53 protein-coding genes, 2 pseudogenes and 1 riboswitch (2 of these 56 cut by a window edge) are annotated in these 56,185 nt (G+C 71.1%); of the genes and pseudogenes, 33 read left to right on the top strand and 22 right to left on the bottom strand.

Annotated features, from left to right (window positions below; genetic code table 11):
- The 4 genes from KUA19_RS23355 to KUA19_RS23370 all read left to right on the top strand — a co-directional run.
- Positions 1-548 carry the 3' portion of a thymidine kinase gene (locus tag KUA19_RS23355; protein WP_308167595.1) on the top strand. The gene continues 124 nt to the left of window position 1, outside the view, so 548 of the gene's 672 nt are visible here — the last part of the coding sequence; its start codon lies off the left edge, out of view; its stop codon occupies positions 546-548.
- Positions 549-653: 105 nt separating this feature from the next.
- The gene (locus KUA19_RS23360) at positions 654-881 is read left to right on the top strand and encodes a hypothetical protein (protein WP_217398942.1); all 228 of its coding nucleotides are present in this window, start codon (positions 654-656) and stop codon (positions 879-881) included.
- Entirely contained in the window at positions 878-1,705 is an 828-nt protein-coding gene (locus KUA19_RS23365; RefSeq protein WP_217398944.1) for a universal stress protein, read from the top strand. The genes KUA19_RS23360 and KUA19_RS23365 overlap by 4 nt, the downstream gene beginning before the upstream one ends.
- Before the next feature lie 299 nt (positions 1,706-2,004).
- Positions 2,005-3,402: an alpha,alpha-trehalose-phosphate synthase (UDP-forming) gene (locus tag KUA19_RS23370; protein WP_217398946.1), complete on the top strand. Its 1,398-nt coding sequence runs from the start codon at positions 2,005-2,007 to the stop codon at positions 3,400-3,402.
- A gap of 18 nt (positions 3,403-3,420) precedes the next feature.
- On the opposite strand, the gene KUA19_RS23375 is transcribed toward KUA19_RS23370, so the two are convergent.
- On the bottom strand, positions 3,421-4,275 hold the full coding sequence (locus tag KUA19_RS23375; RefSeq protein WP_217398948.1) for a maleylpyruvate isomerase N-terminal domain-containing protein: 855 nt from the start codon (positions 4,273-4,275) through the stop codon (positions 3,421-3,423).
- Between the two features lie 167 nt (positions 4,276-4,442).
- Positions 4,443-5,129 carry a 3,4-dihydroxy-2-butanone-4-phosphate synthase gene (gene ribB, locus KUA19_RS23380; protein ID WP_217398950.1) on the bottom strand — a complete coding sequence of 229 codons (687 nt, stop codon included), beginning with the start codon at positions 5,127-5,129 and terminating at the stop codon, positions 4,443-4,445.
- A gap of 217 nt (positions 5,130-5,346) precedes the next feature.
- A riboswitch (FMN riboswitch) is annotated at positions 5,347-5,480 on the bottom strand.
- Between the two features lie 657 nt (positions 5,481-6,137).
- Here ribB and KUA19_RS23385 point away from each other — a divergent pair.
- From KUA19_RS23385 to KUA19_RS23425, 10 genes and pseudogenes are all read left to right on the top strand, one after another.
- A complete protein-coding gene (locus tag KUA19_RS23385; RefSeq protein WP_217398952.1) occupies positions 6,138-8,180 on the top strand; it encodes a M4 family metallopeptidase in 2,043 nt (680 codons plus the stop codon).
- Positions 8,181-8,595: 415 nt separating this feature from the next.
- Positions 8,596-9,177, top strand: a pseudogene (locus KUA19_RS45235) (cellulose binding domain-containing protein); the annotation flags it as partial.
- Between the two features lie 298 nt (positions 9,178-9,475).
- Positions 9,476-10,887 (top strand): annotated as a pseudogene (locus tag KUA19_RS45240) (glycoside hydrolase family 6 protein); the annotation flags it as partial.
- Positions 10,888-11,169: 282 nt separating this feature from the next.
- A complete protein-coding gene (locus KUA19_RS23395; protein ID WP_254549957.1) occupies positions 11,170-12,024 on the top strand; it encodes a DMT family protein in 855 nt (284 codons plus the stop codon).
- 230 nt (positions 12,025-12,254) lie between these two features.
- Positions 12,255-13,640 carry a GH12 family glycosyl hydrolase domain-containing protein gene (locus KUA19_RS23400; RefSeq protein ID WP_217398954.1) on the top strand — a complete coding sequence of 462 codons (1,386 nt, stop codon included), beginning with the start codon at positions 12,255-12,257 and terminating at the stop codon, positions 13,638-13,640.
- 322 nt (positions 13,641-13,962) lie between these two features.
- The gene (locus KUA19_RS23405) at positions 13,963-14,802 is read left to right on the top strand and encodes a nitrilase-related carbon-nitrogen hydrolase (RefSeq protein WP_217398955.1); all 840 of its coding nucleotides are present in this window, start codon (positions 13,963-13,965) and stop codon (positions 14,800-14,802) included.
- Positions 14,803-14,816: 14 nt separating this feature from the next.
- The gene (gene hydA, locus KUA19_RS23410) at positions 14,817-16,223 is read left to right on the top strand and encodes a dihydropyrimidinase (RefSeq protein WP_217398957.1); all 1,407 of its coding nucleotides are present in this window, start codon (positions 14,817-14,819) and stop codon (positions 16,221-16,223) included.
- Positions 16,224-16,231: 8 nt separating this feature from the next.
- On the top strand, positions 16,232-17,233 hold the full coding sequence (locus KUA19_RS23415; protein ID WP_217398959.1) for a TIGR03842 family LLM class F420-dependent oxidoreductase: 1,002 nt from the start codon (positions 16,232-16,234) through the stop codon (positions 17,231-17,233).
- A 55-nt stretch (positions 17,234-17,288) separates the two neighbouring features.
- Positions 17,289-17,870 carry a bifunctional 4-hydroxy-2-oxoglutarate aldolase/2-dehydro-3-deoxy-phosphogluconate aldolase gene (locus tag KUA19_RS23420; protein ID WP_217398962.1) on the top strand — a complete coding sequence of 194 codons (582 nt, stop codon included), beginning with the start codon at positions 17,289-17,291 and terminating at the stop codon, positions 17,868-17,870.
- On the top strand, positions 17,867-18,802 hold the full coding sequence (locus tag KUA19_RS23425) for a sugar kinase (protein ID WP_217398964.1): 936 nt from the start codon (positions 17,867-17,869) through the stop codon (positions 18,800-18,802). The genes KUA19_RS23420 and KUA19_RS23425 overlap by 4 nt, the downstream gene beginning before the upstream one ends.
- A 136-nt stretch (positions 18,803-18,938) precedes the next feature.
- Here the strand turns inward: KUA19_RS23425 and KUA19_RS23430 are convergent, their stop codons facing one another.
- The 3 genes from KUA19_RS23430 to KUA19_RS23440 form a co-directional block, all read right to left on the bottom strand.
- On the bottom strand, positions 18,939-19,697 hold the full coding sequence (locus KUA19_RS23430; RefSeq protein ID WP_217398966.1) for an IclR family transcriptional regulator: 759 nt from the start codon (positions 19,695-19,697) through the stop codon (positions 18,939-18,941).
- A gap of 144 nt (positions 19,698-19,841) precedes the next feature.
- Positions 19,842-20,597 carry a hydrogenase nickel incorporation protein HypB gene (gene hypB / locus KUA19_RS23435; protein WP_217398968.1) on the bottom strand — a complete coding sequence of 252 codons (756 nt, stop codon included), beginning with the start codon at positions 20,595-20,597 and terminating at the stop codon, positions 19,842-19,844.
- A 2-nt stretch (positions 20,598-20,599) separates the two neighbouring features.
- Complete coding sequence (locus tag KUA19_RS23440) at positions 20,600-20,944, bottom strand: hydrogenase maturation nickel metallochaperone HypA (RefSeq protein ID WP_217398970.1); 345 nt, start codon at positions 20,942-20,944, stop codon at positions 20,600-20,602.
- A 478-nt stretch (positions 20,945-21,422) separates the two neighbouring features.
- Between KUA19_RS23440 and KUA19_RS44620 the strand changes: the two genes are divergently transcribed.
- Both KUA19_RS44620 and KUA19_RS23450 read left to right on the top strand, forming a co-directional pair.
- Positions 21,423-23,906: a malectin domain-containing carbohydrate-binding protein gene (locus tag KUA19_RS44620; RefSeq protein ID WP_217398972.1), complete on the top strand. Its 2,484-nt coding sequence runs from the start codon at positions 21,423-21,425 to the stop codon at positions 23,904-23,906.
- A gap of 100 nt (positions 23,907-24,006) precedes the next feature.
- Positions 24,007-24,648 (top strand): hypothetical protein, encoded by a 642-nt coding sequence (locus tag KUA19_RS23450; protein WP_217398974.1) that lies wholly within the window; start codon positions 24,007-24,009, stop codon positions 24,646-24,648.
- 13 nt (positions 24,649-24,661) lie between these two features.
- Here KUA19_RS23450 and KUA19_RS23455 read toward each other — a convergent pair whose 3' ends face one another.
- A complete protein-coding gene (locus tag KUA19_RS23455; RefSeq protein WP_217398976.1) occupies positions 24,662-24,994 on the bottom strand; it encodes a hypothetical protein in 333 nt (110 codons plus the stop codon).
- Positions 24,995-25,124: 130 nt separating this feature from the next.
- On the opposite strand from KUA19_RS23455, the gene KUA19_RS23460 reads away from it, so the two are divergent.
- Both KUA19_RS23460 and KUA19_RS23465 read left to right on the top strand, forming a co-directional pair.
- A complete protein-coding gene (locus KUA19_RS23460) occupies positions 25,125-25,475 on the top strand; it encodes a YciI family protein (RefSeq protein WP_217398978.1) in 351 nt (116 codons plus the stop codon).
- Between the two features lie 59 nt (positions 25,476-25,534).
- Complete coding sequence (locus KUA19_RS23465; protein WP_308167614.1) at positions 25,535-26,749, top strand: RNA polymerase sigma factor; 1,215 nt, start codon at positions 25,535-25,537, stop codon at positions 26,747-26,749.
- A gap of 43 nt (positions 26,750-26,792) precedes the next feature.
- On the opposite strand, the gene KUA19_RS23470 is transcribed toward KUA19_RS23465, so the two are convergent.
- Positions 26,793-27,125, bottom strand: a complete 333-nt coding sequence (locus KUA19_RS23470) for a hypothetical protein (RefSeq protein WP_217398981.1) — start codon at positions 27,123-27,125, stop codon at positions 26,793-26,795.
- Between the two features lie 198 nt (positions 27,126-27,323).
- On the opposite strand from KUA19_RS23470, the gene KUA19_RS44625 reads away from it, so the two are divergent.
- Together KUA19_RS44625 and KUA19_RS23480 are read left to right on the top strand one after the other, a co-directional pair.
- Positions 27,324-28,307 carry a pentapeptide repeat-containing protein gene (locus tag KUA19_RS44625; RefSeq protein WP_217398983.1) on the top strand — a complete coding sequence of 328 codons (984 nt, stop codon included), beginning with the start codon at positions 27,324-27,326 and terminating at the stop codon, positions 28,305-28,307.
- Positions 28,308-28,407: 100 nt separating this feature from the next.
- Positions 28,408-28,986, top strand: a complete 579-nt coding sequence (locus KUA19_RS23480) for an LURP-one-related family protein (RefSeq protein ID WP_372451832.1) — start codon at positions 28,408-28,410, stop codon at positions 28,984-28,986.
- Between the two features lie 46 nt (positions 28,987-29,032).
- On the opposite strand, the gene KUA19_RS23485 is transcribed toward KUA19_RS23480, so the two are convergent.
- On the bottom strand, positions 29,033-29,539 hold the full coding sequence (locus KUA19_RS23485; protein ID WP_217398985.1) for a DinB family protein: 507 nt from the start codon (positions 29,537-29,539) through the stop codon (positions 29,033-29,035).
- A gap of 141 nt (positions 29,540-29,680) precedes the next feature.
- Between KUA19_RS23485 and KUA19_RS23490 the strand changes: the two genes are divergently transcribed.
- The 9 genes from KUA19_RS23490 to KUA19_RS23530 all read left to right on the top strand — a co-directional run bounded on the left by KUA19_RS23490 (position 29,681) and on the right by KUA19_RS23530 (position 38,377).
- Entirely contained in the window at positions 29,681-29,932 is a 252-nt protein-coding gene (locus tag KUA19_RS23490; protein ID WP_217398987.1) for a hypothetical protein, read from the top strand.
- Between the two features lie 178 nt (positions 29,933-30,110).
- A complete protein-coding gene (locus KUA19_RS23495; RefSeq protein WP_217398989.1) occupies positions 30,111-30,893 on the top strand; it encodes a 3-hydroxybutyrate dehydrogenase in 783 nt (260 codons plus the stop codon).
- 23 nt (positions 30,894-30,916) lie between these two features.
- Positions 30,917-32,812 carry a helix-turn-helix domain-containing protein gene (locus KUA19_RS23500; protein ID WP_254549958.1) on the top strand — a complete coding sequence of 632 codons (1,896 nt, stop codon included), beginning with the start codon at positions 30,917-30,919 and terminating at the stop codon, positions 32,810-32,812.
- A 137-nt stretch (positions 32,813-32,949) separates the two neighbouring features.
- Positions 32,950-33,570, top strand: coding sequence for a hypothetical protein (locus tag KUA19_RS23505; RefSeq protein ID WP_217398993.1), 621 nt, complete (start codon positions 32,950-32,952; stop codon positions 33,568-33,570).
- A 174-nt stretch (positions 33,571-33,744) separates the two neighbouring features.
- The gene (locus tag KUA19_RS23510; RefSeq protein WP_254549959.1) at positions 33,745-35,586 is read left to right on the top strand and encodes an MDR family MFS transporter; all 1,842 of its coding nucleotides are present in this window, start codon (positions 33,745-33,747) and stop codon (positions 35,584-35,586) included.
- A 98-nt stretch (positions 35,587-35,684) separates the two neighbouring features.
- Positions 35,685-36,878: a cytochrome P450 gene (locus KUA19_RS23515; RefSeq protein ID WP_217398995.1), complete on the top strand. Its 1,194-nt coding sequence runs from the start codon at positions 35,685-35,687 to the stop codon at positions 36,876-36,878.
- A complete protein-coding gene (locus KUA19_RS23520; RefSeq protein WP_308167598.1) occupies positions 36,875-37,084 on the top strand; it encodes a ferredoxin in 210 nt (69 codons plus the stop codon). Before KUA19_RS23515 ends, KUA19_RS23520 begins: the two co-directional genes overlap by 4 nt.
- Before the next feature lie 42 nt (positions 37,085-37,126).
- Positions 37,127-37,648, top strand: a complete 522-nt coding sequence (locus KUA19_RS23525; protein ID WP_217398997.1) for a hypothetical protein — start codon at positions 37,127-37,129, stop codon at positions 37,646-37,648.
- Positions 37,649-37,696: 48 nt separating this feature from the next.
- Positions 37,697-38,377, top strand: coding sequence for a hypothetical protein (locus KUA19_RS23530; protein WP_217398999.1), 681 nt, complete (start codon positions 37,697-37,699; stop codon positions 38,375-38,377).
- Positions 38,378-38,535: 158 nt separating this feature from the next.
- Here KUA19_RS23530 and KUA19_RS23535 read toward each other — a convergent pair whose 3' ends face one another.
- From KUA19_RS23535 to KUA19_RS23555, 5 genes are read right to left on the bottom strand one after another with little or no spacing between them, the layout of a single operon-like run.
- A complete protein-coding gene (locus KUA19_RS23535; RefSeq protein WP_217399001.1) occupies positions 38,536-39,468 on the bottom strand; it encodes a branched-chain amino acid ABC transporter permease in 933 nt (310 codons plus the stop codon).
- Positions 39,465-40,346 (bottom strand): branched-chain amino acid ABC transporter permease, encoded by an 882-nt coding sequence (locus KUA19_RS23540; RefSeq protein ID WP_217399003.1) that lies wholly within the window; start codon positions 40,344-40,346, stop codon positions 39,465-39,467. Before KUA19_RS23540 ends, KUA19_RS23535 begins: the two co-directional genes overlap by 4 nt.
- On the bottom strand, positions 40,343-41,599 hold the full coding sequence (locus tag KUA19_RS23545) for an ABC transporter substrate-binding protein (protein ID WP_217399005.1): 1,257 nt from the start codon (positions 41,597-41,599) through the stop codon (positions 40,343-40,345). Before KUA19_RS23545 ends, KUA19_RS23540 begins: the two co-directional genes overlap by 4 nt.
- 23 nt (positions 41,600-41,622) lie before the next feature.
- Positions 41,623-42,315 carry an ABC transporter ATP-binding protein gene (locus KUA19_RS23550; protein WP_217399007.1) on the bottom strand — a complete coding sequence of 231 codons (693 nt, stop codon included), beginning with the start codon at positions 42,313-42,315 and terminating at the stop codon, positions 41,623-41,625.
- Positions 42,302-43,048 (bottom strand): ABC transporter ATP-binding protein, encoded by a 747-nt coding sequence (locus tag KUA19_RS23555; RefSeq protein WP_217399009.1) that lies wholly within the window; start codon positions 43,046-43,048, stop codon positions 42,302-42,304. The genes KUA19_RS23550 and KUA19_RS23555 overlap by 14 nt, the downstream gene beginning before the upstream one ends.
- A gap of 177 nt (positions 43,049-43,225) precedes the next feature.
- Here KUA19_RS23555 and KUA19_RS23560 point away from each other — a divergent pair, with 177 nt between their 5' ends.
- Positions 43,226-43,603: a DUF1304 domain-containing protein gene (locus KUA19_RS23560; RefSeq protein WP_217399011.1), complete on the top strand. Its 378-nt coding sequence runs from the start codon at positions 43,226-43,228 to the stop codon at positions 43,601-43,603.
- A gap of 66 nt (positions 43,604-43,669) precedes the next feature.
- Here KUA19_RS23560 and KUA19_RS23565 read toward each other — a convergent pair whose 3' ends face one another.
- From KUA19_RS23565 to KUA19_RS23590, 6 genes are all read right to left on the bottom strand, one after another.
- Positions 43,670-44,620 (bottom strand): phosphotransferase family protein, encoded by a 951-nt coding sequence (locus KUA19_RS23565; protein WP_217399013.1) that lies wholly within the window; start codon positions 44,618-44,620, stop codon positions 43,670-43,672.
- 132 nt (positions 44,621-44,752) lie between these two features.
- Positions 44,753-45,727 (bottom strand): branched-chain amino acid ABC transporter permease, encoded by a 975-nt coding sequence (locus tag KUA19_RS23570; protein WP_217399015.1) that lies wholly within the window; start codon positions 45,725-45,727, stop codon positions 44,753-44,755.
- Positions 45,724-46,578, bottom strand: a complete 855-nt coding sequence (locus KUA19_RS23575; RefSeq protein ID WP_217399017.1) for a branched-chain amino acid ABC transporter permease — start codon at positions 46,576-46,578, stop codon at positions 45,724-45,726. The genes KUA19_RS23570 and KUA19_RS23575 overlap by 4 nt, the downstream gene beginning before the upstream one ends.
- Complete coding sequence (locus tag KUA19_RS23580; protein ID WP_217399019.1) at positions 46,578-47,264, bottom strand: ABC transporter ATP-binding protein; 687 nt, start codon at positions 47,262-47,264, stop codon at positions 46,578-46,580. The genes KUA19_RS23575 and KUA19_RS23580 overlap by 1 nt, the downstream gene beginning before the upstream one ends.
- The gene (locus tag KUA19_RS23585; RefSeq protein ID WP_217399021.1) at positions 47,261-48,010 is read right to left on the bottom strand and encodes an ABC transporter ATP-binding protein; all 750 of its coding nucleotides are present in this window, start codon (positions 48,008-48,010) and stop codon (positions 47,261-47,263) included. Before KUA19_RS23585 ends, KUA19_RS23580 begins: the two co-directional genes overlap by 4 nt.
- A 3-nt stretch (positions 48,011-48,013) precedes the next feature.
- Positions 48,014-49,171, bottom strand: a complete 1,158-nt coding sequence (locus KUA19_RS23590; protein WP_217399023.1) for a substrate-binding domain-containing protein — start codon at positions 49,169-49,171, stop codon at positions 48,014-48,016.
- A gap of 151 nt (positions 49,172-49,322) precedes the next feature.
- On the opposite strand from KUA19_RS23590, the gene KUA19_RS23595 reads away from it, so the two are divergent.
- From KUA19_RS23595 to KUA19_RS23605, 3 genes are all read left to right on the top strand, one after another.
- On the top strand, positions 49,323-50,174 hold the full coding sequence (locus tag KUA19_RS23595) for an alpha/beta fold hydrolase (protein WP_308167600.1): 852 nt from the start codon (positions 49,323-49,325) through the stop codon (positions 50,172-50,174).
- Positions 50,175-50,264: 90 nt separating this feature from the next.
- The gene (locus tag KUA19_RS23600) at positions 50,265-51,512 is read left to right on the top strand and encodes an extracellular catalytic domain type 1 short-chain-length polyhydroxyalkanoate depolymerase (RefSeq protein ID WP_217399027.1); all 1,248 of its coding nucleotides are present in this window, start codon (positions 50,265-50,267) and stop codon (positions 51,510-51,512) included.
- 132 nt (positions 51,513-51,644) lie between these two features.
- Complete coding sequence (locus KUA19_RS23605; protein ID WP_308167601.1) at positions 51,645-53,528, top strand: ABC transporter ATP-binding protein; 1,884 nt, start codon at positions 51,645-51,647, stop codon at positions 53,526-53,528.
- On the opposite strand, the gene KUA19_RS23610 is transcribed toward KUA19_RS23605, so the two are convergent.
- From KUA19_RS23610 to KUA19_RS23620, 3 genes are all read right to left on the bottom strand, one after another.
- Positions 53,491-54,096, bottom strand: coding sequence for a hypothetical protein (locus KUA19_RS23610; RefSeq protein ID WP_217399031.1), 606 nt, complete (start codon positions 54,094-54,096; stop codon positions 53,491-53,493). The genes KUA19_RS23605 and KUA19_RS23610 overlap by 38 nt on opposite strands.
- A 72-nt stretch (positions 54,097-54,168) precedes the next feature.
- A complete protein-coding gene (locus tag KUA19_RS23615; RefSeq protein WP_254549960.1) occupies positions 54,169-54,606 on the bottom strand; it encodes a hypothetical protein in 438 nt (145 codons plus the stop codon).
- A gap of 35 nt (positions 54,607-54,641) precedes the next feature.
- Positions 54,642-56,185 carry the 3' portion of a hypothetical protein gene (locus KUA19_RS23620; protein WP_217399035.1) on the bottom strand. Its footprint extends 10 nt past the window's final position, so 1,544 of the gene's 1,554 nt are visible here — the last part of the coding sequence; its start codon lies off the right edge, out of view — the gene reads right to left on this strand; the stop codon is at positions 54,642-54,644.

Below are 56,185 nucleotides of genomic sequence, written 5' to 3' on the forward strand. Positions count from 1 at the left end.
CCCTGCAGATGGACCACAATCACGGCCGTCAGGGCCGCCGGGGCCTGGTGCTGACGCGCAACGACCGGTCGATGGGGCCGCAGGTCACCACCCGGATCGGGCTCGCGCACACCGCCGTCGAGGTGACCGACGAACTCGACCTGGTCGACCTGGTGCGCAAGGAGTGGTCCACCGGCGCCCGCATCGACTACCTGATCTGCGACGAGGCCTGCTTCTACACCGTCGCGCAGATCGAGCAGCTGGCCGACCTGGTCGACGGGTACGACGTCGACGTGTACGCCTTCGGCCTGGCCTCCGACTTCCGCTCGCAGCTGTTCCCGGCCGCGCAGCGACTGTTCGAGCTGGCCGACGAGGTGCACCGGCTGCAGGTCGAGGTGCTGTGCTGGTGCGGCCGCGAGGGCCTGCTCAACGCGCGCATCGTCGACGGCGTGGTGGCGCGCGAGGGCGCGCAGGTGGTGATCGGGGACACGGCCGCGGCCGATCCGGCCGAGGTGCGTTACCAGGTGCTGTGCCGTCGCCACTACCGTTCCGGCGATCTGGGCCGCTGATCATGCCGGGCCGCCTGTGGGCGGCCGGTTCAGGTGTGACGGTCGTTATCCGGGCCCTGCGCTGCCGGTAATCCGGGAGTAACGTCGGGTGTTCACGCTGGGCTCATGGATGACTACACACAGTTGTCTGAGTCGGAGCTGGACCGGGCGATGACGCCCGCACTGGCGCGGCTGCGCGCCGCGTACGTCGAGCGGGTCAACCAAGCATTGGCCCGCGATGAGGACGAGATCGCGCGCGAGCTGGCCGAGAATTTCGAGACTGACGTCGTCGACGCGGTCGTGGCCTGGTTGCACCGGCCCACGACCGTGCCGGATTCGGGGGTATCACGATGACGAACAACGCACTGACCACACCACCGGTACTGGTGGGCTACGACGACAGCCGCGCGGGGCGTTCGGCGCTGGAGCTGGCGGCCGCCGAGGCCGCGGCGCGCAGCCTGCCGCTGTGCCTGCTCTACCGGCGCGACCCGATGGCCTGGACCCATCCCACCTCGATGGCGCCCTACCCGGCGTCGTTCTGGCGCTCGGCCAACGACGACGAGCAGGCCGCGCACGCGGCGGCCGAGGCCGTACAACAGCGGTTCCCGCAGGTCGAGGTGCGGCTGCGCGGCACGCAGAGCTCGCTGCCGCAGGCGCTGGCCGGGGCTGCCCCGTCGGCCGCGATGCTGGTGGTGGGCGGGGCCGCCAAGCAGTCGGCGCTGCCCTCGCGGCGCGCCGCCGGGGTGCGGCTGGCCCGCAAGGCGGGCCGCCCGGTGCTGTCGGCCAACTCCGCCGTGCCGTCCGACGCGGCCGGATCGAGTCAGGGACCCGTGGTGGTGGCCGCGGCCGGGTCGCAGGTGCCCGGCTCGGCCCTGTCCTTCGCGTTCGAGGAGGCGGCCGCGTACGGCGTGGACGTGCTGGCCTGCGGGGTGTGGCACGACCGGGGCAGTGCCGACGCGTTCTCCGGCGCCGTGCGCGCGACCGCGGCGGAACACCCGGAGGTGGCTGTGAGGCAGGTCACCCTGGGCGGTGACGACCATGCCGCGCACGTGCCGGTGCTGGCCGAGGCCCGGCTGATGGTGCTGGGCGGCCCGGAGAGCCGCTGGTCACCGTCCTGGCCGGTGCCGCGGGAGCTGCTGCGCGACTGGCACCGTCCCATCGCGACAGTCCCCAACTGACTCCACCTGGTATGACCTCCCGGCGGCCGGGCGTATTCTGGAAGACCTCACGCCCTGCCGCCGGGCCACAAGCATCGGAGCTGGCGAATCAAAAAGTCCACTGTGTAGCAGCACCCTCATCCGGGTATGGCGCGAACTGTCCCAATGGCTGCTACACGAAGGTGTACGCGCGTGAAAGTATGTGCTAGCTGTAACTGCCACGTAACTTTTGGTTGATACAAGTTCGCGGGACTCGGTCATTGATACACAGTCGTGCGAACCTTCTCATATCAGCGAAAGCACCGAAAGGGGGGCATCCGATGCGGGACGCCTCGCTAGTCGTGGTCGCCAGCCGCCTTCCCGTCAACGACGCCGCCGCCTCCGAGGGGGTCTTCGAGTGGCGCCGCAGCCCCGGCGGGCTGGGCGGAGCGCTGCATCCCGTACTGAGCAACAAGCCCGCCACCTGGATCGGCTGGGGCGGCACGCCCGGCCCCAGCCGGGAACTGCCGGACGTCGACGGCGTGCACATGGTGCCGGTCGAGCTGTCCGAGGAGGACTTCCGGGACCACTACGAGGGGTTCGCCAACTCGACCCTGTGGCCGCTCTACCACGACGCCGTCGAGCCGGCGGTGCATCATCGCCGCTGGTGGGAGGCGTATCAGCGAGTCAACCAGCGGTACGCCGACGCCGCCGCCCGGGTCGCCGCCCACGGCGCGGTGGTCTGGGTGCAGGACTACCACCTGCAGCTGGTGCCCGCGATGCTGCGCGCCCAGCGGCCCGACCTGCGCATCGGCTTCTTCCTGCACGTGCCGTTCCCGCCGCCGGAGCTGTTCATGCAGCTGCCGCGCCGGGCGGAACTGCTACGCGGCATGCTCGGCGCCGACCTGATCGGCTTCCAGCGCGTGCACGCCGTGCACAACTTCCACCAGCTCACCGCGAAGGTGCTGGGCGCGACCGTCAACGAGCGCGGCGTGGAGATCGACGGGCGCACCGCCTGCACCGGGGCATTCCCGGTGTCGATCGACACCGCCGAGATGGAGGCGCTGGCCCGCCGCGAGGACGTGGTGCGCCAGGCCGCGAAGCTGCGCGCCGACCTGGGCAGCCCGCAGCGGGTGATCCTCAGCGTCGACCGGCTCGACTACACCAAGGGCATCGAGCACCGGCTCAAGGCATACCGGGAGCTGCTGGCCGACGGGCGGCTCAAAGCGCCCGAGACCGTGCTGGTGCAGGTCGCCGTGCCCAGCCGGGAGCGGGTCGAGCAGTATCGGCAGCTGCGCGACCGGGTCGAGCGTGAGGTCGGCCGGATCAACGGCGACTTCGGACGGCTCGGGGTGGCCGCCGTGCACTACCTCAGCCAGGTCTTCGACCGCACCGAACTGGCCGCGCTCTACCGCGCCGCCGACGTCATGGCGGTCACCCCACTGCGCGACGGCATGAACCTCGTCGCCAAGGAGTACGTCGCCGCCCGCGTCGACGAGTGCGGGGCGCTGCTGCTCAGCGAGTTCGCCGGGGCGGCCGCGGAGCTGACGCAGGCGTACCTGGTCAATCCGCACGACGTGGAGGGGCTGAAGGACACGCTGATCGCGGCGCTGGAGGCCGACTCGACCGAGCCGAACGAGGCGATGGCGCAGATGCGCGCCCACCTGCGCGAGCACGACATACAGGCCTGGGCCCGGTCCTACCTGACCGCGCTGGGAGCTGCCTGCGCCGGACGGTGACCGTCGCACCCGCCGTGATCAGGACGGCAGGTGCATCGTGCGCATGAAGGCGGGCAGCAGCCACGGGCGGCGGCCACCGAGCCTGACCTTGCCGGTCAGCGCCGCCCGGGGCTTGCTGACCCGCCCGAACAGCATCAGGTTGAGCGTCGGCGGGTCGAAGGTGAGGCGCACGTCGGCGCGCGGGTCCGGGTCCTCGGCGGTGACGCATCCGTCGGTGAGCACCAGCATCGCCGGGGTCGTGTAGTCCGAGCGGAAGTCGACGGCGATCCGGCCGGGGCGGATCGGGGCGCCGTGCTCGAGCAGGGCGCCGTACCCGGCCTTGGTCACGCCGAGGATGAACAGGTCGAAGAACAGTCCGGCCGCGTACGGGTCCATCGGCCACGGCGTACGCGTCGCCCGCGCGATGTCCCAGCCGTGGATCACCAGCTCGTTGACCATGTGCGCGAGCAGGCCCGCGATGGACAGCCGGGACGCGCCGAGCCAGCTCACCTGCGCGGCCGGGTCGGCCCGCTCGACCGCCGCGAGCAGGCTCGCCGCCGACTCGCGCAGCTGCCGGCTCGACGTGGCGACGTCGCGGCCGGTGAAGTGCGCCAGCACCGCCCGGTTGACCTCGACGACGGTGTCGACGTTGGTCGCGTCGACCAGCGCCAGCGCGCCCGGCATCAGCTCGTCCGGAGAGCGGCCCTGCACCAGGGCGTCGTCCAGCCGCATCAGACTGACCAGGTGGGCCATGGTGTCGGCGATGGTCCAGTCCGCGGTGACCATGGTCTGCGGCGGGTGGGCCTCGGCCAGGGTGATGACGCGCTCGACCGCCTCGGTCAGGGCGCGGCGGGCCAGGTCCCACTGGGCGGGGTCGACGGGCACGGTCGGCATGGTGTCCATGATGGAATCTCGACCCGGCACCCGTGGATACGCTCCCGTGCGCACCTGCCCCGTGCTCCCGCCCACCCGCTATTCATCGACGATGGCCTATCTAGAAGACGGCTGCGGCGTGTCAATGTTCCAGATAGGCCACCGTCGATGCTAAGTGCGGGTTGGGCTCAGCGCCGTACCCCCGGCGCTCCAGGTGCCCCGGCGCCGCCGGGTCCAGCGGGGCGGGCCCGGTGGTCGATGAGGTCCTGGACGGAGATCATCGGTAAGTCGAACCGCTCGGCGAGGGCGACGAGGTCGTCCAGTCGGGCCATGGTCCAGTCGGGCCGGACCACCTCGCAGATCGCGGTCGCCCCGGACAAGCCGCACAGCAGCGACAGGTCCACGCCGGCCTCGGTGTGCCCGTCGCGGGCCAGCACCCCGCCCTCGACGGCCCGGATCGGGAAGATGTGGCCCGGGCGGGCCAGGTCCTGCGGGCGGGTGGTCGCGTCGGCCAGGGCGCGGATGGTCAGGGTGCGGTCACCGACCGAGATGCCGGTGGTGGTGCCCGCGGCCAGGTCCACCGAGACCGTGAACGCGGTGTCGTGCAGGCCGGTGTTCGGCTCGACCATGGGGTGCAGGTTCAGCCGGTCGGCGAGCTGCGGCGTGACGGCCACGCAGATCACCCCGGCGGTGTGGTCGAGCATGAACCGCAGGGCGGCCTCGTCCAGGTGCTCGGCGGCGATCATCAGATCGCCCTCGTTCTCGCGGGACTCGCGGTCGAACACCAGCACGAACCCGCCCCGGGCGAAGACCTCCAGGGCCCGGTCGACGGCGCCGCGCGTCGCGGCGGCGGTGTCGAGGACGGCGTGTGACATGTCCTGTCTCCTTTGGCGTCGGGCGGGACGAGGTGCCCCGCCGTCGTACCGAAGGCATGACGGCCTGAGCCCGCGTGCGCGCACGCGGGCTGATCCGTCAACGCGCGCGGCGGGGGAGGGACACCGGATCGCTCCCGCGGCCGTCGCGCGCCTGCAGATCCGGGTGACAGGCGGCAGCCGGGCGGCACGCGGGCAGCGCGCCGCACAGCAGCGCCTGCCGCGTACTACCTCTCATCCGGACTTTTACCGTCGGTTCCGGAGTTCCACCGGATCGGCCCGCCCCTCGGTGGAGGTGCGGGTTCGCGGACTGTGACCGCCGGTTCGGAGTTTCACCGACCCCGGAGTACGCAAGGTGCCAACTGTCGAGTCGACGGTGTCGCACTGCGTAGAGGAAAGGCAACCCTGCGTGGTCCACGTCACACCGGGACACCCCGGCGAGGTGCCGAAGTTGACGCCAGAATGCCAGGCCAGCCTGTTGATCGGTGCTGTCGGCGGCCATACGCTGCTGCCAGCCTTAGCCGGACGTCCCGAAAAAGTGCGCGAGCCACGATTATCCGCTCTCCCCGACCGGTCATTCGAATGCGCGCGCTCGACGGGTGAGTCGTGCCCGGGATCGGGTGCCCGCAGCCGGGGGCATCCGATCCCGGGCGCTTGCGTCGAAGCCAGGGGAAACACCGGCGCGCGGCTCTCGTCCGACGAGGGCCAGACGCCGGTGTGAATCGCCCATACCGCATTGTCGATATGGTTGCTGAGCTGCCGTGATAGGACCGGCAGCCCTTTTTCATGCCCTTTTTCGGGGCGTTCGTGTCGGTCTTGTGAACTGCCGTACGCGGGTATTGACGGCGTGTTGGTTCATTGATAGGAATTCGCCAATGTAAACGGACGGTGGACCCCCGGGTCGGCAATCCGAACAGGTTGCGACAGCCAAACGTACTGCCGTGACCGCGGATGCGGAGTCCGGAAGCGAGGGTGCCACCCCAACCCTCCAAGGAAGAGGGACACGTGAGAATGTCACGACGTTCGGCCGTGGGCGCGATCCTCACGGCCACGGCGATGGCGTTGGCGGGCACCACCGCCATGGCGTTCACGCCCGCCGCCGCGTCTCCGGTAACCCCTGAGACGGCTCGTGCCGCAGCTGCCAACTCTGCCGCGAGCCTCGTCGCCGCTCGCCCCGCCTACCTGCACGCAGGCGCCGACGACGCGTTCATCCAGAAGGACGTCATCTCCTCGGCGGGCATGCAGTACGTGCCGTTCGAGCGGACCTACCGCGGCCTGCCGGTCGTCGGCGGCGACTTCGTGCTCGTCACCGACAGCGCGGGCGCGCTCAAGGCGTCCTCGGTCGCGCAGGACAAGGCCATCACCGGCCTGGGCGTGCTGCCCAAGGTCAACCAGGCCGCCGCGGTGAAGACTGCTCAGGCCCAGCTCAAGACCGTGACCGGCACCGAGGCCACCTCCCTGGTCGTGCACGCGCTCGGCGCCACCCCGCGCCTGGCCTGGGCGACCACCGTCAACGGCACCGGCGCCGAGGGCGTCAGCCGCCTCACCGTCTACGTCGACGCCCTCACCGGCACCGTGCTCGGCTCCCGTGAGCACGTCACGCGCGGCACCGGCACCGGCGCCATCAACGGCCCGAACCCGCTGACCCTGCAGACCACCCTGTCCGGTGGCACCTACAAGATGCAGGGCAGTTCGCCCACGAACATGCCCTGCCAGGACGCCGCCACCAACACGACGTTCAGCAAGTCGACCGACACCTGGGGCAACGGCACCGGCACCAACAAGGAGACCGGCTGCGTCGACGCGCTGTTCGCCGCGCAGACCGAGGCCGCGATGCTCAGCTCCTGGCTGGGCCGCAACGGCATGAACGGCTCGGGCGGCGCGTGGCCGATCCGGGTCGGCCTCAACGACCAGAACGCGTACTACGACGGCACCCAGGTGCAGATCGGCAAGAACACCGCCGGTGCCTGGATCAGCTCGATGGACGTGGTCGGTCACGAGATGGGCCACGGCATCGACGACAACACCCCCGGTGGCATCTCGGGCGGCAACACCCAGGAGTTCGTGGCCGACACCTTCGGCGCGGCGACCGAGTGGTACGCCAACGAGGGCTCCGCCTACGACCCGCCGGACTTCCAGGTCGGCGAGGAGATCAACCTGGTCGGCAGCGGCCCGATCCGCTACATGTACAACCCGTCGCTGGCCGGTGACGACAACTGCTACTCCAGCAGCATCCCGGGCGAGGAGGTCCACGCGGCGGCCGGCCCCGGCAACCACTGGTTCTACCTGCTGGCGATGGGCTCGAACCCGACCAACGGGCAGCCGACCAGCCCGACCTGCAACAGCACCACCGTGACCGGTGTCGGCATCCAGAACGCCATCAAGATCATGTACAACGCGATGCTGATGAAGACGTCCAGCAGCTCGTACCTGAAGTACCGCACCTGGACGCTGACCTCGGCCAAGAACCTGGACGCCACCTGCGGGCTGTTCAACGCCACGAAGGCCGCCTGGAACGCCGTCAGCGTTCCGGCGCAGACCGGCGACCCGACCTGCGGCACGAGCAGCCCGTCGCCGAGCCCGACGGGCGGCGGCGGTGGCACCTGCTCCGGCCAGAAGCTGCTCAACCCGGGCTTCGAATCGGGCGCGGTCAGCTGGACCTCCAGCTCCGGCGTCATCACCACCGACGCGGGCGAGGCCGCCCACGGCGGCTCGTACAAGGCATGGCTGGACGGTTACGGCGCGACCCACACCGACACGCTGTCGCAGTCGGTGACGATCCCGGCGGGCTGCCACGCCACGCTCACGTACTACCTGCACATCGACACGGCGGAGACCACCACCACGACGGCTTACGACAAGCTGGTCGTGGCGATGGGCGCCACCACCGTCGCGTCGTACTCCAACCTGAACAAGAACACCGGTTACCTGCTGCGCACGGTCGACGTCTCGTCGTTCGCGGGCTCCACGGTGACCCTGAAGTTCACCGGTACCGAGGATGCCTCCCTGCAGACCTCGTTCGTCGTCGACGACACCGCGCTCACCCTGAGCTGAGGGGGCTCAGACCGGTGGGCTGAGTCCCGCCGGTAGGCGCCGGCCACCGCGAACCTTCGCGGTGGCCGGCGTCTTTCGTGTCCCGAAGGCCGGGATTCGGCGGGCCGTCAAACAATCTATGCCAATGACATCGACCGGCATTGTTCAAAGGAAACGCTGATGTAACACTCTGGTTTACCGCGTACGCGGCTGCGGCGCGGCGGTGCCGAGGGCACCGGGATCCCTCCCGGACGGTGCCGAGAAAGACCAGCCTGTCCGGGTCAGGCGGGTGCTCCCTTTCCGGGGCCACGGCGGCCGTGCGACGACCGCCCGGCCCTCGCACGCCCGGACCGTCGCGGTTCCGGGCCGGCTCGAGGAGTCCACCGTGAACAGATCCGTGCACAACCTGCGTCGCAGGCTGCTGTCGCTGCTCGGCGTGGGCGCGCTGGTAGGCGCCTTCGTCGCCACCGCGGGCACCCCGGCCCAGGCCGCGGTCGCCTGCCAGGTCACCTACACCAAAGCCTGGGACAACGGCAGCGGATTCGGCGCCAACCTCACCATCAACAACACCGGCGACGCGTGGACCAGCTGGACGCTGACGTTCACCTGGCCGGGCAACCAGACCGGCATCCAGGGTTGGTCGGCCAACTACAGCCAGTCGGGCAAGAACGTCACCGCCACCAGCCTGTCCTACAACGGCGCCGTCGCCACCGGCGGCTCGGTCGGCATCGGGTTCAACGCCTCCTACAGCGGCACGAACACCAACCCGACCAGCTTCGCCGTCAACGGGGTCACCTGCAACGGCGGCGGCACCGGCAACACCCCGCCCTCGGTCGCCCTGACCAGCCCGACGCCGGGGCAGACCTTCGCCTCCGGCGCCGCCGTGCCGCTGGCCGCCACGGCCACCGACAACAGCGGCGTGGCCCGGGTCGAGTTCCGCGTCGACGGCAACCTGGTCGGCACCGACACCAGCTCGCCGTACAGCTTCAGCGCGACCGGACTGGCCAACGGCGGGCACAGCGCCACGGCCACCGCCGTCGACAACGGCAACCCGGCCCTGTCGACCACCTCGGCCGCGGTGACCTTCACCGTCGGCGGCGGCACCGGCAACCCGGTGCTGCAGGTGAGCGCGGGTTCGCTGGTGGTCAACGAGGGCGGCACCGGCACGTTGACGTACAAGCTCAGCGCGGCACCGAGCGGCAACGTCGCGGTGACCCTGAGCAAGTCCGGCGACGCCGACGTCACGATCTCGGCGAGCAGCCTGACCCTGACCACCGCGAACTGGAGTTCCGGCGTCACCGTCACCGTGTCGGCGGCCGAGGACACCGACACCACCAACGGCACCGCCACCGTCTCGGCGACCTCGGCGGCGGGCAACACCAGCACGACCGTCACCGAGTCCGACAACGACGGCGGCGGCTGCCAGCCGAACTGCAACCGGGTCGACAACCCGTACCAGGGCGCCGGGGTCTACAACAACCCGCAGTGGCGGGCCAGCGCAATGGCCGAGCCCGGCGGTAGCCGGATCGCCAACCAGCCGACCGGGGTATGGCTGGACCAGATCGGCGCCATCGCCGGCAACGGCAGCCCGACCACCGGCACCATGGGCCTGGTGGACCACCTCAACGAGGCGGTCAGCCAGGACGCCGCCAACGGCTCGGCACCGATGGTGATCCAGATCGTCATCTACGACCTACCCGGCCGCGACTGCGCCGCGCTGGCCTCCAACGGCGAGCTGGGCCCCAACGACCTGCCGCGCTACAAGTCGGAGTACATCGACGCCATCGCGGCGATCATGGCCCGGCCCGCCTACGCCAGCCTGCGCATCGTGACGATCGTCGAGATCGACTCGCTGCCCAACCTGGTGACCAACACCAACGGCCGCGCCACCGCCACCGCGATGTGCGACACCATGCTGGCCAACCACGGCTACGTCGACGGCGTCGGCTATGCCCTGGCCAAGCTGGGCGCGATCCCGAACGTCTACAACTACATCGACGCCGCACACCACGGCTGGATCGGCTGGGACGACAACTTCGGGGCCACCGCCACCATCATGTTCCAGGCGGCGACCGCCTCCGGCAGCACCGTGGCCAACGTGCACGGGTTCATCACCGACACGGCCAACTACTCGGCGCTGACCGAGCCGTACGTCGGCGCGGTGACCGAGCAGCTGCGCCAGACCCGCTGGATCGACTGGAACCGGTACAACGAGGAGCTGGCATTCGCGCAGGCGTTCCGCCAGCGGCTCATCCAGGCGGGCTTCCAGTCCGGCATCGGCATGCTGATCGACACCTCCCGCAACGGCTGGGGCAGCTGTGTCGTCACCCCCTGCCAACCGATCCAGACCACCCGGCCCACCGCCGCGAGCAGTTCCACGGACCTGAACACGTTCGTGGACCAGTCGCGCATCGACCGGCGTATCCACAAGGGCAACTGGTGCAACCAGGCGGGGGCGGGCCTCGGCGAGCGCCCGCGCTCGGCGCCCGCGACCGGCATCGACGCGTACGTCTGGATCAAGCCGCCGGGCGAGTCCGACGGTTCCAGCAGCCAGATCCCGAACAGCGAGGGCAAGGGCTTCGACCGGATGTGCGACCCGACGTACACGGGCAACGCCCGTAACGGCAACAGCATGACCGGCGCGCTGCCCAACGCCCCGCTCTCGGGCCACTGGTTCTCCGCCCAGTTCCGGCAGCTGATGGCGAACGCCTACCCGCCGCTGTCGTGACGACGTACGGCAGGCCCGCCCGCGCGGGTGCTCAGAGCGGGCCTGCCGTCCCCGGCCGCCGGGCAGTGCCCGCCCGGCGGAAAGGCCATCGCCGCTGCCCTCGCGGGGCGGCGATGGCGCCGGGAAGGTGCCGCCGGGCGGCGGAACTTGGGCGCGCCGCCCGGCGGCACTTCCACCTGCGCGCGACACGATCTGGCCGGCGCGCTGCTCCTGGGCGAGATCGCCCGTGCTCCGGACAGCCTGGGCGGAACGGGCGGACCAGCCCCCGCACGCTGTGCAAACATGAGATTCATGCTGGTCCTGAGCCTGGTGGGGGCGCTGGCGGCGGCGATCTGCTTCGGGCTGGCCTCGGTGATGCAGGCGGTCGGCCTGCGCCGGATGTCGGCGGGCGGCGGCCCGAACGTCGCGCTGCTGCTGCGCGCATTACGCAGCTGGGCGTTCGTGGTGGGCACCCTGGTGGACCTGCTCGGCTTCGGGTTCGAGCTGCTGGCGCTGCGCAAACTGCCGCTGTTCCTGGTGCAGGCGGCGGTGGCGGCGAGCCTGGCGGTGACGGCGATCGCGGCCAGTGTGGTGATGCGCGAGCGACTGGGTCGCGGCGAGTGGCTGGCGGTGGTCTCGGTCTGCCTTGGGCTGGCCGCGCTGGGCGTGTCGGCCGGGCCGGAGGGCGCTCATGCGGTGCCGCGCGGCTTCTTCCTGGCGCTGGGCGGATGCCTGGTCGGGCTGGGGCTGCTGGGGGCGGCGGCGAGCAGGTTGCCGGTGCGGCTGCGTACGGTGACCATGGGCGCCTGTGCGGGCCTGTGCTTCGGTGTGCTGGCCCTGGCCGCGCGTACGCTGCCCGAGCTGTCCCCGGCCCGGCTGCTGCGGGAGCCCGCGACGTATCTGGTCGCGGCGTCCGGGCTGGTGGCGTTTCTGCTGTGGACCAGTGCGCTGTCGAGCGGATCGGTGACCACGGCGACGGCCGGGATGGTGGTGGGGGAGACGCTGCTGCCCGCGCTGGCCGGGGTGCTGGTGCTCGGCGACGGGGCCCGGCCGGGCTTCGTGCCGGTGGCGTTGGCCGGGTTCGTGCTGGCCGTGGGTGGTGCGCTGGCGCTGGCGCGCTTCGGTGAGGTGGGCACGCCCGTCGCCGAGCCGGTGTAACTTTCACGGCCGGATTCCGGGCGGTGCGGTCGGTCGGCGCTTCCTGTTTCCCGGGCGTTCGTCCAGATCGACCGGACGTGACACATCCGTGCGCCGCCCGACATCCAGCCGAAACATGCCATCGGCGGGCATCGCTGTTTACAGGCAGTTCGACGGTGGCCTATGGTACGCGGTGGAAGCGCTCCCACATCCGTTCCCTCCTGATCCCTCCTCCCTGCCCAAGGAGTGATATGCGAGTCACCAAGCACCGGCTCACCAGGTTCGCCTCGGCGGTCCTGCTGACCGTCGGCGCCACCGCCGCCGGGCTCGTCGCCGCGACGCCCGCGCACGCGGCCACCATCTGTGAGCAGTACGGCACGGTCGTGGCCGGCAACTATGTCATCCAGAACAACCGCTGGGGCACCACCGCCACCCAGTGCATCAACACCACCAGCAACGGGTTCTCGATCACCCAGCAGGACGGCACCGGCAACACCTCCGGCGCCCCGGTGTCGTACCCGTCGATCTTCCTCGGCTGCCACTACAGCAACTGCAGCCCGAGTTCGCCGCTGCCCAAGCAGATCAGCACCATCGGCACCGCCAGCAGCAGCCTCAGCGTGTCCTACCCGTCCAGCGGCACCTGGGACGCGGCGTACGACATCTGGCTCAACGCCGACACCAACGTCAGCGGGGTCCAGGACACCGAGATCATGATCTGGTTCAACCGCCAGGGCAGCATCCAGCCGATCGGTTCCCAGACCGGCACCGCGAACCTGGCCGGGCGCAGCTGGAACGTGTGGACCGGCAACAACGGCGGCAACAACGTCGTGTCGTACCTGTTCACCGGCTCGCCCGTCACGTCGCTGACCTTCGACGTGAAGGACTTCATCAACGACACGTTCTCCCGCGGCTCGGTGTACGGCAACACCAACTGGTACCTGACCAGCGTCCAGGCGGGCTTCGAGCCGTGGATCGGCGGCGTCGGCCTGGCCGTGAACTCGTTCTCGGCCTCGGTCACGACCGGTGGCGGCACGCAGGTGCCGGGCACGCCGGGCACGCCGACGGCGTCGAACGTGACCGCGTCGTCGCTGTCGCTGAGCTGGGCGGCTTCGTCCGGCACGGTCTCGGGTTACCAGGTCGAGCGGGCCACCGGCGCGTCCAGCACCAGCTTCTCGCAGGTGGGTGCGCCGACCGGCACGTCGTTCAGCGACTCGGGGCTGGCCGCGAACACCACCTACCGGTACCGCGTGCGGGCGACCAACTCGGCCGGTGCCTCCGGCTACTCCGGCATCGTGAACGTCACCACCACCTCCGGCGGTGGCGGCGGCAGCGGCTGCACCACGACCACCTCGGTGCAGAGCTCCTGGGCCGGCGGGTACGTGCTGACGGTGACCGTCACCAACAGCGGCTCGACCACGCTCAACGGCTGGCACTCCACGGTGACCCTGCCCTCCGGCCACGCCCACACCGGCTCGTGGCCCGCGACGGCGGCGGTCAGCGGCCAGAACGTGACCGAGGCGAACGTGGACTGGAACCGCACCCTCAGCCCCGGCCAGAGCACCACCTGGGGTCTCCAGGCGACCCGTGGGGCCGGCGACAACTCGCTGCCGACCGTGTTCGCCTGCACCACTCCGTAGGTACCTGAGAGGAAGGGCGCGGCTCCGGTTCGGAGTCGCGCCCTTTCCGTCGTGTCCGGACAGTGGGGACAAGGCGAGCTCTGTTCCCGTCGGTTTGTATGACCGTATGAACGGTGCACCGCGGCGGCGCATGGATGTCGGGTCATGCGCCAATTCCTCGTCCGCCGCCGTGCGTGTTGACTCCTTGCATGCTGACCTCGTCGTCCGCATCCAGCGCCGCATCGACGTGAACCCCTCCTGGCTGACGCGCGTTGCGGGCCGCCGGCCGACTGGCGAGCAGTCGTGTCGTTGGGCCGAACGTTAGTAGGACGGAGTTCGAGACATGCCGGATAGCATCCGCGCCGCCCTCGTCCAGACCACCTGGACAGGCGACAAAGAGTCGATGATCAAGGCGCATGAGGAGTACGCCCGGCAGGCGGCGGCGCAGGGCGCCAAGGTGATCTGCTTCCAGGAGTTGTTCTACGGCCCGTACTTCTGCCAGGTGCAGGACGCGCAGTTCTACTCCTATGCCGAGTCGATCCCCGGCCCGACGACAGAGCGGTTCCAGGCGTTGGCGCGAGAACTGGGCCTGGTGATGATCCTGCCGATGTACGAGCAGGAACAGCCGGGAGTGCTGTACAACACCGCCGCCGTGATCGACGCCGACGGCCGCTACCTCGGCAAGTACCGCAAGACGCACATCCCGCAGGTGCGGGGTTTCTGGGAGAAGTTCTACTTCCGGCCCGGCAACCTGGGCTATCCCGTGTTCGACACGGCGGTGGGCAAGGTCGGGGTGTACATCTGCTACGACCGGCACTTCCCCGAGGGCTGGCGGGCGCTGGGGCTGGCCGGGGCGCAGCTGGTGTTCAACCCGTCGGCGACCAGCCGGGGGCTGTCGTCGTACCTGTGGAAGTTGGAGCAGCCGGCCTCGGCGGTGGCCAACGAGTACTTCATCGGCGCGATCAACCGGGTCGGCGTCGAAGACCTGGGTGACAACGACTTCTATGGCACCTCGTACTTCGTCGACCCGGAGGGCAGGTTCGTCGGCGAGCCGGCCGACGCGTACGCCCAAGAGCTGGTGGTGCGCGACCTGAACCTGGCGCTGCTGGCCGAGGTGCGCGACCGGTGGGCGTTCTACCGCGACCGCCGCCCCGACGCGTACGGCCCGCTGGTCCAGGCGTGAGCGCGGAGGCCACCATGTCGATCCTCATCACCGGCGGCACCGTCGTCACAGCCAGCGGTCGGCACGCCGCCGACGTCCTGGTCGAGGGCGAGACGATCACCGCGCTGTTCGCGCCCGGCCGAGCGCCGGACGTACCGGGTGCGCGGATCGTCGACGCGACCGGCAAGTACGTCATCCCGGGCGGCGTCGACGCGCACACGCACATGGAGCTGCCGTTCGGCGGCACGTTCGCCTCCGACACGTTCGAGTCAGGGACCCGCGCGGCGGCGTTCGGCGGGACTACCACGATCGTCGACTTCGCCGTGCAGCGTTCGGGTGAGAACGTCCACGACGGGCTGGCCGCCTGGCACGCCAAGGCCGAGGGCAACTGCCACATCGACTACGCCTTCCACATGATCATCGGTGGCGTCGACGACGAGTCGCTCAAGGCCATGGACACCCTGGTCGACGCCGAGGGCATCAGCAGCTTCAAGCTGTTCATGGCGTATCCGGGCGTCTTCTACAGTGACGACGGCCAGATCCTGCGTGCGATGCAGAAGGCCCGTGACAACGGCTCCATGATCATGATGCATGCGGAGAACGGCATCGCGATCGACGTGCTGATCGGCCAGGCCCTGACCCGCGGCGAGACCGACCCCGTCCACCACGGGCTCACCCGCCCGGCGGAGCTGGAGGCCGAGGCGACCCGGCGGGCGATCTCGCTGGCGCAGGTCGCCGGGGACACCCCGCTCTACATCGTGCACCTGTCGGCGTCGCAAGCCCTGGAAGCCGTCGCGCAGGCCCGTGACACCGGCCGCAACGTCTTCGCCGAGACCTGCCCCCAGTACCTCTACCTGACGTTGGAGGACCAGCTCGGCGCGCCGGGGTTCGAGGGCGCGAAATGGGTCTGCTCCACGCCATTGCGCTCCAGGCACGAACCGCACCAGCGGGACCTGTGGCGCGGGCTGCGCAGCAACGATCTCGCGATCGTCTCCACGGACCACTGCCCGTTCTGCTTCAAGGACCAGAAGGAGCTCGGGCTGGGCGACTTCTCGAAGATCCCCAACGGCATCGGCGGCGTCGAGCACCGCGTCGACCTGCTCTACCAGGGCGTCGTCGACGGCAAGCTGTCCCTGGAACGCTGGGTCGAGACCATCGCCACCACGCCGGCGCGCATGTTCGGCCTGTATCCCCGAAAGGGTGTCATCGCCCCGGGTGCCGATGCCGACATCGTGGTGTACGACCCGAGCGGCCGCACCACGATCAGCGTGCACACGCACCACATGAACATGGACCACTCCGCCTACGAGGGCTTTGAGATCGCTGGGAAGGTCGACACCGTCATCTCCCGCGGCAGCGTGCTCCTGTCCGGCGGCGAGTATCACGGACGCAAGGGTCACGGCCGCTATCTGCGGCGCGGCCTGTCGAGCTATCTGGTGTAGGGGCAGGTATGGACATCGGAGTCGTCTTCCAGCTCGATCCGCCGGCCAGTCGTGTGGTCGAGCTCGCCCAGCAGGCCGAGGCCGCCGGGTTCAGCCACGTGTGGTCGTTCGACTCGCATCTGCTGTGGCAGGAGCCGTACGTCATCTACAGCGCGATCCTGGGCGCGACCGAGCGGGTGGTCGTCGGGCCGATGGTGACCAACCCGGGCACCCGCGACGTCACCGTCACCGCCAGCACCTTCGCCACCCTCAACGAGATCTACGGCAACCGGACCGTGTGCGGCATCGGCCGCGGCGACTCGGCCCGGCGCACACTGGGCATGCCGCCGACGAACCTCGCCGAGCTGCGCGAGTCGGTACACGTGATCAGGGAACTGGGCAACGGTCGCGAGGTGGAGCACCGCGGTTCGACGCTGCGCTTCCCGTGGGTGACGGACTCCAAACTCGACGTGTGGGTCGCCGCATACGGACCCAAAGCGCTCAAGCTCACGGGCGAGGTCGCCGACGGGTTCATCCTGCAGTTGGCGGACCTCGACATCGCCGCGTGGATGATCGAGGCCGTGCGCACGGCCGCCGAACGGGCCGGGCGCGACCCGCTCGCGGTGAAGTTCTGCGTCGCCGCGCCCGCGTACGTCGGCGACGACCTGGCCCACCAGCGCGAGCAGACCCGCTGGTTCGGCGGCATGGTCGGCAACCACATCGCCGACATCGTGGCCCGTTACGGCGACACCGGCGCCGTGCCGAGGGCGCTGACCGACTACATCAAGAACCGGGAGGGGTACGACTACAGCGAGCACGGCCGGGCCGGCAACAGCCACACCCGGTTCGTGCCCGACGAGATCGTGGACCGCTTCTGCGTGCTCGGCCCGGTCGACGCCCACATCGAGAAGCTCACCAGGCTGCGCGAACTGGGCGTGGACCAGTTCGCGGTGTACCTGCAGCATGACGCCAAGGAGCAGACCCTGCGGGCATACGGGGAGAAGGTCATCCCGGCGCTCAGCGCGCGCTGACACCTGGCGGCCGAGTGGTTGCCTGATTCCATCAGACGGACTATCGTTCCGCCCGATGGAATCTCTGGTGGAAAGTCTGCGGCACGCCAAGGTCGTGCCGGTGCTGCGCCGCGCCGACGGCGCCGAAGCCGAGGCGGTCGCGCGAACGCTGCTCGACGCGGGGCTGCCCGTGGTGGAGCTGACCGCGAACACCCCGGACTGGGCCGGTGTGCTCGGGCGGCTGCGGGCGTCGTACCCCCACGCGGTCCTGGGGGTCGGCACGGTCTGCGCGCCGGACGTCGCCCGTGCCGCCTGCGACGCCGGGGCCGACTTCCTGGTCAGCCCGTGGCCCGTGCCGGACGTGCGGGCGTACGCCGACTCGCGCGGCGTGCCGCTGTGCGAGGGCGGGTTCACCCCCGGCGAGATCGCCGCCGCTGCTCGGCACGGCATCGCCAAGCTGTTCCCGGCCCACGCGGTCGGCCCGAGCTACCTCAAGTCGGTGCAGGCGGTGCTGCCCGCGGGCAGCCAGGTCATGCCCACCGGTGGCATCAAGCTCGCCGACGTGCCCGCGTGGCTGTCGGCCGGGGCGATCGCCGTCGGCATCGGCAGCGACCTCGACCGGCTGCCGCAGGTGTGGCACGAACTGGGCACCGCATGAGCTACGACGTCGTGGTCGTCGGCGAGCCGCTGCTGGAGTTCGCCGCGGCCGAGCCGCTGACCGAGGCGGTCACGTTCACGCTTGGCTTCTCCGGTGACGCGCTCAACGCCGCCGTCGCCGCCGCGGCGGCCGGAGCGCGCACCGCGCTGCTGACCCGGCTCGGCACCGACGAACTCGCCGACCGGCTGGTCGCGTTCCTGGCGGCGCGCGGCGTGGACACCGCACTGGTGCGGCGCGTCGGCGGCCAGACCGGCGGGTACGTCCTCGGCGCGGACCCGGCCGGGGTACGCGGCTTCGCCTACCTGCGCGCGGGCAGCGCCGCCACCACCCTCGATCCGTCCGATCTGGACGACGAGGTGCTCGGCGCGACGAAGGCGCTGCTGTTCAGCGGGATCACCGCCGGGCTGTCCGAGTCGTGCGCGCGGACGGTGCGCGCGGCCGCGCGGCAGGTGCGGCAGTCCGGCGGCCACGTCGTGTACGACCCGAACTTCCGTCCCCGGCTCACCACCGCCGAGCGGGCGAGCGCGCTCTTCGCCGAGCTCGCGTCCGACCTGACCGTGGCGCTGCCCTCGGCACCGGCCGACACGTCCGCGCTGTTCGGCTGCGTGGACGCGGCGACCGCCGCCGGGCACGTGCACCGGCTCGGCGTGCCGTACGCGGTGATCACCCGCGGTGCCGACGGCCTGTACCTCTCCGATCAGGGCCGGGGCCTGGATCTGCCGGTCGTGCCCGCGCCCGCGCTGGTCGACGCGACCGGGGCGGGCGACTGCTTCGCCGGGACCCTGACCGCCCGGCTGGCACTGGGCGACGGGCTGCTCGACGCGACCCGGCTGGCCTCGGCCGCCGCCTCGCTGGCGCTGGGCGGCCGCGGCGGCACCGGCTTGGTACCCACCCTGGCCCAGACCCGCGCCCACCTCACCGCCTCCGCCTGACCGGCCCACCCGTCCTGCCCCACCTCGCTTGCCCGGCCCCGCCCGCCCCGTGCGTCGGGGCGGGCCGATGATCGTAGTTTGCGGTCAGCCCAGGCACTCGCACCCGAGCAGACGACCGCGACCGCGACCGACGATCCTAGGCGGGCGAGCCGAGTGAGGCGGAGATGCGCTCCGCCGCGGCGCGTACCTGCGCGCCCAGGGCGGGCACCCGCTCGGCGGGCAGCTCCAGCACCAGCGCGGAGGCGCTGACCGCACCGACGACCCTGCCCTCGGTGCCGGTCACCGCCGCCGCCACGCAGCGCAGGCCCGGCTCGTTCTCCTCGTCGTCGACGGCGTAGCCGTCCACGCGCACCTGCTCCAGGGCTGCGAGCAGCGGCTTTACCCCGGACGCGGTGCGCGGGGTGTGCCGGGGCAGGCCGGTGCGGGCGGCCAGTTCGCGCACCTGCGCGTCGGGCAGCCGCGCCAGGATCGCCTTGCCGATCGCGGTCGAGTGCAGGTCGAGGCTCTGCCCGACCCGCGAGCGCATGTCGTACGGCTGCGGACCGGCGATCTTGTCGGCGTACACGGCGCGGTCGCCGTCGTGCAGGCCGAGGTGGACGGTGAACCCGGTGCGGTCGCGCAGCGCTTCGAGCTCCGGCCGGGCGGCCCGGGTCGGGTCCAGTGCCCCCATGACCCGTCCGGCCAGCGCCAGCACCCGGGGGCCGGGCAGGTAGCCGCCGTGCCCGTCGGCGGCGGCGAACCCGCGCGCCACCAGCGACTGCAGGATGCGGTGCACGGTGGACTTCGGCAGCCCGGTCGCGGCGGCCAGCTCGGCCAGCCGCTGGTGCCCGGCCAGCGCCTCCAGCACCGACAGCACCTTGTCGGCGGCGCCGCCCGCGTTGCCGCTGCTGGTCATGGCTCGCAGCCTATCGGCCGCCCGACCGGGCGCCTACGGCACCACCTGGGCCCGCCGGTTTTCCATAAACGGTGGCCTATCTCAAAGACTTTTCGTGGATCGAAATAGTCGTCATAGGCCAGCGTCTATGGCAAAGCGTGGAGGTCAGGCCGCGGCTGCCGCCGGAACCTGCGCTCGCAGCCAGTCGACCCAGGCGTCGACGCCCTCGCCGGTGCGGGCGCTCAGCCGTAGCGTCCGCGTGTCCGGGTTCACCGCGCGCAGGTTGGTCAGGAACGCGTCCAGGTCGAAGTCCAGGTACGGCAGCAGGTCGATCTTGTTGATCAGGACGAGCTCCACCGACCGGAACATCACCGGATACTTCAGCGGCTTGTCCTCGCCCTCGGTGACGGCGTACACCATGGCGCGGGCGGCCTCGCCGACGTCGAACTCGGCCGGGCAGACCAGGTTGCCCACGTTCTCGATCAGCAGCAGGTCGAGGTCGGCCAGCGGCAGCCGGGGCAGCGCGGAGCGGACCATCGGGGCGTCCAGATGGCACTCGCCACCGAACCCGTTGCTGGTGTTGACCAGCGCGATCGCCGCCCCGAGCCCGCCCAGCCGGTCGGCGTCGATGCTGGTATGGATGTCGCCCTCCAGCACCCCTACGCGTACGCCGTCCAGCCGCCGCAACGTCTGGCGCAGCAGCGTGGTCTTGCCCGCGCCGGGGGAGGACATCACGTTGACGGCGTGCACGCCGTGGGCGGCGAAGTCGGCGCGGTTGGCGGCGGCGGTGCGGTCGTTCTCGCCGAAGATGCGCTCCAGCACCTGGATCCGCTGCGCGCCCGTGGCGTAGCCGCTGTGGTCGTGGGCACCGCCGTCGTGGCTGTGTGCGGTGCCGTCGTCGTGGCGGTGGAACCGGCCCATCGTCATATCTCCGCTAGGTCGAGGGCGAGCAGCAGGAACTCCTCGCCGGTGAGCACGGTCAGCGAGAAGCCGCCGCAGCCGTGGCAGACGAACAGGGGCGGATCGGGGTCGATCCGGCTGACATGGCCGCAGTCGGCGCAGGAGACGGTGGCGTCGACGGTCTCGATCTCCAGCCGCGAGCCGTCGAGGACGGTCTCGGCGATGACCATGCGCCAGCAGAAGGCCAGGGTGTCCGGGACGATCTGCCGCAGGCGCCCGATCCGCAGGCTGATCGTGGTGACCGGGCGGTCGCCCGCGCGCTGGGTGACGAGGTCGGCCAGCGCTGCGCAGACCGACAGCTCATGCATCGGCGTACGTGTACGAGATGTCCTTGAAATCCATCATGCGAAGTTATACCTGAATGCCGTTTTCGGGGCAACGACCAGCCGTCGTCACGCCGTCCGGCGGCGCGCGCGGCAGTGCCCGAAGTCATCCCACGAATGGCGCCGGAATTCCGACAGTAAACCGGGTGAAGTGCGATCGAAAAGCTCATCGATGACCTTCGCAATGTGTCACCACCTGGCGATACAGCGCGATCTAGCAGTCGAGGGTCGGCAATGGCGGTCGGTTGTGCGCCATTGTCCGAACGGTCACATCGCGGCCCGCGCTCTTGCTTCAAAGGCTCGGCGGGACAAGGCTTTCCCCGACATCCGGCACCGTGTCCATTCCGTAGCGACGGCGTGAGGCGGTGCCGTCTTCTGTATCAGCGCCCGGTGGGAGAAACCTGTGAGACTTGGTCGGATCATGGTGGCCGGGGCGTGTGTCCTGGCGACCACACTCTGGGGGGTGGGTCCTGCGGCGGCGGTGCAGCCGGCGCACTCGACGATCCCCTCGGCCGTACCGTCGACCGCGACCCCGAACATCAACGACGGCACCGTCAACGCGATCGTGAAGGTGGGTGGCAAGGTCTTCGTCGGCGGCACGTTCACCGGCGTGACCGACCGCGGTCCGGGCACCAACTACGCCAAGCCGTACCTGTTCGCGTTCGACGCGAACACCGGCCTGGTCGACGCCACGTTCGCCCCGAACATCAACGACGAGGTCCTGGCCCTGGCCCCCGGGCCGGTCGCCGACACCGTCTACGTCGCGGGCCGGTTCACCGGCGTGAAGTCGGGCGGCTGGAGCAGGCTGGTGCTGCTCAGCACCGTCGACGGCGCAGTGGTCACCACCTTCAAGGCGCCGGCCATGAACGGCGCGGTCACCGCGGTCAAGCAGTTCGGCAGCCGGCTGCTGGTCGGCGGCTTCTTCACCACCGTCGGCGCGGCCACCCGCTACGGCCTGACCACGCTCGACGCGAGCACCGGCACCTTCGACACCTTCGCCGACATCGCGCTGACCGGACACCACAACTACAACGGCAGCGGCGCCAACTCCTCGGTCGGCCCGACCGATCTGGACATCACCCCCGACGGCACCCGCGCCGTCGTCATCGGCAACTTCAAGACCGCGGGCGGCGGCGACTACGACCAGGTCGTCCAGCTCGATCTGACCGGCGCGACCGCGACCGTCGCGAGCTGGCACACCAACCGGTTCGACGACGTCTGCAACCGGGGCGCCTTCGACAAGTGGGTGCGCGACGTCGACTACTCCCCGGACGGCAACTACTTCGTCGTCGTGAACACCGGCGGACCGTACGGCAGCGGCTCGCTGTGTGACAGCGCCTCGCGCTGGGAGACCTGGACCACCGGCGTCAACCTGCAGCCGACCTGGGTCGACTGGACCGGCGGCGACACGCTGCTGTCGGTGGCGGTCACCGGCGCCTCCGTGTACGTCGGCGGCCACCAGCGCTGGATGAACAACAGCTCCGGCGGCGACTCCGCCCAGCAGGGTGCCGTGGCCCGGCCGGGCCTGGCCGCGCTGGAGCCGGTCAGCGGCGTGCCGCAGACGTGGAACCCGGGCCGCCACCCGCGCGGCGTCGGCGCCTCGGCCCTGTACGCCACCGCCGACGGCCTCTACGTCGGCTCCGACACCGAGTACATCGGCAACTTCGACTACATGCGTGGCCGGATCGCCTACTTCCCGCTGGCCGGGGGTTACACCCCGCCTGCCGGGGTCGTCGGCGACCTGCCGACCGACGTGCACTTCCCGAACAGCACCGTGCCGTACACCGCGGGCGACGTGCTCTACCGCGTGAACGCGGGCGGCCCGCAGCTCGCCGCCACCGACGGCCGCCTGCCCTGGGCCGCCGACACCGACGACGCGCCGAGCCCGTTCCACAACACCGGCGGCACCGCGAACACGGTCACCTCGAACACGATCACCCTCGACGCCTCGGTTCCGGCGGGCACCCCGCCCGCCGTCTTCGACGACCTGCGCTACGACGGCTCGGCCGCGCCCGAGATGACCTGGTCGTTCCCGGTCGCGACCGGTACGCCGGTGGAGGTGCGCCTGTCCTTCGTCGCCCGCGACTGGGTCTACCACCTGCCCGGTGACCGGGTCTTCGACGTCAGCATCGACGGCGCCCTGGTCGCCAACGACTACGACACCGTGGCCCAGGTCGGCTACCGGGTGGCCCAGACGCTGACGTTCCCGGTGACCAGCGACGGCTCGATCGACATCAGCTTCGCCCACGTCGCCCAGGACCCGGGCATCGAGGCGATCGAGATCGTGCGCACCACCTCGGGCACGGGCCCCGGCCTGGCCAAGCGGTCGTACGACGGCGTCACCACGGCCGGCGCGCTCACCGCCGTCGGCGGCGCGGACGGCACCGTGTGGGCGAACCTGCGCGGCGCGTTCCTGGTGGACGACAAGCTGTTCTACGGCATGTCGAACAGCAACATGTACGTCCGCTCCTTCGACGGCGTCAACCTCGGCCCGGCGGCGCTGCTCAACCCGCACTCGGACCCGAGGTGGGACGGCGTGCCGACCCTGTCCGGCACGTCGGTCTACACCGGCGTCAAGTCCGGCCTGTACGGCGAGCTGCCCAACGTGCGCAGCATGTACTACACCAACGGGAAGCTGTACTACACCATCGCCGGGTCGAACGCCCTGTTCTGGCGCTGGTTCAGCCCCGACAGCGGCATCGCCGGCTCGGTGCGCAACCAGATCAACGGCAGCGGCAACTCCAGCGCCCTGGAGAACCTGTCCAACAACTCGGGCGTGCTGTTCGTCTCCGGCGGCTACGCCTGGTGGTCGCGCGGCGGCACCGACGGTCGCCTGATCAAGCGGGCCTTCGACGGTACGGCCTTCACCGGCTCCGCCGTCGCGGTCAGCGGCCCCGGCCTCGACGGCACCGACTGGCGCTCGCCGGGCGCGTTCCTGCGCGGCTGACCCACTCTCCGAAGTTGCCGGGCAATCGGGCGTGTCGTGCGCCGTCATTCGCCCGATTGCCCGGCAACTCCAGCGGCGGCCCGAGTGGCATGATCAACGGATGGAAGCCGCCGCCAAACCCTCCCTCGACCAGGTCCGCCGGTTCCACCTGGACAGGCTGAACGACATCCTGCGCCGCACGCCGCTGTGGGGCGGCGAGACGGCGCTGCGGTTGGTGGGCGACTCGTTGGCGTTCATCGACGGGCTCGAACACGCTTGGAAGGACGAGTACGAACGGCTGAGGGCCAGGGGCGGTGCGAACGCCCTCGGCGTGCGGGGCGCCTTCGGGCAGCACGTCTACGACGGGGCGAGCGACACTGCGGCATCATCGGTGTACGCCGAGTTCGCCTGGCGCCACGGCTGGCTGGAGCCCGACCGGACCCTCGCGGATCCGGACTACCGGCGCCTGCGCGAGGAGGTGGCGTGCTGGTCGGACCGCGACCACGACCTCGATGAGGTCAACGCGGAGTTCGGGCCGCCGTCGGTCCTGTTCGGCCCGAACGGACCGAGCAGCGCCAAGACATTGGCCTACGCCCCGGCCAGCCGCGAGCAGGACCTGGTGGCGTTCCACTTCGATGACGCCGGCGGATCGCGGCCCGGCCGGTCGGCGGTCCTGCTGGCCGTCCGGCTGGGCCATGGTCGCTTCCCCCAGGCGATGGTCTACACGCCCCTGGGCCGGGCATACCTGGACGATCCGCAGTAGCGAGGTGGTTCGCTCAGGCGGCCAGCGCCAGGCCGTAATTGTGCCCGGCCTTGCGTACGTGCCAGGTGCCGTGCACGACGCCCCGGTCGATCACCTTCGCCGTGAGCAGGTCACCGAGGTCGCTGAGGAACATCGGGTACAGCCGCCCGTCTGTTGCCCGCCAGACCACGTACGCCGCCGAGCGGCCGCGCTTGATCTCGACCATGGTCAGCGTCGTCTCGAAGGCCCGGTTGTGCTGCCAGCGCTGTTCGGCTGCCCGGTAGCCGTGCGCGAGGCTCGGATAGTGCTCCAGGTTGCCGTCCGGGTCCACGGGATAGCGCAGCAGGTTGTTGGTCTTGGGCGTCATGACAGAGATCATGGCGGAGCGGTGTGACACCGATCTCCTGAGATTTCGGCGTACGGTCTGTCGAATTCGCGCGACGTGTTCGACGTAACGGCGTAGGACTCCGGAACTCGAAGCAGGAAGGCAGCTCAACATGGCTCAGTACGCGGTTCTGATCTACGCCGGCGACTCCGCCCACCGCTCGGACGCCACCGCGCAGGACACCGCCCCGCACGACCGGCACGCCGAGGAGCTGGAGCGCTCCGGTGCCATGATCGCGGCGTACGCGCTGACGCCCCGGGACCTGGCCACCTCGGTCCGCGGCGATGTCATCACCGACGGCCCGTTCCTGGACGCCAAGGAGATCGTGGCCGGTTTCTACCTCCTTGAGGCACCCGACCTCGACGCCGCGCTGGCGATCGCCAGGCTCAACCCGGTGTGCCGGCTGGGCGGCGGGGTCGAGGTGCGCCCCGTCGCCGGTGGCGGGTTCGTGCAGCGCGGATGAGCGACCCGTCGGCCGTCGCGGCGGCCATCGTCGACGCGCATCGTCGCGAGTGGGCCCTGGTGCTCGCCGCGACGGTGCGCGTGGCCGGGGACCTGGACCTGGCCGAGGAGTGCGTGCAGGAGGCGTACGCGGCGGCGCTGCGCGGCTGGGCCCGCGACGGCGTGCCGAGCAACCCGGCGGCGTGGCTCACCACGGCGGCCAGGCGCCGCGCGACCGACGCGATCCGGCGCGACCTGACGTTCCGCTCGAAACTGCCGCTGCTGGTCACCCCCGAGGAGGCGGTCGCGGACACCGCGATGGAGCGACTGTTCGGCGAGGATCCTGCCGACGCTGAGGATCCTGACGATTCGGTGCCCGACGAGCGGCTGCGACTCATCTTCACCTGCTGCCATCCGGCGCTGGCGCCCGAGGCGCAGTTGGCGCTGACGCTGCGACTGGTGTGCGGCGTGCCCACGGCCGACGTCGCGAAGGCGCTGCTCGTCTCGGAGCCGACGATGGCGGCCCGTATCACCAGGGCGAAGAAGAAGATCTCCGGGGCCGGGATCCCGTACCGGGTGCCGCGCCCGGCGGAGCTGCCCGACCGCCTGCGCTCGGTGCTCGGGGTGATCCACTTGCTGTTCACCACGGGGCACACCGCGCCCTCGGGGGCGGACCTCGTGCGCGTCGACCTGGTGGACCGGGCCCTGCACCTGGCCCGGATGCTGCGTGAGCTGATGCCCGACGAGTCCGAGGTGCGCGGACTGCTCGCCCTGCTGCTGGTCACCGACGCGCGCCGGGCCACCCGGGTGGACGCCGCGGGCCGGTTGCTGCGGCTGGAGGAGCAGGACCGTTCGCGCTGGGACCGCGACGCCATCGCCGAGGCGCACGACCTGGTCGTGGCGGGGCTGCGGGGCGGGGCGGGGCGATACGTGCTGCAGGCGGCGATCGCCTCGCTGTACGCGCAGGCACCGTCGTACGAGGAGACCGACTGGGCACAGTCTGTCCAGCTGTACGACAGGCTGCTCGAAGTCTGGCCCTCGCCCGTGGTCGCCCTGAACCGGACCGTCCCGCTGGCCATGGTCGCCGGACCCGAGGTCGCGCTCACGGAGATCGAGAAGCTGGAGCGGGACCCGAGCCTCGCGGCCTACCAGTACCTTCCGGCCGTCAAAGCGGACCTGCTGCGGCGGTCGGGGCGTACGGCCGAGGCCCGGCGGGCGTACGAGCGGGCGCTGGCGCTCACGACCAACGAGGCCGAGCGGGCGTTCCTGCGCGACCGGCTGGCCGCCGCAGGCTGAGGCGCACCGGTCGAACCGGGCCGCGGCGGCCGCCCGCAGCTCCTCAGGCAGCACCCTGCTGGCGGACCCGGCGGACCGCCACGACGTACTCGGCCAGGTCGTGGCGGTGCGGCACGGGCGGCATCACGCCGGGCAGCGCCAGTTCGGCGGCGTACTTGCGGATCTTCGTGGGGTCCAGCGTGCCCGCCCGGCCGCGGGCGACCTCCTGCGTCCACCCGGTCCGTGGCGCCAGCAGCGCTCCGCCCGTTCCCCCATGCCGCTGCCTGCAACAGCCGCCTGCGCTCGACCATGTGGTCCTGCCCCCCGTCGTGTCTGCCGTGTTCGGCTCGTTCGAGGCAACGAGGTAGTGGATCACCGGAAACGGCCAGGTCGGCACGCCGGCATCGGGATAAGTGCAGGTCGCGTGCTGCCTGGTGGTAGTCGCACGGCTGCGGCGGGTCAAGGTTCGATAACACGATCGGACAACCCTGGCATCTCGGGCGGCCAGGGGTTGTACCCTCGCCGCCCCCGGCCTAGGTTTGTCGCCACGCGCCGGTGACCTGGGCAAACCTGGCGCCGAGAGGTGGGGTCGGCCGTGTGGCACGATGAGGCGCTCGTCGAACGGTGGCATGTCGCCACGGGACCGGACCTGCAGGACGAGATCGTCCGCCGGTTGCAGGCCGGGGAACCGCTGGACGGGCTGCCGATCGAGCGCGTGGACGGCCGCTGGGACCTGCGCGGCCTGGGCGTGCCGCACGTGCGTGCCATCGAGCCCGACTTCCGCGAACCGATGCTCGGCGGCACCTCCTACACGTTCGAGTTCGCGGCGCTGCCGACCGAGGTGGAGCTGCAGGGACGGCACCTGGCCGACCTGGACCTACGTGGGGCGCACCTGCCCCGGCTGCGACTGTTCAGCTGCGTGCTCGACAACTGCCGCTTCGACGGGGCATACCTGACCGGCCTGCGGATGTGGGCGACCGACGTGCTCGACTGCACCTTCGTGGCGGCGGAGCTGGGTCGGTCCTCGGTGGGCGGCTGGTATGCCAACCGGCCCAACCGGCTGCGCGGGGTCGACTTCAGCCACGCCGACCTGACCCGCCTGGGCTGCGGCGTGGCCGGGTTCACCGACGTCGACTTCTCCCACGCCCAGCTCGCCTGCACCAACTTCTGGCAGGCCAGCCTGGTGCGCTGCACGTTCGCGGGCGCCCTGCGCGAGGTGGTCTTCGACGGCCGGGTGCTGGAGCGCGACCGCAATCTCGGCCCCAATCCGATGCTCGACGTCGACATGGGCCGGGTGACCGCCTTCGACGACGTGGACTTCCGCGGCGTGAACTTCGATCGGGTCACCCTGCCCCCGGGACTGGACCTGCTGGTGGTGCGCGACGCGGCGCGCATCGACGCGGGCATCGCCAAGCTGGAGGGCTGCGACGACCAGTCCTCGCTGGTCGCGCTGGGGCGGCTGCAGTACCTGCGCCGGTTCATGGGCGTCAACGGCGGCAGCGACCAGGCCCTGCTCGACTTCGACGCGATCGCCGACCGGGCCGCCGCCGACCTGCTGCGCTCCCTGCTGGCGGGCTGATCGGCCGGTCACCTCCCGGGCGGGTGTCGCCGGGCCGTGGCACACTGTCGGCTCGCGGACACAAGAATGTCTCGCGACCCCCCACCCCCACGGAGGAACAGTGGATCTGTCCACTCTGCAGGCTCAGCAGACGCTGATCGTCAAGCAGCGCTTCACCATGATGATCAACCGGTACGAGGTCCGCACCGCGACCCCGGACGGCTCCGACGGCACCATGCTGGCCTTCGTCGAGCAGAAGCGCATGAAGCTCAAGGAAGAGGTGACGCTCTTCCGCGACGACACCAAGTCCGAGGTGTTCGCCGCGTTCAAGGCCCGCAGCGTGATCGACCTCGGCGCCACCTACGACGTCAAGGACCACAACGGGACGCCGATCGGCCTGTTCAAGAAGGACTTCGCCAAGTCGCTGCTGCGCTCGACCTGGCACCTGGAGTCGACCGACGGGTTCCGGACCACCGGCCAGGAGCGGAGCATCTTCGTGGCGCTGGTGCGCCGCTTCTCCGACCTGTCGTTCCTGCCCTACCACTTCGACTTCGTCGCCAGCGGCCGTCCGGTCTTCTCGGTGGAGAAGAAGTTCAAGCTGTTCCGCGACAAGTACACGGTGACCATCCACGACCCGCAGGCCGACCGTCGCCTCATCGTGGCCATGGCTGTCGCACTGGACGCGCTCCAGGGCCGCTGACCATTGTCGGGTGGCCCGGCCGGGTTCGGCCGGGCCACCGCGCGCGTCAGGCGCCGGTGACGCCGTCCACGCCCTCGCGCAGGAAGTCGGCGTGGCCGTTGTGCCGGGCGTACTCGTGGATCAGGTGCAGCATCACCATCCGCAGCGACACGTCCTCGTCCCAGCTCTTGCTGTACCCGGTCACGTCCAGCGACGCCGCCTCGCCCTCGATGCGGCGCGAGTGCTCGACCTCGGCCTGCCAGGCGGCGAACGCCTCGGCCCGGGTGGCGCCGGTGGCGTCGTACGCGACCTGGAAGTCGCCGCTGTCGGACCAGACCAGACCGATGTCCTCGCCGTCGATCACGCGGCGGAACCAGGCCCGCTCCACCTCGGCCATGTGCCGCACCAACCCGAGCAGCGACAGCGTGGACGGCGGCATGGAGCGCAGGCGCAGCTGCTCGTCGTCGAGGCCGTCGCACTTCCAGGCCAGCGTGGCGCGGTGGTAGTCGAGGAAGGCGCGCAGCATCTCGCGCTCGTCGGCAGTGGCCTTCGGGCCGATGCGTTCGGTGGTCATTCGCACGTGTCTACCAGCAGCGGCTCTTGTCAAGATCGCGGGGTCGCCGGAACGGGTGATCGACCTGGCCGTCCGGCTGCGGCAGGCTGAGCGACAAGTCCGAAATAAACGGACGAAAGGCTCAAAGGAAAGGCTACCGCCATGACCAAGGTACGACTCGCCGTCCTGCTGGCCGCCGCCGCGCTCGGGGCCACCACGATGGCGGTCCCCGCCGCGGCCGCCGACACGTACGCCTGCGCCGTCGTCACCCAACTGCCGCTGCTGCCACCGGTCAAGAAGGTGGTGGTGCTGCAGGCCAGCAGCCTTGCGCAGGCGATCAGGCTGGCGCCGGTCCTGAGCGCGGCGGTCGGCACGGTGCTCAGCGTCAACTGCGTCAAGAGCGGACCCGAGTAGCCAAACCCCTGAGGTGGCTGTCGCGACGGCCACCGGGGCCCGGCGCGCGCGTGGGCGAGTGCGCGCCGGGCCCACACCGCCACAGACACGCGCACATGTCCGCACACATGCGCGCCCGGTGCAGTATGTGGCCGCAGCCCATGTGATCGTCCGGCGCCGAAACCTAGGTTCTGGACTCATGACGGCATCACCTATGGCGCAGCGCCATGTCGTACACCTCGACCTCACCGGCCGCACCGCGATGGTGACCGGCGCGGGCAGCGGCATCGGCCGTGCCTGCGCGATACGCCTGGCCGCTGCGGGCGCTCGGGTGATCGTCGTCGACCGCGATGGCGTGGCGGCCGAGGTGGTCGCCGCCGAGATCGGCGGCATCGCCGCCGGCGTCGACCTGTCCGACCCCGCCGGGCTGGACTCCCTCGACGGCGCGGTGGACGTGCTGGTCAACTGTGCCGGGCTGCAGCACGTCGCGCCGGTGCAGGAGTTCGCCGCCGAGCGCTTCGGCTACATCCAGAAGGTCATGGTCGAGGCGCCGTTCCGGCTGGTCGGCAAGGTGCTGCCGCACATGTACGGCAACGGCTGGGGCCGCGTCGTCAACATCTCCTCGGTGCACGGACTGCGCGCCTCGGCGTACAAGTCGGCGTACGTGGCGGCCAAGCACGGGCTGGAGGGCCTGTCCAAGGTTGTCGCGCTCGAAGGCGCCGCGCACGGGGTCACCTCCAACTGCATCAATCCCGCGTACGTGCGCACCCCGCTGGTCGAGGGCCAGATCGCCGACCAGGCCCGCGCGCACGGGCTGGCCGAGTCGGAGGTCATCGAGAAGATCATGCTGGCCCGTGCCGCGATCAAGCGCCTGATCGAGCCGGACGAGGTGGCGGAACTGACCGCATACCTGTGCACGTCCGCCGCCTCGTTCATCACTGGCGCCTCGATCGCCATGGACGGCGGCTGGACCGCCAACTGATGCGCGTGGCAGGATCGGTCGCCATGTCGGGCGCGGAGTTCCTTGAGCTGCTGTCGCGCGAGGCCGCGGCCGTGGAGTTCGAGGGTCCGCTGGTCGCCGCGCGGGCCGCGGGCGCGTCCCCGGAACGCCTGGCCGAGCTGGAAGACGCCAAGCTGCTGGCGCTGCGGGTGCGCGGGCTGCTGGAGCGGCGCCGCCAGCGCGAGATGGAGCTGACCGGCCTGTACGAGACCGCCGGCGACCTGGCGGGCCTGCGGGACCTCGACGCGGTGCTGCGCGCGATCGTGCACCGGGCGAGGCGGCTGCTCAACACCGACATCGCCTACATGACGCTCAACGACGACGAGCGCGGCGACACCTACATGCGCGTCACCGACGGCTCGATCTCGGCGAAGTTCCAGGTGCTGCGGCTGCCGATGGGCACCGGACTGGGCGGTCTGGTGGCGCAGACGGGCACCCCGTACGCCACCGCGAACTACATGACCGACATGCGCTTCCAGCACAAGGGCGACATCGACAGCGGGGTGAGCGAGGAGGGCCTGGTCGCCATCCTGGGCGTACCGCTGCGGCTGGGCTCGCGCGTCATCGGCGTGCTGTACGCCGCCAACCGCTCCGCCCGTCCCTTCGCCCGCGAAGAGGTCGCCCTCATGGTGTCGCTGGGCGCGCACGCCTCCGTCGCCATCGACACCGCCCGGCTGCTCACCGAGACCCGGGCCGCGCTGGAGGAGCTGTCGGCCGCCAACGCGGTCATCCGCGCCCACAGCGCCTCGGTCGAACGCGCCGCCGCCGCCCACGACCGGATGACCGGCCTGGTGCTGCGCGGCGGCGGCGTCGAGGACGTGGTCGCCGCGGTCACCGAGGTGCTCGGCGGCGACCTGGTCGTGCTCGACCCCGACGGCCGCCCCGTCGCCGCCGTCGGCGGCCTGGGCGAACTCGAACCGGCCCGGGTCGCCGAGGCCCTGTCCGCCTCGCGCCTGGAAGGCCGCGCGGTACGCCGCGACGGCCTGTGGGTCGCCGCCGTGGTCGCCGGTGCCGACGACCTCGGCGCACTCGTGCTGCGTCCCGAACGCGAGCTCGTCGACGCCGACCAGCAGATCCTGGAGCGCGCCGCGCTCGTCACCGCGCTGCTGACCCTGTTCCGCCGGGCGTCGTCGGAGGCCGAGGGCCGGGTGCGCGGCGAGCTGCTCGACGACCTGCTCGCCGAGCCGGTGCGCGACCCGGCCGCGCTGCGCGAACGCGCCCGGCGCCTGGGCGTGGACCTCGACGCCCCGCACGTGGTGGTGGCGGTGCGGGCCGAGACCGGCCCCGGCCAGCAGCGCGGGCGGGCGCTGTCGTGGGCGGGCACGTACGCCTCGGCCCGTACCGGCCTGGCGGCGGCCCGTGACGGCTGGGTGGTGCTGCTGCTGCCCGGCGCCGAACCGGGTCCCGCCGCGCAGGCGGTGGTCCGCGAGCTGACCCGGGTGCTGGGGCGCCCGGTCACGGCGGGTGGCGGCGGCCCGGCCGGTGGTCCCGGGTCCCTGGGGGCGGCGTACCAGGAGGCGGTGCGCTGCGCCTCGGCGCTGATCTCGCTGGGGCGCACCGGCGAGGGCGCGGGCAGCGCCGAACTGGGCTTCGTCGGCCTGCTGCTCGGCGCGGTGAGTGACCGCGACGGCGGCGACGTGCAGGAGTTCGTCCGGCAGACCATCGGCGCGATCGTCGACTACGACACCCGCCGCGGCACCACGCTGCTGGCCACGCTCGAGGCGTACTTCGGCTCCGGCGGCAGCCTCGCCCGCGCCGCCGAACGCCTGCACGTCCACGTCAACACCGTCACCCAGCGGCTGGAACGCGTCGGCAACCTGCTCGGCGCCGACTGGCAGGCCCCCGCCCGCTCGCTGGAGATCCAGCTAGCCCTCCGCCTCCACCGCCTCCGCAACCTCTAGGTAAGGAGGGGCCCCTTCTTATCGCTTTGCGTAGAGGAAGGGCCCCTTCTTAACGGCAGGTTGCCGAGCGGTGGGGCAGTGACCTGTTGGCGACATGAGGTGGCTCGCCGACCCGGCGCCAACCCATCCTGTACCGCATGCGAACGAGATTGATGCTGACAGGTCTGGCGGCGGCCGCCGCGCTCATGATGTCCGCCTGCGGCCCGGAGGATCCGGGGGCCACGGGCGCTTCCCCGGCGGCGGGCGCGTCAACCGCCACCGGTGCCAGTCCCGCGGCGAGCCCTGCGGACGGCGGCTCGGCTGACCGCGACGGCTGTCTGACAGGGACGTGGCAGGTTGACGTTGACGACATGGCCAAGCAGGCGGCGGCCATGATGGCGCAGATGGACGCCAAGGGAGCCGGTACCGGCACCATCACGCTGTCCTTCGGCGACAAGATGACCATCAAGTACAACGCGAACATCGCGATCAGCGTGCCGATGGGCAGCGGCCTGACCATGAAGGTCGACTCGAAGTACACCGGCACCGCCACGAGCTCTGACTGGACCTCCAAGGGCGGCAAGATCGCCGGGACCATGCCGACCGACGACGTGAAGGCCGACATGAAGGCCACTGTCGGCGGCAAGACGGTCCCGATGACCACGATCCCGTTCAAGGGCGCGATGGATCTGCGCCAGGGTGCCCTCGCCTACACCTGCTCCGGCTCGTCGGCGACGCTGGCCGCACCCACCGTGACCTGGCATCTCACCAAGGCCTGAGCCTGGCGGCCCAAGGCCGTCAAGAAGGGCACCTTCTTCTACGCAACGCGAGCGGAGCTGCTGCTCGTCTCGCTGACGCGAGCCGACGAAGGTGCCCTTCCTTACTCTCGTAGTGGTGTAGTGCACAGGGGGAAACTTTGCACAGTGTGCAAAGTTGGTGGCAAGGTCGATCCCATGACCCCCGGCCACCACACCCCCCGCCACCTGCGCATGGGCCACCGCGAGATCCTCGAGTCGCTCAGCGGCCTGCTGCTCGTGCTGTTCGTCGCGATGATCAGCTCGACCATCGTGTCCACCGCGCTGCCCCGCATCATCGGCGAGCTCAACGGCACCCAGACGCAGTACACCTGGGTGGTCACCGCCACGCTGCTGGCCGCCACCGCCACCACCCCGATCTGGGGTCGGCTGTCGGACATGTTCGGCAAGAAACTGCTGGTCATGGTCGCGATCACGATCTTCGTGGCGGGATCGCTGCTCAGCGGGTTCGCGCACGACACCAGCCAGCTCATCGCGTTCCGGGCGGTGCAGGGCATCGGCGTCGGTGGGCTGCAGGCGCTGGTGCAGATCGTGATCGCCTCGATGATCCCGCCCCGCGAGCGCGGCCGGTACAACGGCTACCTCGGCGGCGTGATGGCGGTGGCGACCCTGGCCGGACCACTGCTGGGCGGCCTGATCGTGGACACCTCGTGGCTGGGGTGGCGCTGGTGCTTCTTCGTCGGCGTACCGATCGCGGCGCTGGCCTTCGCGCTGCTCTGGTTCACCCTCGACCTGCCCCGAACGCCCCGAGTCAAGGCGAAGATCGACTACGCGGGTGCGCTGCTGATCACCGCCGGGGTGAGCACGCTGCTGGTCTGGGTGTCGTTCGTCGGCGACTCGTTCGCCTGGCTGTCGACCCAGAGCTACGCCATGGTTGGCGGTTCGGTCGCGGTTCTCGCTTTGGCGGTATGGGTCGAGCTGCGCGCCGAGAGCCCCGTCGTGCCGATCACGGTCATCGCCAAGCGGGTGCCCGCCCTGGCCATCCTGGCCAGCCTCGCCGTCGGCATGGCCATGTTCGGCGGCTCGGTCTTCCTCGGCCAGTACTTCCAGATCGGCCGCGGCTACAGCCCCACCGAGGCCGGGCTGCTCACCATGCCGATGATGCTCGGTGTGGTCATCTCCTCGACCATCAGCGGCAAGATGGTCACCAAGTCCGGCCGGATCAAGCCGTACCTGGTGACGGGCACGATCGCGCTGGTCGCCGGGTTCCTGGGCCTGTCGTTCATCGACCACACCACCCCGCTGCCCGCCATCGGCGCCGGGATGCTGCTGGTCGGCCTGGGCGTCGGCATGACCATGCAGAACCTGGTCCTGGCCGTGCAGAACACCACCGAACGCAAGGACCTCGGCGCCGCCACCGGCTCGGTGACCTTCTTCCGCTCGCTCGGCGGCACCATCGGCGTCTCGGTGCTCGGCGCCGTGCTCGCCGACCGGGTCCAGTCGATCATCGCCGAGCACCTGGCGGCGGCCGGAATGTCCGCGGGTTCGGGCGGCGGCTCGCTCAACCTGGCCGCGCTGCCGCCCGCCGCGCAGGCCATCGTCCGCGAGGCGTACGGCGACGCCACCGGCCACGTCTTCCTCATCTCGGCCGCCGTGGCCCTGATCGGCGTACTCGCCGCCCTGTTCCTGCCCACGATCGTGCTGCGGTCCAGCGTCGACGCCCCGGCTGCGGGCTCGCATACCGAGGCCGCGACGCAGGCGGGCTCGCACACCGAGGCCGCGACGCGGGCCGGGCAGGCGCCCGTCGCGCCCGCACACCAGGCGGTCGCGCATGCCGGGTTCGTCCCACGCCAGCCGATGCCGGCGGTGCCGCGTCCCGTGCCGCACGCGCCCCAGGCGCACGCCTACCGGCCCGCCGGGTACACCCCGGCACACCGGCGCGGCGGGCCCACCCCGCTCGCGGGAGCCCGTGCCGGTGCGAGCGGGTACGGCGAACCCAAGCGGGGCCCCTGGCAGGGACGCGGCGACTGGGAGCCGTGACCTGCATCGATGTCCGTTTTTAACCGGCCGCCGGGTAGAACCGGCAAAACCTGACATTTCCTTGTAGCTTGGAAGGGTCTCCGGCCCAGGGAGGAACGATGTCAGACACGCTGGCCACCCGCATTCCCGCCTACCCGTTCGGCAACGACGGCCTCGATCCGAGACTGCCCGACTTCGGCCAGGAAGGAGTCGGCCGGGTGCAGCTGCCCACCGGGCAGCAGGCCTGGCTGTTCACCCGGCACGAACACCTGCGCGAGCTGCTGCGCAGCCCCGACTTCTCCAGCGACTTCAGTCGCCCCGGGTTCCCACTGATCCGGCCGCTGCCCAAGGAGATGCCGCAGCGTGAGGGCTCGTTCATCCGGATGGACCCGCCTGACCACACCAAGTTCCGGCGGATGCTCACCCCCGAGTTCATGATCAAGCACATCCGGACGCTGGAGCCGCTGATCCAGCAGACGGTGCTCGAGGCGCTGGAGTCGATGCGGGCCGCGGGCAAGCCCGCCGACCTGGTCGAGCACTTCGCCCTGCCGGTGCCGTCGATGGTCATCTGCCACCTGCTCGGCGTGCCGTACACCGACCACGAGTTCTTCCAGGAGCGCAGCCGCATCCTGCTGGCCTGGGCCAGCCCGCCCGAGCAGGTGCAGACCGCCATCGAGGAGCTGCGCGACTACCTGGTCCGGCTGATCGCCGACAAGCGGCGGAACCCCGGCGACGACATGATCAGCCGCCTCGCCGTGGAGCGCGTCGAGACCGGCGAGATGACCGAGCGGGAGCTGGTCGGCCTGTCGGTGCTGCTGCTCATCGCCGGGCACGAGACCACGTCGAACATGATCGGGCTGAGCGCGCTGGTCATGCTGCAGCACCCGGCCCAGCTGGAACGGCTGCGCCAGGACCCGGCCCTGATCGACGACACGGTCGAGGAGCTGCTGCGCTACCTGACCATCGTGCGCACCGGGCTGACCCGGGTCGCCATCCGCGACACCGAGGTCGGCGGGCACCGGGTCGCGGCGGGGGAGGGCGTGATCGGGCTGCTCTCGGCCGCCAACCGGGATGAGGACGTGTTCCCCGACGCGGAGCGGTTCGACCTGACGCGCGGCTCGCATCAGCACATGGCGTTCGGGTTCGGCATCCACCAGTGCATCGGGCAGCCGCTGGCCCGCGCGGAGCTGCGGATCGCGCTGGCGGAGCTGTTCACGCGCCTGCCGGGGCTGGAGCTCGCGGTCGATCCGAGCAGCGTCGAGTTTCGCGACGCGGTCGTGTTCGGGGTGCGGGAACTGGAGGTGACCTGGTGAGTGGTGTGCTACGGGTCGCGGTGGACCGGGAGGCGTGCTGCGGGTCGGGCAACTGCGTGCGTACCGCGCCGGAGGTGTTCGATCAGGACGACGCCGACGGCCTGGTGCTGCTGCGCCAGCCCGAACCGCCGGAGGTGGAATGGACGGCGGTACGCGAGGCCGCCTACAACTGCCCCGCCGCCGCCATCGAGGTCACCGAGGCCTGACCTTCTATGAGGTTTGTCGGACCTGTCGGTGAGGATGCGTCCATGACAGACCTCCTCGCGCGGATCCACGCCACGCCCGGGCTCGCCGAGCTGCTCGCGTGGCGTTTCGACTTCGACCTGACCCGCACCGACTCGGTCGAGCAGGTGCATCTGGCCGGTGGCGAGCCGCTGACGCCGATCGCGGGTGACGCCAGCGGTGGCACCTTCCTGCTCACCCCGTCCGGCGCGGTCGTGTACGCGGGCTCGGAGGGCGAGGGCGGCCTGGTCGCGCACAGTCTGCGCGACGCGCTGGCGCTGAGGGTCGGCCTGCCGAGCCTGCACGACGCGCTAGCCCTGCCGCTCGGCGACGAGCTGCTCCGCTCGCTGGCCGAGGCCGACGACTTCATCCGCGAGGACGACGCCATGGACCCGGACGGGCAGACCCTGGACGAGGCGCGGGCCCACGCACGGCAGGCGCTGGACCTGCCGCACGCCGATGGCCTGCTCGCGGCGCTGCACGCGGCGGCGGCCGACGAGGCCTACCGGCCGATCAGTGAACACGGCCCGTACGAGCCGATGGGGTGACTTGCGGATCGGCCATACCCTGGCGGCCCTGTCGCGAAGGGTGGGCCGGTGCAGATAACCGAGGTGAGCGTCATCGGCGTGCGCTCGGCGGTGGTGACCTTCCGCAGCCCGCACACCGCGCTGCGATTCACGCTGTTCCCGATGCTGCACCTCGGCCGGGCCGGCTTCTACCGGCGCGTCACCACGATGATCGGCGCCTGCGACCTGATCGTGGCCGAGGGCTACGACGGGCCGAGCTCGGTCGGGCTGGCCTATCTCACCGCCATGCGCTGGACGCGGCAGCGGGCCAGCCAGGGCCTGGTCCATCAGAACATCGACTACGCGGCGCTGGACGTGCCGGTGATCTGGCCGGACCGGCTCACCCGCAGGACCGCGCACGCCCGCCGCATGCCCTGGCACGGCTGGCTGGACCTGCTGCTGCTCGTGCCCGCCCTCGTGGTCACGATGGCGGTCGGCGGCAGGCAGCGGCTGATGGCCCGGTCGTTCGAAGTGGACGACACCACCGACGCGCGGCCATTCCTGGGCTTCCTGAAGAAGCCGATGCTGACCGACCGGGACGCCGAGCTGGTGGCCGCCCTGACCGAGCTGCACCAGACCCGTGCGGCCGAGGCCATCGAGGTGGCTGTGGTGTACGGCGCCGCCCACCTGCCCGCGGCCTGCCGCGGCCTGGCCGACCTCGGCTACCGCCCCCAGCGCGGCGCCGAGTGGCTGTCGGTGATCGACTACTGAGCGGCGTGGCAGAGTCGGATGGATGAGGAGCACGACGGCGGGGATGCGGGCAGGTGCGGTCTGAGTGGTCTGACCAGACCAGCGCATCATCACATCAGTGATCTGTCAGGCGGCCCGTCGGCACGGGAGCCGAAAGGCCGCCTGACATGCGCACAGGGTCAGCGCCGACCTGCCAGGCGGGTGGCGAGCTGGGCGAGGCTGCCCCAGATGCCGCGGCGGAACAGCAGCACCGCGAGCACGAACACCGCCCCGGTGACGAGGCCGACCTGCTCGAATCCGGAGAACGCGAGCCAGTCCTCCAGCCGTACCACCAATGCGGAGCCGACCGCCCCGCCCCACAGCGTGCCGATCCCGCCCAGCACGACGATGATCACGGCCTTGCCCGACGTGGTCCAGTGCAGCGTGTCCAGCGACACGAACCGGTGCGCCATCGCGAACAGCCCGCCGCCGAGCCCGGCCAGGAACGCCGACAGCACGAACGCCAGCAGCTTGTACCGGTGCACCGGATACCCCAGCGCCCGCGCCCGCGCCGGGTTGTCCCGCACCGCGACCAGCACCCGCCCGAACGGCGAGTGCACGATCCGCCACGCCGCCAGCACGCCGAGCAGCACCAAAGGCAGTGCCGCGTAGTAGAACCAGTATTCATCGGACAGATCGAGCCCGCCGAGCGTGCGCGGCACGTCCTGCAGGCCGTTCTCGCCCCGGGTCACCGACCGCCACTCGTTGGCGATGTAATACACCATCTGCGCGAACGCCAGCGTGACCATGGCGAAGTAGATCCCGGTCCGCTTGACGGCCAGATACCCGATCGGCAGTGCCAGCGCCGCCGCGGCCAGCGCCCCGGCGAGCACCGCCAGCGGGAACGGCCACCCGCTGTCGATCGCGACCAGCCCGGTCACGTACGCCGAGGTGCCCCAGAAGGCGGCGTGACCGAACGACAACAGCCCGGTGTACCCGAGCAGCAGGTCGACCGCGACCGCGAACAGCACCCAGCACAGGATGTCCACCGCCACCGCCGGGTAGAGCCCGTTGGGCAGCCAGAGCGCGACCGCCAGCCCGGCGACCGCGAGCTCGGGTCGTACCCACCTCATGCCGCCATCTCCTCTCGCCCGAACAGGCCGGTCGGCCGCCACAGCAGCACCGCCGCCATCACCACGAACACGGTGATCTGGGCGACGATGGGCCAGTTCGACGCGTACGCCTCACCCCACGCCTGCACCAGCCCGATCGCGAACGCCGCCGCCACCGAACCGAACACCGACCCCAGCCCGCCGATCACCACGACCGCGAACACCACGATGATCAGATCGCTGCCCATCAGCGGGTTCACCGCCCGCATCGGCGCCGCCAGCACCCCGGCCAGCCCGGCCAGGGCCACCCCGAACCCGAACACCGGTGTGATCCACCGCCCGACGTCGATGCCGAGCGCCCGGGTGAGGTCGGGCCGCTCGGTCGCGGCGCGCACCACCACCCCGACCCGGGTCCGGGCCAGCACCAGCCATACCGCGACACACGCCGCGAGCGCGAAGCCGAGCACGAACACCCGGTACGCCGGGAAGTCGAACAGGCCCAGGTCGAGCGTGCCGTCCAGGCCCGCCGGGGTGGCGTACGGGGTGGACTGCACGCCGTAGCGCCACTTGACCAGGTCCTGCAGGATCAGCGCGAGCCCGAACGTGAGCAGGAAGTTGTAGAGCGGATCGAGCCTGGTCAGCCGGTGGATGAACGCCCGCTCCAGCACCATGCCGCCGATGCCGAGCACCACCGGCACGATCAGCAGCGCCCACCAGAACGGCAGTCCGGCGCTGTCCAGCAGCAGGTACGCCCCGAAGGCGCCGAGCATGTAGACCGTGCCGTGGGCGAAGTTGACCACCCGGAGCATGCCGAAGATGACGGCCAGGCCGAGGGCGAGCAGGGCCAGGAAGGCCCCGCTCACCAGCCCGTTGAACGTGTTCTGCAGGAAGCCGGTCACAGGTGGCAGTCCGGCGACGGGGCCCGGAACGCCTCGGCGGCCGGGATGGTCTTGAGGATCTTCACGTAGTCCCACGCCTCGGTGACGTCCTTGCCCGCCTTGACCTGGGCCAGGTACGCGTCGTGGATGACCCGGTGGTCCTCGGCGCGGATCTTGCCGTTACGCAGGAAGACGTCGTTGATGCTCTTGCCTTCGAGCTGCCTGATGACCTCGTCGGCGTTGTCGGTGCCCGCCGCCTGCACGGCCTCCAGGTACTGCATGGCCGCCGAGTAGTTGGCGGCGTGCGCGAACGTCGGCCGCACGCCGGTGGCGGCCAGGAACCGGTCGGCGAAGGCGCGGTTCTGGGCGTCGAAGTTCCAGTACCAGGCGTCGGTGTAGGTGGTGCCCGCCAGCGCGTCCGGGGTCAGCGAGTGGATGTCGGTCAGGAACATCAGGCCCACAGCCAGGCCGATGCCCTTGTCGCGCAGCTTGAACTCGTTGTACTGCTTGACCACGTTCACCAGCTCGGCCCCGGCCTGCATGGTGCCCAGCACGTCCGGCTTCGGGTTCAGCGTCGGCGCCTTGAGCAGGTACGTCGAGTAGTCGCCGCTGGTGTTCGGGAACGGGGCGGCGTCGCGGGCCACCACGGAACCGCCCGCGGCGGAGATCGCGGCCGAGAAGCTCTTCTCCATGTCCTGCCCGAACTGGTAGTTCGGGTAGAGCACGTACCAGTTCTTGGCGCCCTGCTCGGTGGTGCTCTTGCCGGTGCCGTTGGCCAGCATGTACGTGTCGTAGGCGTAGTGGAACGTGTACTTGTTGCACTTGGCGCCCGTCAGCGTCGTGGTGGCGGCGGAGATGTTGAAGTAGAGCTTCTTCTTCTCCTTGGCCACGTCGGCGACTTTCTCGGCGGCCGAGGAGGTCGGCACGTCCAGCATCACGTCGACGGCCTTGCGGTCGTACAGCTCGGCGGCCTTGGTGTTGGCGATGTCGGGCTTGTTCTGGTGGTCGGCGGTCTCCACGCTGATGTCGGTGGTGACGGCCTTGTCGCCGTACTTGGCCTTGAAGTCGGCGATGGCCAGCTCCACGGCCTTGACCGAGTTCTTGCCCGACAGCTGCGCGTACGCGCCGGACTGGTCGTTGAGCACGCCCAGCACGATCTTGTTGTCGCTGATCTTCGCGCCGCTGTCGGCCTTCGGGCCGCCCCCGCCGCAGGCGGCGGCGAGCAGGGCCGTCGCGGCGAGCACCGCGGAGATCCGGAACCTAGATGTCGTCATTGATCATCCTTTCGAGGAAGTTGTCAGATCCCGAGGTACGCCAGCAGGTCGCGCTCGCGGGAGCGCACCGAGGCGTTGTCGAGCGTCTCCGCGATCGAGCCGTTGACCAGCAGGTAGTGCCGGTCGGCGACGGTCGAGGCGAAGTGCACGTTCTGTTCCACCAGCAGCACCGTCACGCCGTGCTCCTTGGCGGTGCGCAGGATGTCGCCGACCTGCTGCACCAGCAGCGGGGACAGGCCCTCCGTCGGCTCGTCGCACAGCAGCAGGCGCGCGCCCATCCGCAGCACCCGGGCCAGGGCGAGCATCTGCTGCTCGCCGCCGGACAGCTTGGTCGACGGGGAGTCGCGCCGGGCGTGCAGCGCGGGGAAGGTGTCGTAGACGCGGGCCAGCGGCCACGGGTCGGGGCCGACGGTCGGCGGCAGCAGCAGGCTCTCCGCCACCGACAGGCCCGCGTAGCTGCCCCGGTCGTCGGGCACCCAGCCCAGCCCGAGCCGGGCCCGCCGGTGCGCGGGCAGCGACGCCAGATCACGGCCGTCCAGTTCGATTTTTCCCGTGTATGACGGGTGCAGGCCCATCACGCAGCGCAGCAGCGTCGACTTGCCCGCGCCGTTGCGCCCCACCAGGGTCACCACCTCGCCGGTGCCGACCTCCAGCGACACGTCCCGCAGCACGACGGCCTCGCCGTAGGCGGCCGACAGGTTTTCAACGCGCAACATCGGCGGTCCCCAGGTAGGCGGTGATGACACGGTCGTCGGCCCGTACCTCGTCGTAGCCGCCCTCGACCAGGACCCGGCCCGACTGCAGCACGGTCACCCGGTCGGCCAGCGCCCCGACGACGGCCATGTTGTGCTCGACCAGCACGACGGTGCGGCCGTCGCGGACCCGGCCGATCAGGTCGACGGTGCGGTCGACGTCCTCCAGGCCCATCCCGGCGGTCGGCTCGTCCAGGAGCAGCACCTTCGGGTCCAGCGCGAGCGCGAGGGCCAGTTCCAGGGCGCGCTTGCGGCCGTAGGCGAGGCTGTCGGCGGTGTGGACGGCCAGGTCCGCCAGGCCGACGAGGTCGAGCAGTTCCAGTGCCCGGGGCCGGTGGCGGCGCAGGATCTTGTCGGAGCGCCAGAACTGCCAGCCGGTGCCCTGCAGTGCCAGCTCGACGTGCTCGACTGCGGTCATACCGGGGAAGAGGCTGGTGATCTGGAACGAGCGGGCCACGCCCAGCCGGGCGACCTGCTCCGGCGGCAGGCCGGTGATGTCGCGCCCGCACGCCTCGATCCGGCCCGAAGTCGGGGCCAGGAACCCGGTGAGCAGGTTGAAGAGGGTGGTCTTGCCCGCCCCGTTGGGCCCGACCAGGGCGTGCACGCTGCCCTCGGTGATGTCGAGGTCGACGCCGTCCACCGCGCGGAAGCCGCGGAAGTCACGGGTCAGGCCCCGGGCGGAAAGTGCATATGACACAGCTCACCTCTTCCGGATCAGATTTCGGAAAAGCTACGGTGCTGTGTCGGTCCGGACTATGTGCGCCAACGACATGAAGACGGACCTTTGAGTAGGTGACCGTCACGTGTGGTCGGAGGGCACGTGGCCAGAGTCCCCACTGGTTGTGCTGACCAGATGTACGTGACAATGGCGTGCATGAACCTGATCGCCCAGGTGTTCGCGGCGCTCGCCGGCCTGCTGCACGTCTTGATCTTCGTGATGGAGAGCGTGCTGTTCCGGCGCCCGCAGGTGCACGGCCGGTTCCGCACCCGGCCCGAAGACCTCGACGCGGTCCGGCCGTGGGCACTCAACCAGGGCTTCTACAACCTGTTCCTGGCCCTCGGCGCGCTGGGCGGGGTGGTCGTCGTCCACACCGGACCGGTCACCGTCGGCGCGACCCTGGCGCTGTTCAGCTGCGCCTGCATGCTCGGCGCGGCCCTCGTGCTGATCGCGACCGACCGGAGGATGGCCCGCGCCGCCCTCACCCAGGGGTTGTTCCCGGCGCTCGCCCTAGCCGCCGCGCTGTCTGCCTGAGTGCGGCCGACAGCGCCTCCCACGTAGGAGTGGGACTCCCAGACATACCGAACAGCGGTTCGGTGATCAGGAGGACGGCGCGGGCCGGGTCGAGGCGCGAAGGTCGTCGATCAGACGTGCCACCAGCGGGCGCAACGCTGCTGATCTCGCGCGACGCCAGGCGGAGATGGTCGGCATGACCGTGTCCGGGATCGTCGCGGCCCGGATGCACCACATTCCGGCCAAGCCCACGACGAAGCGTGACGCCTCCGGCGGCAACGCCTGCAACAGCCGGTACGCCCGGTCTGTCGCCGACTGCTGACCAAGGGCGTGTCCGGTGGCGACCACATCCGCCGCCAACTGGGCGATATCGATCCATGGGGCGCCCGCGGCCGCGTACGCCCAATCGAGCAGCACCGCCGATCCTGTCTCCGCGTCGACCGTCGTGTTGTCGAGGCGAATGTCGCGATGGACCAACGCGCCGCCGACAGTCCAGCGGTCCCACCCGGCCACCAGATCAGCCGCTGGACCAGCGAAGGTCGCTTCCCAGTCGTCGCCCGCGCCGAGCTCGAGCACGCGTGCCCAACCGTCGAAGTCGAAGATGCGCTCGGCGACCGGCGGCAGGGTTCCCGGTGCCGAGTGCTCGCCGGCCGTCCGGCAGGCGTGTACCACGGCCGCGATGGACGCATCGGTCCACACCTTTTCGGTGGTGCCCGTGGCCCAGGTGGTGACCAGCGCGATCCAGGGTCCGTTCTCGACGGTCGCCAGGCGTCGAGGTGCGGGCACCGACGCGGGCAGCACGTCCAGAATCGCCGACTCCTGCCGGACCATCGCATGATTTCGTGCGCGGACCTCGGCGGACACCGCCTTGACGAAGACCTGACGGCCGTCGGCCAGCCGCAGCCCCGCGGCCGGGCCGGGCGACATGCCCCCGTGCAGATCCGCATGGCCGACGATCTCCGAACCGAGCGCCTCAGCGACGGCCATCCGCACCGGTTTGGGTGTGTCGGCCCACGGGGCCCGTGGTGTGAACGTCACGCCGCATCGTACGTCGGCCACCGGCCTGTGCGGCGGCCGAAAGCGGTCGCCCGGGCGAACTCGCAGGGCGTGGCGCGCGGCCCGGCTGTCGACCGGACCGCGCGCCACCTCTCGCCGTCGGCGGAGGCCGGGTCATCCCTCCTGGCGTACGGGGCGGCGCAGCCATACGGGCAGCGTCACCCCGATGCGGGCGAGCCCGCCGGGGAAGAAGTACACGGCCAGGATGAACACCACGCCGAGCACGAACATCGGCTGCGCCAGCGGGCCGGGCAGGTCCGTGGCGTAGTCGGTGAGCTGGTAGTCCAGGAACGTGAACAGCGCGCCGCCCAGCGCCGGGCCGAATCGGCTGCCCGGCCCGCCGAGCACCACCATGACCAGCAGGGTCAGGGTGAGGTCGGAGGAGGCCAGGTGCGGGGCGGCGCCGCCGACGACCAGGACGTACACCGTGCCGCCGAGCGCGGCCAGGGCTCCGGCCAGCACGAACGACATCAGCTTGTACCGGTACGGCGACAGCCCCAGCACCCCGACCCGCCGTGCGTCGTCGCGGATCGCCGACAGCACCCGCCCGACCGGCGACCGGCCCACCCGGTGCAGCACCACCAGCACCACCACCAGGTAGGCCAGCGCCAGCCAGTACAGGTTGACCGTGTTGACGACCCCCACCAGCGCGTCGGGCATGCCCTTGGCGATGGTGGCGCCCTCCTCGCCGCCGGTCAGCCCGCCCGGGTCCCGGGCCACGATGATCGCGCCGACCTGCGCGAACGCCAGCGTCACCATCGAGAACGCGATTCCGTCCACGCGCAGCGCCACCGCGCCGAGCAGCGCCGCGACCACGGTCCCGGCGACCATCGCGAGCAGCGCCGCCACCGGCAGCGCGAACCCGTGGTTCATCAGGATCACGGTCAGGTACGCGCCGATCGCGAAGTACAGCGCGTGCCCGAACGACAGCAGGCCGGTGCGGCCGAACAGCAGGTCGTAGCCCGCGGCCAGGCCCGCGAAGACCAGGCACAGCGCCAGCAGGTTCAGTGTTCCCGGCGCGTTGAACGCCTGCCCGTACGGCAGCAGCGCCAGCAGTATGGCCAGGCCCAGGGGCCACCATCGCCTCATGCTCTCGCCAATCCCTTCGGGCGCCAGAGCAGGACGACGGCCAGTAGTGCGACCACGCACACGTCGCCGGCCCCGGAGCCGCCGTAGTAGTTCACGAACTGCTGCAGCAGCGCGACCAGGATCGCGGCGACCGCCGAGCCGGGCACCGAGCCCATACCGCCGATGACCACCACGATGAACGCGAAGATGAGCAGCGAGCCGCCGGTGGTGGGGGAGACGGTGCTGAAGTAGATCCCGGCCAGCGAGCCGGCCAGCGCCGCGGCGGCGCCGCCGATGGCGAACACCAGCGTGAACGCCTTGCGCACGTCGATGCCCAGGGCGGTGACCATCTCCCGGTTCTCCACCCCGGCGCGCACGATCAGGCCGTAGCGGGTGTAGCGCAGGAACGCGGCCAGGGCGAGGAACACCAGCACCGCGGCCCCGATGAGCAGGAACCGGTCGGCCGGGATGCGGGCGCCGAACACCGACACCACGCCCTCGGTCCAGGCCGGGCGGGGGAACGGCCGCGGGTCGGCGCCGAACACCGACTGCAGCAGTGCCACCCCGGCCAGCGACAGGCCGACGGTGACCAGCACCTGTTCGATGGTGCGCCGGTACAGCGGCCGGATCAGCACCAGTTCGACCAGGACCGCCGTGACGACCCCGGCGGCCACGCCGACGAGCACGGCCGCCTCGACGGGCATGAAGTCGGCGGCCCACCAGGTGGCGTACGCGCCGACGGACAGGAACAGGCCGTGCGCGAAGTTGAGCACGTCGGCTAGGCCGAACACCAGCGACAGGCCGGAGGCGACCAGGAAGTACAGCGCGGCCAGGCCCAGACCGGTGACGGTCAGCAGGACGATCGTCGACATCAGCGGCCCACCCCGAGCAGAGACGTGGTCAGCTCGGCGTCGCCGAGCAGGTGCTTGGCGTCGCCGGTCCAGGCGACGCTGCCCGCGGCGAGCACCACGGCGGTGCCCGCGAGGCGGCGTACCACCGCGAGGTTCTGCTCGACCAGCAGCACCGGCACGGTGGCCGCGACCCGCTCCAGGGCCTCGGCCACCTCGGTGACCACCTTGGGCGCCAGGCCCTTGGTGGGCTCGTCGACCAGCAGCAGCCGGTTGCGGTTCTGCAGCACCCGGCCCAGGGCCAGCATCTGCTGCTGCCCGCCCGACAGCGAACCCGCCTTCTGCTGCCCGCGCTTGAGCAGCTCGGGGAACAGGTTGTAGACGAGGTCGAGGTCGGTCTCGCCGCGCGCGGCCAGCCGCAGGTTCTCGGTCACGGTCAGTCCGGCGAACACGCAACGGTCCTCCGGCACGTAGCCCAGGCCCGCCTGGACCCGCTCGTGGGTCCGCTGCCCGGCCAGGTCGGCGCCGTCGAACAGCACGCGCCCGGTGCTCGGGTTGAGCCCGACCAGCGCCCGCATCGTCGTGGTCTTCCCGGCGCCGTTGCGGCCCAGCAGCGCGGTGACCCCGCTGGGGGCGACGCCGAAGCTCACGCCCTGCAGGATGTGCAGGCCCGACAGGTGTACGTCGAGATCGTGTACGTCGAGGATCACAACGCCTCCCCGAGGTATGCCTCCTGCACGACGGGGTCGGCCATGACCTCGTCGGGGGTGCCGCAGGCCAGCAGCGCGCCGTGGTGCATGACCGCCAGCCGGTCGGCCAGGTCCAGGATGACGTGCATGTGGTGCTCCACCATGATCACGGCCCGGTCGCCGGTGCCGGACACCTGCCGGATCACCTCGACGAGGGCGGGCACGTCGGCCGAGGCGACCCCGGCCATCGGTTCGTCCAGCAGCATCACGGCCGGTTCGCCCGCGAGCAGCAGCGCGATCTCCAGCACCCGCTTCTCGCCATGCGACAGGGTGCGGGCGTCGATGTCGGCGCGGGGTAGCAGCCCGACCGTGTCCAGGCACTCGTCGGCCCGGCGGGCCACCTCCCGGTACGAGTCGGCCCGCCGCCACAGCGAGCTGGAACCACCCGCCCTGGCCTGGACGGCCAGTCTTACGTTCTCGCGCACACTCAGCGAGCCGAACACCGAGGAGGACTGGAAGGTGCGCCCGAGCCCGTGACGGGCTCGGGCGTGCGGGGTCAGGCGGGTGATGTCCCGCCCCGCCAGGTGCACCCGGCCGGAGGTGGCCGGGTGCAGCCCTGAGATCAGGTTGAACAGCGAGGTCTTGCCGGCGCCGTTGGGGCCGATGACGCCGAGGAACTCGCCGGGGTGAAGCTCGACCGTGACTCCGTCCACGATCGAGACTTCACCGATGCGCCAGGTCAGCGCGTCTGTGCTGAGGACCGGCATTGGTCAGGACTTCATCGCGGCCACCGGCGGGGCGACCTCGTCCGGGTTGAGGGCCTTGACCAGCTGCGGCGCGCCGCCGACCAGCTTCACCTGGAACATCGGCTGCAGCAGCGCGTGGTCCTCCTTGCGGATGGTCATCGCACCCTTGATGCCGTCGAAGCTCCAGCCCTCCAGCGCGGCGATCATCTTCTCGACGTCGTCGCCGGCCTGCAGCGCGTGCACGATCATCTGGGCGGCGTTGAAGCCGTCCGGGGTGAACAGGTCCAGGCCGCCGGGCACGGCCGCGGCCGCCGCCTTGGCCACCGCGTTGTCGGTCGCGCCGGGGAAGTGGTGCGACAGGAAGGAGACTCGGTCACCGGCCTTGCCGAAGGTCGGGTACGACGCCTTCTGGTCCAGACCGGTCACGACCAGCGTGCTGGCCAGCACGTTCTGCTGGTCCAGGGCCTGCCACATGGCGCTGGCGGTGGTGCCCGCCCAGGCCACGAACAGCAGGTCCGGCTTGGCCTTGACGACCTGGCTGGCGAACGGGGTGAAGTCCGTCGCGCTCGCCGGGACCTCCAGCGCGGTCACGGTGGCGCCCGCGCCGCCGATCACGGCGGTCACCGCCGCCTCGTTGGCCTTGCCGAAGGCGGTGTCCTGCGTGAAGACCAGCACCTTCTTGCCCGCCGGGTCGGCGATGAACGACTTCGCGGCCAGCACGTCCTGGTAGGACTGGCGGCCCGAGCGGAAGGTGTACTTGTTGACGCCGGTGATGCCGTCGGTCGCGGCCGGGCCGGAGACGAACAGCACCTTGTTCTGCGCGGCCAGCGGGGCGACCTGGAGCGCCACGCCCGAACCGGTGGAGCCGGCGATGACCTTGACGCCCTTGCCGACGAGGTCCTTGACCGCCGAGACGGCCTTGGCCGGGTCGCCCGCGTCGTCGGACTCGAGCAGCTCGATGGTGCGGTCGCCGACCTTGTTGGTGCCGTTGGTGGCGTACGCCAGCCCGGCCTTGAAGCCGTCGATGTACTGCTTGCCGTAGCTGGCCAGGGCGCCGGTCTGGGAGTAAACCAGCCCGACCGACACCTTCCCGCCCTGCGGGGTCGCCGCGTCCTGCGGGCTGCCGCAGGCCGCCAGGGCGAGCGCCGACGCGGTGGCGAGAATGACGAGTCGCCGTTTCATATCGGGGTCTCCTTGGTTACCGTTGTGGTCCACGCCACGCTATGGACGCCGCCACCAGGCGGCCATGTGGTCCGCCACCACACCGCACCCCCCGATGGTGTGGGTCGCAACCCATCGCGCGCGTGCGGAGAGATCCGTACGGTTGCCCCACGTGACCCTCCTCCAGCCAGACGAGTTCGACGTCGCCGTCGCGGGCGGCAGCCTGCGGGTGTGCCGCTGGCCCGGCGAAGGCCCGACTGTAGTGGCCCTGCACGGCATCACCGCCAACGCCCTGTCCTACGCCGTGCTCGCCGAGAAGCTCGGCGGCGTGATCGACCTGGTCGCCCCGGACCTGCGCGGCCGGGCGGGCAGCGCGGGCCTGCCGGGGCCGTACGGGCTGGCCGCGCACGCCGCCGACGTGGTCGCGCTGCTGGACCACCTCGGCGTGGAGCGGGCGGTGCTGGTCGGGCACTCGATGGGCGGGTTCGTCGCGGCGCTGACCGCGGTGATGTACCCGGACCGGGTGTCGTCGGTGCTGCTGGTCGACGGCGGGGTGGCGTTCGGCATCCCGGCCGGGGTCGACATCGACGCGCTGCTGCTGGCGGTCATCGGCCCGGCGATGAAGCGCCTGTCGATGGTGTTCCCGACCGTGGACGCCTACCTGGACTTCTGGTCGGAGCACCCGGCGCTGGGGCCGTACTGGTCGGCGGCGATCGAGGCGTACGCGCTGCGGGACCTGCATGGGGACCGGCCGTCGTGCAACGTGGAGGCGATCCGGGCCGACGCGAGCGACACGCTGGTGCACGAGCCGACGACCACGGCGTACCGGACGGTGACCTGCCCGATCAAGGTGCTGTGGGCGCCGCGCGGGCTGCTGGACGAGCCGACGGGGCTGTACCGCGCCGAGACGCTGGCCGAGGTCCCGAACGAGCTGGTACCCGACGTCAACCACTACACGATCCTGATCGGGGAGCAGGGCGCGGCGGTGGTGGCCGCCCACATCCGCGAGCTGGTCCAACGCTGATCAGGTTGTGACCGGCGCCACAATCGGCGTCCGGAACATGTGGTTCGCACCCATTTCGGCGAGGTTAACGGCGGTCGTAGTTTCCGGGCCATGACCCGTCCCCGCTGGTTCACCACTCTGCTGACCGGCGTCGCGGCCCTGGCCGCCGCGACCGCCGCGACCGCCGTCGCCATCGCGCCCGCCCAGGCCGCCGCGACCCTGACCCAGGTCACCGGCTTCGGCAGCAACCCCGGTGCCCTGTCCATGTACGCCTACCGGCCCACCGGCCTGCCCACCGGTGCCCCGCTGGTCGTCGCCCTGCACGGCTGCACCCAGACCGCCAACGACTACTTCGCCAACTCCGGCTGGCAGAAGTACGCCGACCTCTACGGTTTCGCCCTGGTGCTGCCGCAGCAGAGCTCGGCCAACAACGCCAACTCCTGCTTCAACTTCTTCCAGCCCAGCGACGCCACCCGCGGGCAGGGCGAGGCGCTGTCGGTCAAGCAGATGGTCGACTACGCCAAGACCAACTACGGCAGTGACGCCGCGCGGATCTACGTGACCGGGCTGTCGGCGGGCGGGGCGATGACCTCGGTCATGCTCGCCACGTACCCGGACGTGTTCGCGGGCGGCGCGGTGGTCGCCGGGCTGGCGTACCGCTGCGCCACCGACACCTCCAGCGCCTACACCTGCATGTACGGCGCGGTCAGCAAGACCCCGACGCAGTGGGGCGACCTGGTGCGCAACGCCTACGCCGGTTACCCCGGGCCGTGGCCGAAGGTGTCGATCTGGGCGGGCAGCTCGGACACGACCGTGGTGCCCGCCAACGCCGACGAGCTGCGCGACCAGTGGGTCAACGTGCACGGCATCAGCACCACCGCCACCGGCACCAGCAGCCTGCCCGCCAGCACCACCCGCACCGTGTACGGCACCGGCCAGGTGATCACCTACCGGGTGCAGGGCATCGGGCACGGCACGCCGGTCGACCCGGGCAGCGGCGTGGACCAGTGCGGGGCGGCGGCCGCCTACTTCCTGGACTCGATCTGCTCGTCGTACCGCATCGCCCAGGACTGGGGCCTGGCCACCGGCGGCCCGGCGCCGTCCCCGTCGGCCAGCGCCTCGCCCGCGCCCAGCCCGTCCGCCTCGCCGAGCGCGTCGCCCAGCCCCAGCCCGACCAACCAGCCCTGCTTCACCGCCAGCAACTACGCCCAGACCACGGCCGGGCGTGCCCACCAGAGCGGCGGCTACACCTACGCCAACGGCTCCAACCAGGCCATGGGCCTGTGGAACGTGGCCGTCATCCACACCCTGCGCCAGACCGGCCCCAACTACTACGTCCTCGCCGACGGCCAGTGCTGAGATGACTGCGGCTTCGGGGAAAGTGCGCGAACTCAGGCTTCGATGCCGGCACTTTCCCCGAAACCGCACGACCGGCTGACCTCCGCGCGTCGCGTCCGGTGTGGAGGGTCGTCGGGCGGTAGCGTGCCGGGCGTGACGGAGTCGCAGGGGGTCGCGGCGCTGCCGGAGCTGGCAGCCGAGGACTGGATGGTCCACGCGGAGGCGTTCGCCAAAACGGGGTTCTGGGCGGTGGCGCGGCGGTTGCCCGCGCTGGTCCGCGAGTCGCTGCGGCTGGCCTGGGCGGCCAACCCGCGCGACACTGTCGCCGCCATCGGGCTGCAGCTGCTCGCCGGGTCGATGACCACGTTCGGGCTGCTGGCGACCAGCAACGTGCTGGCCAACCTGTTCAGCGAGGGGCCGACGCCGGAACGGGTCCGGGCCGCGCTGCCCGCGCTGTGCTGGGCCGCGGCCGCGGTGACCGCGCGCGGGGCGCTCGGCATCGCCGCGGGCTGGGCCCAGAGTCGGCTGCGGCCGCAGATCGACCTCCAGGTCGAGATGCAGATGTACGAGGCCACCACCCGCGTCGACCTCGCCGCCTTCGACGACCCGGGCTTCGCCCAGGAGATGGACCGCGCCCGGGACCGGGGCATGCGCGAGTCGGCCTGGATCGTCGACTCGACCGTCGACCTGATCACCGGGGTGGTCGGTATCGCCGCCGCCGGAGCCGCGGTCGCGGTCATCGCGCCGCTGCTGCTGCCGTGCCTGCTGGTGGCCGGGGCGCCGACCGCCGTCACCGCGATCCGGGTGGCCCGGCGCGAATACCTGCTGATGCTCAAGCACTACGACCGGCGTCGCCGCGCCTGGATGCTCGCCGTGCTGCTGGCCAACCGCTACACCGCCGCCGAGCTGCGCGCCTTCCAGATGCGCGACTACCTGCTCGGGCAGTACCGCACGCTGATGGGTGCCGAGACCCGGCTGTCGCTACAGCTCGCGGGCGAGCAGACCGTCATGCGGGCGGTCGGGGCCGGACTCACCGGCCTGGCCAGCGCGGGCATGTACGCGCTGCTCGCGTTCCTGCTGATGGGCGGCCTGGTGCCGCTGGCGGCGGCCGCGACTGCGCTGTTCGCCGTGCAGGCGGCCAGCTCGAGCCTGCAGACCACGACGTACTCGATCAACCGGCTGTACGAGGACGCCCTGTACTACACCGACTTCCGCGCCTTCCTGCGCCGGGCCGCCGAACGGGTGCCCGAGGCCGGTAGCAGCGCCGCCGTCGAGCGGGTCGACCAGGTGCGGGTCGAGCAGGTGTCGTTCGCCTACCTCGGGGCCCAGCGGCCCGCGCTCGACCAGGTGTCGATGACGCTGCACCGGGGTCAGGTCATCGCGCTGGTCGGCGAGAACGGCTCCGGCAAGAGCACCCTGGCCATGCTGCTCGCGGGCCTGTACCGCCCCAATGGCGGCACCGTGGCCTGGGACGGCGTCGACCTGAACCACCTCGACCCCGACCAGGCCGCCGCGCAGGTCGCGATGATCAGCCAGTCGTACTACAAGTTCCCGTTCAGCGTGCAGGCGAACCTCCACATCGGACGGCACGACATCGAGTACGACCATGAGCGCGCCGAGGGCGCGGCCCGTGCCGCCGCCGCGCACGACATGATCACCGAACTGCCGCACGGCTACGCCACGCTGCTGTCGAAGGAGTTCAAGGAGGGGCAGGACCTGTCCGGCGGGCAGTGGCAGCGGCTGGTCGCCGCACGCGGCATCTACCGCGACGCCACCATCCTGATCGCCGACGAGCCGTCCTCGGCCCTGGACGCCAAGGCCGAGCACGCCTTCTTCGCCCAGCTGCGCCGCCACCCCGAACGGATCATCGTGCTGATCACGCACCGGCTGGCCAACGTACGCTTCGCCGACGCCATCCACGTGCTGCACGAGGGGAAGTTGGTCGAGTCGGGCACCCACGACGAGCTGATGGCCCTCGGCGGCCGGTACGCGGAGCTGTTCACCCTGCAGGCCAGCGGCTACCAGGCCCAGCCCTAGGCGGCCGGGACGGGGTGCTCGCCCCGGCCGGGTGCCCGACCTGGTAGAGGCCGTGCACGAACACCAGGTCGTATTCGTGCCGGGTGCGCACCACCCAGCGGCTGGGCACCTCGGGGTCGAGCTGCCGGGCGCCCGGGTAAGCCCCGAGCACGTCGTCGACCACCGCCGACCAGGGGGCGATCCGGTCCGGTCCGCGCAGCGCGGGCCGGGACGACGACGCGGCGCGCACCAGCCAGGCGTGCAGGACGAAGCCGTCGGTGCCGACGGTCGCCTCCCAGCGCAGCTCCGGCCACGGACCCGGCAGCGTCCACGTGTACGCGGTCAGCGTCAGGTCGCCGAACGGCACGGGCCGCTCGGCGTCCGGTGGGCCGATCGTGGCGTGGTACAGGTCCAGCCCTCGCGGGCTGCGCCGGGAGCGCAGCAGCTGCTGCCAGCGGTGGTGGGCGGCGAGGTAGTCGGCACGGGCGGCACCGAGGCCCGTGTACGCGGCCTGGACCAGCTCCGGCTGGTAGTCGTCCATGCGGCGCAGCAGCATGAACACGAACTCCCGCCGCGCGAATCCCCGCATCTCGTGCCCCCTCCGTCCGGCCGCACGGTCAGCTTCGCAGACGTGCCCGTGCGGTCCGGCCGGAGTGCGCGATCAGCTGGAGGTGTTCGCCAGGGCGGCCAGCACGGAGGCACCGCCGCAGCACAGCACGCCGACACCCAGGGTGATCAGCATGATCAGGTAGTTGGACCACAGCCCGAAGGTGGTCACGTCGGTGCCGTGGCCGTCACGCACCCGGTTGCGCCAGCCGCCGAACCGGAAGTTCAGCTGGTGGGCCGCGCCCGGCTGCACCGTCAGCCGCGTCTTGATCATCGGCATGCCGATGAAGTCGGTGACCTTCACCTCGTGCGGTCCGGCCGGGACCACGACGTGGTAGGTGCCCTCCGAGCCGAACGGCACGTCGCGGCCGTCGATCTTCAGGCGGGAGGTGGCCGCGGCCGAGACGAGGTACGGCCCGCGGTTGAAGCTCGCCACGATGACGCCGTGCCCCTCGGGCAGCGGCACGGGCACCTGGTAGGCGGCGTAGGGCATGACGGGGCCAGGGTAAGAGGGGTTCACCCGGCAGATCATGCCAGAGGATCGCTCCTCGTGAGATCGTGCATTGCGGACACCGGCAGGGCGGGGTTGGCGGCCGCGTCGCCCGCGACCGACAGGTCGGCGTCGGCCAGCAGTTCGACGATCGTGTGCGGGGGCAGGGCCGGATGACCTGCGGCGTACGCGCGTGCCTTCTCGTCGGCCAGGCAGATCAGCAGTGCCGCCGCCGGTGCGTGGGGATGTTCGGCGATGTGGCGCAGCGCCTTTCGGGCCGGCGGGCTGCACTCGGCCAGGTGCAGCAGCAGGTCCGGCGGGCAGGCCGGATTCTGCGCCAGCCGCGCCGCGACGCGCGGCCCGTGACCGGTGGCCATCTCCCACATGCGCGACACCGCCACCATGGGGTTGTCCGCGACGGACTTGAGCACCCTCGCGTCGGCGTCCTGGGCGAGCTGGTCGACGAGCCGTGGCGACAGGTCGCGTCGTTCGGCGGCCAGCATCCGGGCGACCGGATTGCGGGACGTGGCGAGGGCCTCGATCTCGGCCTCCGTCGCCGCTGCCACGCGCGGCAGCAGCGTAGGGCCGATCTTCGCCGATCCGGCCAGCTCGGTCAGGACGTCCAGGGGCACCGCCGGGTTGTGGGCCAGCAGGCGGCGCACGTTGGGGAAGGGATCGGCGGCCAATTCCCGGATGATGTCCTCGCCGATGGCGGGGTTCTCGGCGAGATCGCTGCGTACGCCGGGAATCGGGTCGCGGGCGAGCAACCGGTAGACCTCCTGCGGCAGGTCGTCGCGTTCCGCGAGCCGCCATCGCAGGTGCATGTCGGGGTGGGTGGCGAAGCGGCACACCGTCTCGGCCGGGGTGTGCGGGTTGAGCACCAGCGCGAAGTCGAGTTCATCCAGGGCGCTGCCGTGGCTGCCGTCGCAGGTCCAGTACTCGGCGATCGGGTTCGCGGTGCCGTCGCAGACGGGGCAGTGCTCGGCGGCGGGCAAGGCCCGGTCGGCCAGGGCGACGAGCAGGTGGACCGGCGTCCGCTCGTTGCAGGCCAGAGCGCGGCGCACGCTGACATGCGGGTGCGCCACCAGCGTCTCGGCCAGCGCGTCGGTCAGCCGGGGCGACGAGGCCGCCTCGACCACGACGTCCAGGTCCCGGTCCTCGGCGAGCAGCGCCAGCAGCTCGGTGGGAAGGTGCGCCGTCTCGGCGAGCGCCGCCCGGACGGCCGGGTCGGGGCTGGTCGCCGCCGGTCGGACCCGGTCGGCGGCGATCGGGCCCAGGTCGGCCAGGGCGACGAGGATGCGCGGATCGGAGTCGTCGACCTCCTCGGGCGTCAGCAGGCCGCGTTGCAGCAGCCGGATCGCGATCGGAGCGCCGCCGTGGCGGGCCAGGCGCAGCACCTGATCGCGGCTGAGGTCCGTGCGGTCGGCCAGTTCGTACCCGATGTAATCGTCGGCCAGGCCGATGAGCCGGTCGACGACGGCCGACGGAAGGGCCGGATTGCCTGCCAGCCTCCAGCGCAGGTGGGCCAGGTCCTCGGTGGAGCGCGGCCCGGTCGGCGCCGGGTCGGGGTCAGGCGGGCGGG

The organism is Catellatospora tritici (genome assembly GCF_019083965.1).
Taxonomy (GTDB): domain Bacteria; phylum Actinomycetota; class Actinomycetes; order Mycobacteriales; family Micromonosporaceae; genus Catellatospora; species Catellatospora tritici.

Coding starts and splice junctions, on each gene's coding strand:
- KUA19_RS23360 (WP_217398942.1), top strand. CDS start 654: ATGGATGACTACACACAGTTGTCTGAGTCGGAGCTGGACCGGGCGATG.
- KUA19_RS23365 (WP_217398944.1), top strand. CDS start 878: ATGACGAACAACGCACTGACCACACCACCGGTACTGGTGGGCTACGAC.
- KUA19_RS23370 (WP_217398946.1), top strand. CDS start 2,005: ATGCGGGACGCCTCGCTAGTCGTGGTCGCCAGCCGCCTTCCCGTCAAC.
- KUA19_RS23375 (WP_217398948.1), bottom strand. CDS start 4,275: ATGCCGACCGTGCCCGTCGACCCCGCCCAGTGGGACCTGGCCCGCCGC.
- ribB (WP_217398950.1), bottom strand. CDS start 5,129: ATGTCACACGCCGTCCTCGACACCGCCGCCGCGACGCGCGGCGCCGTC.
- KUA19_RS23385 (WP_217398952.1), top strand. CDS start 6,138: ATGTCACGACGTTCGGCCGTGGGCGCGATCCTCACGGCCACGGCGATG.
- KUA19_RS23395 (WP_254549957.1), top strand. CDS start 11,170: ATGAGATTCATGCTGGTCCTGAGCCTGGTGGGGGCGCTGGCGGCGGCG.
- KUA19_RS23400 (WP_217398954.1), top strand. CDS start 12,255: ATGCGAGTCACCAAGCACCGGCTCACCAGGTTCGCCTCGGCGGTCCTG.
- KUA19_RS23405 (WP_217398955.1), top strand. CDS start 13,963: ATGCCGGATAGCATCCGCGCCGCCCTCGTCCAGACCACCTGGACAGGC.
- hydA (WP_217398957.1), top strand. CDS start 14,817: ATGTCGATCCTCATCACCGGCGGCACCGTCGTCACAGCCAGCGGTCGG.
- KUA19_RS23415 (WP_217398959.1), top strand. CDS start 16,232: ATGGACATCGGAGTCGTCTTCCAGCTCGATCCGCCGGCCAGTCGTGTG.
- KUA19_RS23420 (WP_217398962.1), top strand. CDS start 17,289: ATGGAATCTCTGGTGGAAAGTCTGCGGCACGCCAAGGTCGTGCCGGTG.
- KUA19_RS23425 (WP_217398964.1), top strand. CDS start 17,867: ATGAGCTACGACGTCGTGGTCGTCGGCGAGCCGCTGCTGGAGTTCGCC.
- KUA19_RS23430 (WP_217398966.1), bottom strand. CDS start 19,697: ATGACCAGCAGCGGCAACGCGGGCGGCGCCGCCGACAAGGTGCTGTCG.
- hypB (WP_217398968.1), bottom strand. CDS start 20,597: ATGGGCCGGTTCCACCGCCACGACGACGGCACCGCACACAGCCACGAC.
- KUA19_RS23440 (WP_217398970.1), bottom strand. CDS start 20,944: ATGCATGAGCTGTCGGTCTGCGCAGCGCTGGCCGACCTCGTCACCCAG.
- KUA19_RS23450 (WP_217398974.1), top strand. CDS start 24,007: ATGGAAGCCGCCGCCAAACCCTCCCTCGACCAGGTCCGCCGGTTCCAC.
- KUA19_RS23455 (WP_217398976.1), bottom strand. CDS start 24,994: ATGACGCCCAAGACCAACAACCTGCTGCGCTATCCCGTGGACCCGGAC.
- KUA19_RS23460 (WP_217398978.1), top strand. CDS start 25,125: ATGGCTCAGTACGCGGTTCTGATCTACGCCGGCGACTCCGCCCACCGC.
- KUA19_RS23485 (WP_217398985.1), bottom strand. CDS start 29,539: ATGACCACCGAACGCATCGGCCCGAAGGCCACTGCCGACGAGCGCGAG.
- KUA19_RS23490 (WP_217398987.1), top strand. CDS start 29,681: ATGACCAAGGTACGACTCGCCGTCCTGCTGGCCGCCGCCGCGCTCGGG.
- KUA19_RS23495 (WP_217398989.1), top strand. CDS start 30,111: ATGACGGCATCACCTATGGCGCAGCGCCATGTCGTACACCTCGACCTC.
- KUA19_RS23500 (WP_254549958.1), top strand. CDS start 30,917: ATGTCGGGCGCGGAGTTCCTTGAGCTGCTGTCGCGCGAGGCCGCGGCC.
- KUA19_RS23505 (WP_217398993.1), top strand. CDS start 32,950: ATGCGAACGAGATTGATGCTGACAGGTCTGGCGGCGGCCGCCGCGCTC.
- KUA19_RS23510 (WP_254549959.1), top strand. CDS start 33,745: ATGACCCCCGGCCACCACACCCCCCGCCACCTGCGCATGGGCCACCGC.
- KUA19_RS23515 (WP_217398995.1), top strand. CDS start 35,685: ATGTCAGACACGCTGGCCACCCGCATTCCCGCCTACCCGTTCGGCAAC.
- KUA19_RS23525 (WP_217398997.1), top strand. CDS start 37,127: ATGACAGACCTCCTCGCGCGGATCCACGCCACGCCCGGGCTCGCCGAG.
- KUA19_RS23535 (WP_217399001.1), bottom strand. CDS start 39,468: ATGAGGTGGGTACGACCCGAGCTCGCGGTCGCCGGGCTGGCGGTCGCG.
- KUA19_RS23545 (WP_217399005.1), bottom strand. CDS start 41,599: ATGACGACATCTAGGTTCCGGATCTCCGCGGTGCTCGCCGCGACGGCC.
- KUA19_RS23550 (WP_217399007.1), bottom strand. CDS start 42,315: ATGTTGCGCGTTGAAAACCTGTCGGCCGCCTACGGCGAGGCCGTCGTG.
- KUA19_RS23560 (WP_217399011.1), top strand. CDS start 43,226: ATGAACCTGATCGCCCAGGTGTTCGCGGCGCTCGCCGGCCTGCTGCAC.
- KUA19_RS23570 (WP_217399015.1), bottom strand. CDS start 45,727: ATGAGGCGATGGTGGCCCCTGGGCCTGGCCATACTGCTGGCGCTGCTG.
- KUA19_RS23575 (WP_217399017.1), bottom strand. CDS start 46,578: ATGTCGACGATCGTCCTGCTGACCGTCACCGGTCTGGGCCTGGCCGCG.
- KUA19_RS23585 (WP_217399021.1), bottom strand. CDS start 48,010: ATGCCGGTCCTCAGCACAGACGCGCTGACCTGGCGCATCGGTGAAGTC.
- KUA19_RS23590 (WP_217399023.1), bottom strand. CDS start 49,171: ATGAAACGGCGACTCGTCATTCTCGCCACCGCGTCGGCGCTCGCCCTG.
- KUA19_RS23600 (WP_217399027.1), top strand. CDS start 50,265: ATGACCCGTCCCCGCTGGTTCACCACTCTGCTGACCGGCGTCGCGGCC.
- KUA19_RS23610 (WP_217399031.1), bottom strand. CDS start 54,096: ATGCGGGGATTCGCGCGGCGGGAGTTCGTGTTCATGCTGCTGCGCCGC.
- KUA19_RS23615 (WP_254549960.1), bottom strand. CDS start 54,606: ATGCCCTACGCCGCCTACCAGGTGCCCGTGCCGCTGCCCGAGGGGCAC.